The organism is Synergistaceae bacterium, assembly GCA_031272035.1.
Taxonomy (GTDB): Bacteria; Synergistota; Synergistia; order Synergistales; family Aminobacteriaceae; genus JAISSA01.
Window position 1 is genome coordinate 1 of record JAISUO010000097.1, and the last position, 57671, is coordinate 57671.

The following is a 57671-nucleotide window of genomic DNA, read 5'->3' on the forward strand; positions in this document are numbered from 1 at the left end:
AATATTGTCCTGTGATATTTTAATTAATTTCAGAGCCGGTGTTTCCCGCGCTGCGCCAGCGCCGCCCCTCCGTTTCCATATTTCCGCGAATGATCTCGAAGGCGTCCACCACGTCGGAGTCGAAAAGAACGCCCTTTCCCTTCAGGATAATGCGGCAGGCCTCGGCGTGGGACATTCCACGGCGGTAAACGCGGTCTTCCACCAGAGCGTCATAGGTGTCCACCAGCGCCATGATTCGCCCGGCCAGGGGAATCCCGCCGCCTCGCAGCCCCAGCGGGTAGCCGCTGCCGTCCACGCGTTCATGGTGGGACCTCGCTATGATTTCGGCGTACTGCAGATAGCTCTGAGTCGGCATTCGGGCGTACATATTGGCCAGAATATCCGCGCCGATGACCGCGTGGGTTTTCATGACCTCGAACTCCTCGCGGGTCAGCCGCGCCGGTTTCAGGAGGATGCGGTCGCTGATGGCGATTTTGCCGATATCGTGAAGCGGCGCGGCCCGGGCCATTATCTCCAGTCCGGCCTCCGAAAGTTCGTCGGAAAACAGCCCCATTTTCAACAGCTCCCGACCCAGCATCCAGACGTATTTACCCGTGCGGATGACGTGCCCTCCCGTGTTTTCGTCCCGATATTCGATCATTTCCGCGAAGGAAAGGGCGTAGCTGTCCGATATTTCCCGGACGGTATTTTCCAGGTTCGTCTGATACTCCGCGAAACGCAGGTGCAGGTCCACGCGGTGGAACAGAATTTCCCTGTCCACCGACTTCACGATGAAATCTCTCGCGCCCAGGCGGAGGCCCCGGTCTTCCGTTTCGCTGTCCTCGCTGGAGGTCAGGAAAATAACCGGAATGCTGCTGAGCCAGGGGTTGCTCCTGAGCCGGGAGAGAACCTCGAATCCATCCATGTCGGGCATCGCGATGTCCAGAAGGATCAGGTCCGGCCGGTAGCGGGTGCAGATCTGGAGGGCGATGGCTCCGGATCTCGCCGCCATCACGTCGTACACCGGCGAGAGCTGCGCGTTCATCTGCTCCAGGCAGGCGATGCTGTCGTCGACCACCAGCACCCGTTTCATGAGAACGCCCCCTGAGGATTCAGGAGCGACGGCACGCTGATTTTCAATGTGGCGAACGTTTCAAAATGTTGGTCAAACACGTCCGCCACCCGCGGGTCGAACTCCGTCCCCCGGCCTCTCCGGATGATTTCACGCACCGCCTCCGGCTCCATGGCCGGGCGGTACACCCGATCCGTCACGCAGGCGTCGTACACGTTCACCACGGAGAGAATTCTGCAGCACAGGGGAATTTCGTCCCCAACAAGCCCGCGGGGATAGCCCCGTCCGTCGTAACGCTCGTGGTGTCCCCCCGCCATAACTTCCGCGTATTTCAGGTCCACCCGCTCGGAAAGAGTGCGTTCGTACAGGTTTTGCAGAAATTTTTCGCCTATGATCGTGTGACGCTTCGCCCTTTCGTATTCTTCCTTCGTCAGGGCCCCGGGTTTCAGAAGAATCGTATCGCTTATTCCTATTTTCCCAATATCGTGAAAAGACGCGGCCCGGGTCATGGAGCGGATCGCTTCTTCTCCCAGCTCGCCGGCGTACACCCCGGATTCCCGCATTACACGAGCCAGAATTTCCAGATATTTGCAGGTACGCAGAATATGGCCTCCCGCGTCTCCGTCCCGACACGCCACCAGCTCCGCGAAGGCCACGGTGACGTTGTCCTTCAGGTTTTGGATCGAGTCCGTCAGGTGCGACTGGTATTCGGCAAACCGCAGATGGAGCTCGATTCTGTGGTAAAGGATGTTTTTCCTCACGGGTTTTGTGATGAAATCCACCACCCCCGACTGAAGAGCCCGAATTTCGGTCTCCGAATCGCCGCTGCCCGTCAGAAAGATGACGGGAATCCGGGAGGTTTCCGGGTTCGCCTTCAGCCTGGCCAGAACCTCGAATCCGTCCATTCCGGGCATATCCACGTCCAGAAGAACGAGGTCCGGCTTTTCCTTTTCGCAGATCGCGATCCCCACCTCGCCCGATTTCGCCAGCAGCACGTCGAAACGGTCGCCCAGATGAACGCCGATCTGCTGAAGACTCGCCAGACTGTCGTCCACAGCCAATATTCTCTCCATTATACGTGCCATTTTATCCGTGCAGGCTCCTTTATATTTTTGGCATCAGCCGTCCTGCTTCACCTGTCCTGCTCCAGTTCACGCCTCAGCCTTTCGACAATCGCGTCGTACTCCAGGTTGTCCAGCCGTTCCCGCAGCCAGGGGATGAGGTCCGAACCGGACTCGTACTCATAGCGCCGGAGCTCCTCCATCAGGTCCTCCAGCGCTCCCCCCCGGTAGTGTTCGGCGGCGCTTCGAATTTTCTCCAGAAGGGCTCTGTCGGGCTTTTGCGCCCGCTCCTTCGGCCCGTTCTCCCGAAAGGCCCGGGAAAGCAGGGCGTTCAGCCCCGCAAGCAGCGACTCCGCGGCCTCAATGGTTTTCCCGTTTTCCGCGAGAACCGCTGCAAGATCCCCTTTTTTCGCCGCCCGCTCCAGTCTCGCCGCCATCTGCCCCACCGCCTTCGCCTCAGCGCCGAAACTGCTTCCCTTCAGGCCATGAGCCGCCACGCCGTATTCCGCCAGCTTTCCGCCCTCCACCCGACGCATCTGCTCGATAAAAGCAGGAGTATGTATCGCGTAAGAGCGCAGAACCCGCAAATAAGCGGCCTCGCTCCCGTAGCGCGAGAGCCCCGCGGCAAAGTCCATCCCCTCCAGCTCCGCCGCGGCCAGCAATCCCGGTCCCCGAGGCGTCTCTTTTTCCGCGATCTCCCACTCAGCTCTTTTCATCGCTGAATCCGAGGCGGGCAACGATCTCGCTCAGCTGCCGATAGTTCTCCGCGTGGCCCCTGTAGAGGGTCGAGCGTTCTCCCGGGCGCACCAGCGGGAAAGTCCGGGCCTCCGGTCGGGCGGCATAAGGCGCATCCGCCGTCATGGCCAGCAGGGCGTCGCCGTAAGAGGCGTCCACGCCGATGTGGAGCCGGAGCGCGCGCCCCGTGACGTCCGCCAGAAGCTGCATGAGCTCCGGGACGTTGGACAGGCCCCCCGACACCTCCAGAACGGAGGGAAAGGGCTCCACCTCCTCGATTTTCGCGATGAGGGCCGCCAGTTCGTACCCCAGAGACTCCCACACCGCGGCGGCCATGTCCTTCCCCGTGTGGGAGGCCCGCAGACCCAGAAAGGCCCCCCGGGCGTCCGGCGCGTTGAAGGGCGTGCGGGCCCCGTTCAGATAAGGGATGAAATAAATGCCGGTGGGGCCGGGAGGGACGGATCCTTCCGCGCTCAGACTCCGGCTCCAGTCCACCGTGAGCCCTCCGGAGGCCGTGGCGGCCCCGATTCGCCAGACTCCGGGAAACAGCGACCGGCCCGCCATAAAACCGTCGAGGCGGCGGGGTTCCTTCGTGTTGAAGAGCAGGGAGACGGTGGAGCCGAACACCGCCAGGGCGGACCCCGGCAGGACGGCCCCGGCGGCCATGGCCTCGGCGTTGACGTCGCAGGCGCCGCGCATCACGACGGTCCCCGGGGCAATGCCCGTCTCGGCCGCCGCCCGCTCCGTGACGATGCCCAGAGGCTCCGTGGCCGGCCCCAGAGAGGGGATTTTTTCCGCGTCCAGCCCCTGATCCTCGAAAAACCACAGGGGCGCCGACTCCGTCGTTTCGTCCAGCATCAGCGCGCCGTAAGCCGTCGGCACATCCCAGGAGGCCGCACCGGTGAGCCGGGCGGAGACGAAGTTGCCGCTGGACACGAAATAAGCCGTCCGGGCGTAGACGTCCGGACGGTTCCTTTTGAACCAGAGAATTTTGGGGAGCACGGAATGCGTCGAAAAAGCGCCTCCCAGGCGCTCCCTCAGAAAAGCCTCCCCGTAGCGGGCGTTCAGCTCCGCGACGATGGCCTCGCTGCGCCGGTCGATTCCGTACAGAACGGCGTTGTGAAGGGGTCGGAAATCCCTGTCCACCGGCACGAAGGAGCCGCAGACCGAGCTGACGCACACCGCCCGGGGAGACGGCGCGGCCCGTCCGGAAAAAAGTTCTTCGCATATCGACAGAAAATTCCCCCACCAGACTTTTTCGGCGTCCACCTCGAAGAAGCCCTCCCGGGGGCTCAGCAGGGAAGCGCCGCGTTTGAGGGAAAATCGAACCTGCCCCTCTCCGTCCGCCAGAGTGGCCTTGGCGGAGGAGGTTCCCAGGTCGACGCCGAGATAGAGGCTCATTTTTTCCGAACGATGTTCCGTATCACTTCGGGTTACTTCGGAAGGTTGGTGGCGTCCCGAAGGACCGTCGGCACGTAGTAAGTTCTCCTGCCGCTGGCGGCTTCCTTCGGGTCCTTGCCCTCCACCACGATTTTCTGGACGAGGTCCGCGGCCACCGCGGAGATTTCCTCGAAGGGCTGGGCCACCGTGGCGGTCATCAGGCCCTCGCCGATGCGGCGGAACGTCTCCTGATTGCCGTCGGCTCCGACGATGACGATCTTCTTCCCCTTCACGCGCTCCGTCAGCACGTCGCCGGCGGCGTAGGCCAGCTGGTCGAAGGCGCACCACACGCCGTCGATCTGGTCGCCGAAGCGCGTGGCATAGGTCTCCATGGCGGAACGGGTGTCGTCCATAAAGCGCCCCGTGGCCACGACGCTGTACTCCGCCAGAACCTTTATTCCGGGAAATTCGCTCAGCACCGCGTCCATGACCTTGCCCCGCATACGGCTCCCCTGATGCTTCTCGAACTTGATGACGATGATGTTGCCGTTGCCGCCCAGCGAATCCACCAGATACGTGGACATTTTCGAGCCGATCTCGAAGTTGTCGGACCTGATGTCGGTGACGACGCCTTCCACATAGCCCGTATCGATGGTGATGACGGGGATCTTCGCCGCGAAGAGCTTTTCCAGAGCGGGGCGGATTTCCTGGGGGTGCCCCATGGCCAGAACCACCGCGTCCACCTTCATCTGAAGCAGGTTTTCCAGCTGAGTGGCCTGTGTGTCGATGGATCCCGCCGAGTTCAGCATCACGGACGTCCATCCCTTTTCTTTGGCCAGCTTTTCAAAGGCGTTGGCCACCCGGGCATGAGACTCCGAGGAGAAGTTGGTGGCCACAAACCCCACCTTGACCTCCTTCGCTCCGGCCAGAGACGCCATTCCCAACACCAGAAACAAAACGCACGCCATCACAGAAAATTTTTTCACCTTACATCCCTTCTTCCGATAAAATTTCACTTAGTCAATTAAATAAATTAAATAAATAAATTAAAAAATGCAATTATCCTCCCGCCAGACGCCTGCTCTGCATGGACGTGAGCGCCACGGAAAAGAGGATGATCACGCCTTTCGTGATGTCCTGCTGATAATAGGGGGCTCCGGCCAGGGTCATGCCGTTGTTGATAACCCCGATGATGAGCGCCCCCACGAAGGTTCCGAAGGGGTTTGCCCGGCCCATGGAAAGAACGGTCATCCCCAACAGCGCCGACGCGAAGGCGTCCATCATGAACCCCGCCGCGCCCTCGGGGTTCGCGGACCCCAGCTTGGAGGTGAGCAGAACGCCGGTGAAGGCCGCCCCCACCCCCGTCATGGTCATGGCCAGAACCTTGTAAAAATCGGTGTTCACCCCCGCCATTCTGGCCGCCGTGGGGTTGGCTCCGGTGGCCTGCATGTACTTTCCGGCCTTCGTGCAGGAGACGAAAATCTGGGCCAGAACCACAACCGTCAGCATAATGGCGATGAGAGAGGGCACGGGTCCCACATATCCCCGTCCCAGTCGCAGAAAGCTTTCCGGCATCTGCCCGTAGAACGAAACGCCCTTCGTGTACATATAGACCATGCCCCCGGCGATGATCCCCGAGGCCAGGGTCGTAATCAGCGAGGAAATGCCCACCCGGGTCACAAGCAGCCCCGCCGCGATCCCAAAGGCGGCTCCGACGGCCAGGCAGATCAGCACCGCCGGCAGGGGGGACATGCCACCGAAGATCAGCCCGGCCGCCAGCGCCCCCGACAGGCTCGCCACGTTGGGAAAGGAAAGGTCCAGCTCCCCGACGATCAGGCACATGGTGAACCCCTCGCTGATCACGGTGAGAAGGGCAATCTGATAAAAAATGTTGAGGATATTCTGTAAGTTGGCAAACCCCGGAATAAAGACCAAAAAGACGACTCCGAGGATCATCAGCGCCAGAATGGTCCCGTAGCGCGAAAGTCCTCCCCGGATTTTTTCTCTGTCGGCACTCATGCGACATCCCTCCAAAATTGCGTCCGCGCTTTTCAGCGGATCATGCTGTCCAGGATGCGTTCCCTGTCGTAAGGGGGCGGGTATTCCCCGGAGATCCGCCCCTCTTTCATGACGTAAATACGGTCCGCGATGGCGGTCAGCTCGCGAAGTTCCGAGCTGATGAACCACACTCCGGCCCCGGACGCCGCCATACGGCCCATGATGGAGTAGATTTCGGTCTTGGCGTCCACGTCGATTCCCCGCGTCGGCTCGTCGAAGATCCAGAGCCGGGCCTGAGCCCGGTCCCATTTGCCCACGGATACCTTCTGCTGATTGCCGCCGGAAAGCGTTCGCACCGGCTGAGAAAGGCCAAAGGCTCTGATACCATATTTTTCCAGAATTTCCGAGGCCGTCCTCCCCGCCTGTTTCGCCCTCACGAACCCCCAGGCCGCGTACTGGTCCAGAGTGGGAAAGGTGAGGTTGCAGCCCACGTCCATGTCGGTAATCAGGCCCTCTTCCCGGCGATTTTCGGGGATCATGACGACGCCCCGACGGATGGAGTCTCCGGCGCTTTTCGCGCGAAAGGGTTTTCCGTCCAGGCGGAGAGTTCCCTCGGCGTCCCGGGATCCCAGAAAAACGCTTTTGGCCAGCTCCGTCCGTCCGGCCCCCACCAGTCCGGCGAAGCCCACGATCTCCCCGGCCCGAATGGAGAAGGTCACGTCCCGCACGCCGGCCCGGGGGGCGCTGTATCCCTCCGCGGCAAAGACCTCTTTCCCCGGCGTGGCCGCGAATCGGGGGTACTGATTGCCCAGGTCCCGGGCGATCATGAAGCGGATCAGCCCTTCCTCGTCCGTTTCTCCGGCCCCCAGCGTCGTCACCCTGCGGCCGTTGCGCATGACCGTGACGGTGTCGGCGATGCGCAGCACCTCCGACAGGTGGTGAGAAATGTAGAGAATGGCCCGCCCGTCGTTCCGGAGGTCCTGAATGAGCGAGAAGAGAATTTCGCACTCCGCCACGCTCAGGGGCGCGGTGGGCTCGTCGAAGATGACCACCCGGGGATCCCGAAAAAGAACCTTGAGGATGACCAGCATCTCCTGCTGTCCGCTGCTCAGCTCCGCGGCCGGGCGGGTGAGGTCCACGTTCATCCGGTATTTTTCCAGAAATTTCTGAGATTCTTGGATCATGCGCTTTTTTTGTAAAAATCCGAAAGAAGTGTATTCGAGGCCGAGAAACAAATTTTCATAGCCGGAAAAGTGCGGAATCAGCTCTCTTTCCTGATGGACGACTCCGATGAACTTTCCCGCGGCCCGGGGAGAGGCGAAACGGATGGGGCGGCCCTCCCAGAGCATCGTCCCCGACGAGGGAGGATAAATGCCGGAAAGAACCTTCACCAGCGTGGATTTGCCCGCGCCGTTTTCCCCCACCAGCGCGTGGACCTGTCCCGCTTCGAAGGCAATGTCGAAGCGATCCAGCGCCAGCACGCCGGGAAAGCGTTTCGAAAGTTCCAGAGTTTCGAGGACCGCCATGATTCACGCGGGAATTGACCCGCAAAGGGTTCGGTTCATTTCCAATCCCCTTCCGATCAGACTCCGGATTTTATCGATGCACGAACGCTGCGGGCCTTTTCCATGAAAGCCGCAGCCCTTTCGGGATCCACGGGGTTGAAGGTATCGCCCCCGACCTTGATGCTGGTTCCCATTATAACAGCGTCGCTTTTGTTCAGCATGAGTTCCGCGTTATCGATGCCGACCCCCGTCCCCGCAATGACCGGCACGCCAAAGGAGCCCGCCCGGGCCTGATCCAGATCCTCCGCCGATACAGGGCTTCCCGCCGTCGTGCCGGCCAGACAGACGGCGTCGGCCAGTCCGAACTTCACCGCCCCGGCGGCGATGGCCCTGAGGCTCCGGCCTCCCAGGGGCTCCGTGTGACCGGAGATGTTGGCGAAGACCTTCATTTTCGCGCCTCCCACGCTGCGGCGCAGTCTTTGCAGGCGGCCGGCGTCCGGGTCCACGATCCCCCAGTCCCCCACAAAAACCCAGGAGAGAAAGATTCTTACGTAGTCGGCTCCGGTGGCCAGGCCCACGGCGATGGCGGCCTCGGGATCCGCCAGCACGGAGAGGCCGAAGGGCTTTTTGATTTTGGAGGAAATATCGGAGATCAGCGACGCCATTACCGCCACCGTGGTTTTATCCACGCTGGAGAGATAGGGCCGGTCTCCCTCGTTGCTGAAAGAAATTCCGTCGAATCCCGCCCGGGCCAGAGTTTCCGCGTCTCGCATGGCCGCGGACCGTATTTTTTCGATTCCCCCCTTTTCGTCGTAAAGAGGCGATCCCGGCAGGGGAAGAAAATGAACCATCCCCAGCACCGGTTTTTCCACTCCAAATACCTGCTTCAACACATCCATAAATCGATACCTCCTCAAATTGTGCGGCGCTTATTCGGCGGCCTCGATGGCTTCCAACAGTTTATTGCAGATTTCGGTGTTTTCGTATTCCCCGGGGAAGAGGTCCGAGTGAACGCCCGCCGCGGAAACCGGAATGTCCCGGGCCGTGTGCTGGTTGGTGGTCCAAGTGATTCCCGCCGCGGCATCCGGGGGATTTCCGCCGCCGCCGGCCTCGAAGGACGCCCTCCGCCCCGCCAGTCTGTACAGGGTTCGGGCGTCAGCGGCGGGGTCGAGGGTCATTCCGCCCGTTTCATGATCGCTGGTGACGACGATCAGGGTCTCCGCCGGTCTCGTGTTCATGAAGTCGACGGCCGCCTTTATCGCCTCGTCGAAGGCCAGAGTCTCCAGAATCGCCGCCGCTCCGTCGTTGGAGTGACAGGCGTGGTCGATACGTCCCCCTTCGGTCATGAGGAAAAAGCCCGCCGGGCTGTCCAGCAGACGGATGCCGTACCGCACGAAGTCGGCCAGAGAGGGGCCCTCCGCTCCGTCGATGACGTAAGGCATACAGCCGGGGTTGAAAGTCGAAAGGTTCGGATGAACGAAGAATATTTTGCCGGCGCCGGACCCGCTCTCCGTTGCGCTGCCGGTCAGGGCGTATCCCTTCGACCGGGCGATGTCCCGAAGGTCTCCGTCCGGACCGGAGAGGTCCCGGAAGCTCCCTCCGCCAAAGTATTCGAAATCGCTGTCCGAAAGCTGTTTCCCCAAAAGGTAATACTCGCTCCGGTGGCTGGCGTGACCGTAGAAAACGGCGGGAGTGGCGTCGACGATATACGAGGACGTGACGATGCCGACCTTCATCCCTCTGCGCCGGGCTTTGACGGCAATCGAGTCGAACAGCTCCCCCGTTTCCGTGTTTTTCGAGATGGCGCCGTTCTGCGTTTTATGCCCTGTGGCCAGCGCCGTTCCCGCGGCGGCCGAGTCGGTGAGTTTACCCTCGATGTTGTTTGTGTGGATGAGCCCCTGCGCGGGCAGGGTGTTCATCACCAGAGTCGCCTGGGACGCGTCCGGGTTTCCCTCGGCCTCCAGCCGTCCCCGCAGGTACAACTGAGCGCTTTCCCGCTGAACAGGTCCCATTCCGTCGCCGATGAACAGAAAAACATATCTCGCTCCGGCTTCCGCGCGGGGAGCCGCCAGCAACACCAGCAGGATCGCCGCCGCGAGGAATTTACGCAACACTCGGTTCTTCACCATTGCTTCCGCCTCCTGAGCCTCTGTACGCTACACCTGTTTAAAATATAAAAATGCGCCGAAAGTATAACATTTTTTCGTAAAATAAGGAGTAATACCAATCTGTTTTCAATTTGTTATAAAACCAGGCGGTTGAGCTTACATAAATTATGTCTAAAAAGAATTGCATGGCGTGGGCAGGCATGAGAAAATGAACGGGGGTTCCGGCAGAAAATCGTTGGATGCCGCCCAAATGCGATACAGGGAGTTGTGGATATGAGCAAGGCACTTCCACTCGACAAAAACTACACAGCGTGGCTTCTGGATTTGAAATCCCGCATCCGGCAAAGTCAAATCAAGGCTTCTGTTCGAGTAAACAGCGCTCTGCTCGAACTTTACTGGAGTATCGGGGCAGACATTGTAGCAAAGAAAGCAGAAAGTGTTTGGGGCAGCGGAGTTTTGCGCCGGATCAGTCAGGACCTGAGGGAGGAATTTTCAGATTCTCAAGGTTTTTCTGTGACGAATCTCAAGTATATGAAGATGTTTTTCGTATTTTACTCTAAACGAATGGATCTTCTACACCAGAGTGGCGTAAAATTGGCAGATAGATCGAAGCTGCGGACGCTGCAAATTGGTCACCAAACTGATGACCAAACTGCCAACCCATCAGAAATGAATGACCAATCGTCAGACTTTAGTCACCAGGTTGGTGACCACATCGCGTTTCCTGTATTATTGGGCCTTGTACCCTGGCGTCATCATGTTGAAATTTTCTCTCGCTGCAAATCCATTGAAGAAGCCCTGTTCTACGTCCATGCAACCATTCAAAACGGCTGGAGTCGCGCAATGCTTCAGAACTTTATGGACACCGGTCTGTACGCAAGACAGGGTAAAGCAATAGACAATTTTTCCAAACTGCTGCCTCACCCACAAGGCGACCTGGCCCACGAAATTTTGAAAGACCCTTACAATTTCGATTTCATCACGTTAACGCAGGATTACCGAGAGAAAGAACTGGAGGACGCTCTTACTTCAAACATCACAAAATTTCTTCTGGAATTGGGACAGGGCTTCGCGTACGTGGGAAGGCAAATACCGCTAATCGTGGGAGAGAAAGAATTTTTCATCGATTTGCTTTTTTACCATTTAGAATTGCGCTGCTACATCGTCATTGAGTTGAAAGCCGGGGAATTTCAACCTGAAGATGCTGGACAACTGGCTTTCTACGTGACGGCAGTGAATCATCTGAAAAAGAAAGACAGCGATAACCAAACTGTTGGCATGATAATTTGTCGCACAAAGGACAACATCGTCGCGCAGTACTCTCTGGAAAGCAGCACTCAGCCGATCGGCATCTCCGAATATGAGTTGTCGAGGCTTCTGCCGGAAAACTACAAATCTGCTCTGCCGTCCATAGAGGAAATTGAAAGCAGCCTGAAAACCAGGATTTTGGAAGAGTTAACGTCGTGAAAACCACTGAAATTGCACACAAGGAGAATATAAGAAATGCATCGATGTCGAGGAGCGCAACCTTGACAATTATCTATCCGCAAGGCCGGACACATAGAAACGGATATTCGGGTATAAATTTGAAAAAAGCAGATCAGGAAGGAACGGTATGATGGACCGGAAAAAAACACACGCCGACGCGGCCGCCCGGACGTCCCGGCCGGCGGAGGAGAAAGCGCCGGACTACGCGGCGTATTTCAGGGAATGTCAGGCGCGGATCTCGGAGACGGACTATCCCCAGCGACGGGGACTTTCGGCGGAGGTCGTGAAACGTTTCGGACTTGGGTACGATCCCCGATGGAAAAACCCCAAAGCCCCCTCCGCCCCCACGACGCCGAGGCTCATCATCCCCACCGGCGAGGAAAGCTACACCGCCCGGGACACAAGGGACGACCTGACCGAGCGGCAGAAGGAATTCAGCAAAATGAGGGCCGGAAAAATCCGGGTATTCAACGTCCGGGCGCTGAAAGAGGCGCGAAAGCCCGTTTTTGTGGTGGAAAGCGAAATAGACGCCCTTTCGATCCTTGAGGTCGGAGGGGAAGCCGTCAGCCTGGGCAGCATAGAGTTCGTAACGCGGTTTCTGGGCCTTCTGGAGCGGGAGAAGCCCAAACAGCGGCTCATCATCGCGCTGGACAACGATCCCCGTGGGAACGAAACGGCGCGGGACCTGGCCCGGGGACTTGCGGCTCTGGAGATTCCCTTTTACAGGCACGTCTGGGAGGGTTATAAAGACGCGAACGAGGCGCTTCTGGGGGACAGAGACGCTTTTCGTGAAAAAATTCAGGCCGCGGAGGAGGCCGGACGCAGAGACGAGGAAGCGGAGCGGGAAAACTACCTCCAGACCAGCGCGGCCAGGCACCTTCAGAACTTCATGAGCGATGCGGTCGACGGCCTCGACGCCCTGTTCGCCTCCTTCATTCCCACGGGATTCAAAAAGCTCGACCGCATTCTGGACGGAGGGCTGTTCGAGGGGCTTTACATCCTCGGGGCCACCGGCAGCAACGGCAAGACCTCCTTTGCCCTGCAGATCGCCGACCAGATCGCCCGGGCCGGAAACGACGTTTTGTTTTTCTCTCTGGAGATGAGCCGGTTCGAGCTCATGGCAAAGTCCATCAGTCGGGAGACGTTTCTGGCGGCGTTAAGGACGGACGGCGACATGAAAAAAGCCCGAACCGCCAGAGGCGTGACCACGGGGACGGGGGACGGCGGCAGCCGCGGGCCGGAGGAAAAAAAGATCGTCGAGGCCGCCATGAAAACCTACGGGGAGTACGCGGGACATATTTACATCAGCGAAGGCATGGGCGACACGGGAACAGAGCAGATACGGGAGGAGACGGAGAAGCATTTTTCCTTCACCGGCAACAGGCCGGTGGTGCTGATCGACTGTCTTCAAATTCTCGCGCCCGGCGACTCCGGCACGACGGATAAGCAAAATATGGACAAGGCCGCGATAGATCTGAAACGCATCAGCCGGGATTTCAGAATCCCCGTTCTGGGGATAGCCAGCTTCAATCGCGTCAAATACGGGGAGGCCGCGACCATGGAGGCTTTTGGAGAGTCCGAGGCCCTGGAGTACAGCTCGGACGTGGTGACGGGCCTGCAGCTCAGGGGCGCGGGAGAGAAAAATTTCGACCCGGACAGGGCAAAGGACAGGGATCTCCGCGAGATGGAACTCGTCATCCTGAAGAACCGCAACGGACCGGCGGGAAAGCGAATCGATTTCGAGTACTACCCGCTCTTCAATTATTTCAGGGAGACGGGAGACCAGACCGCGGCGCCTCTTCTGGATCAAAAAATATGAACTACCTGAAAGGGAGCCTGAACAGTGTGTTTGCGTTCATTCATCAGTAAAGATTTACATAAACTAACGCTTTTAGGGGCGTAAATTTTGTCAGACGAAGCAGGATCGGGAGGAAGATCGATAATGGGAAATATCTGCGTCAGACCCGCCGTTGAGGCCGATGTTCCGGTCATTCTGAAGTTTATTCGGGAGCTGGCCGAGTACGAAAAACTGCTTGATCAGATGGTTGCCACAGAGGACAGCCTGCGGAACTGGCTGTTCCAACAGAAAAAAGCCGAGGCCCTCATGGCCGAATGGGATGGACAGGCCGTGGGTTACGCCCTGTTTTTTCACAATTTTTCCACCTTTTTGGGACGAGGTGGAATCTACCTCGAAGACCTGTACGTGCGCCCCTCCGCGCGGAGAAAAGGCATCGGGCGCCGTCTGCTGAGGGCCGTCGCCGCCATCGCCAGAGAGCGTCGCTGCGGGCGGCTGGAATGGAGCTGTCTGAACTGGAACAAACCGAGTATAGAGTTCTACCTGTCCCTCGGCGCGAAGCCCCTGGACGAATGGACCATCTACCGGCTCACCGGCGAAGGGATAGACCGGCTGGCCGGCAGCACGTCCGAATAAAAATTTACGCCGTCCAGAGGGCGTTGCAGTATCCTACTCCAAAGGGGCCTTCATAGGAAAAAACCGTGATGGTTCCTGATTTTTCGAGTTTTCCGCAGAGGCCCAGCATGGCCAGCACGGAGCGCATACCGCATTCCCCGGCGTCCTCCAGTTCATCCGGGCTCAGATCGAACAGCGGGCGCGGGCTGAAGGAGGACAGCGAATCCACCACCGCCCGGTCGAACTTTTTTCCGGCGGGGCTGTAGCCGGAGGGAGCGTCAGGGGTCAGACGGTGCGACAGGTCCCCGCTGGCCAGAAGCGCCCATTTCGCTCCGTCCTCGAAGGACGCCAGAGCCTCTCCCAGCTTCAGGGCCCCCTCTATGTCCAGCCCGATGGGAGAGGCCAGAACGACGGGGGGCAGCTCCTCACCCCAGGCGCGGCTCAGAAAGTACAGCGGCACCAAAGCCCCCTGATCCCGGGTCAGGTCGGGTCTGTCCGCCCCTTCGCGGACTTTCGTTCCCATCCCGGTCAGGTGTTTCACGAACCCCGGCAGTCTCTCCAGAGGCGTCGAAAGCTCCAACAGCGGTCTCGGGACGCCGAAAAGCGCCAGAGAACCCTTCGGATGGGGCGCGGCGTTGAGAAAAAGCGCCCCCGGCGCATAGGGCTGGTGAGGGGACAAAAGCAGCAGAACATCCGGTTTTTGGTCCACAACACGTTTCATCAGGCGATCCACCCCTTCGAGGGTGCCCGCCGCTTCTCTTTCCCGCCCCCCGCCTACGCCCGGCACGATAATGGGCGGATGGGGCATCAGAGCTGACCAGATCCACGACATACGGCTTCACCTCCGGCATTTTTGCGATGTTCCTATTTTAACGCCTCGGGTAACCTGTATGCTATCCTTGAACGAACAGGGACAGGGAAAGGAGCGCGGGAACGTCTATGAACGAGTATTCGCTGGCGGAAATTCGGCTTTCGGACAAACGGGGCCTGGCGGAAGCGGACCAGCTTCTGCGGGAGGAAGGGATACGACGCGACGCCACTTTGGACTACCTGGCGGGTCTTTACGACGAACACTGCAATCTGATCGCGGTGGGAGGCTGTTTTCTCAACACGCTGCGATGCCTGGCTGTAAACGGCGCGCATCGGGGAGAGGGTCTGATGAGCAAAATCGTCTCTCACCTCGTCGAGTTTCAGGTTCAGCGCGGCAACAGTTCCCTGTTCCTCTACACGAAACCCGATAACGAGCGTCTTTTCTCGGACCTCGGATTTTATGAAATTGCCCGGGTTCCGGGTCAGGTGCTCTTTATGGAAAATCGTCAGAGAGGCTTCGCCTGCTTCCTTGAGCATCTGGCTCTGGACAAAAAACCCGGCCGCAGCTGCGCTTTGGTGATGAACTGCAACCCCTTCACGCTGGGACACAGGTACCTGGTGGAACAGGCGGCGGAAAACAACGACACGACCCATCTGTTCGCGGTATCGGAAAACGCCTCCCTTTTTCCCTTCCCGGACCGATATGCCATGATTAAGGCGGGCTGTGCCGATCTCAGGAACGTCATTCTGCACAGAACCGGCAGTTACATGATCTCGAATGCGGTTTTCCCTTCCTACTTTCTGAAAAACGAGGACGCGGTGGTGGAGGTCCAGGCGCGTCTGGATCTGGCGATCTTCGCAAAAATCGCCGCGGCCCTGGGCGTCACCCGCCGGTACGTGGGGGAAGAGCCCTTCAGCCAGGTCACCCGGCTCTACAACGAAATAATGCTGAAGGCGCTTCCCGAGGTGGGGATCGAGTGCATCGTCGTGCCCCGCAAACGTCTGGAGGGCGAGCCCATCAGCGCCTCCCGGGTGCGTCAGCTCATCCACGACGACCGCATGGAGGAGGTGCGAGCTCTTGTGCCTCCAGGCACCTTCGACTACTTCAGCACGCCGGCGGGGCGGGAAACCGCAGCGCGCATCCGGGCCTCGTCCCAGGTGGTTCATCACTGATTTTTAGATAAACAATTACACTTGAAATCGGCGGAGGTCCCTGATAAAAACCTCCGTCGAATTACATGAATCAACCCCGCAGGGAGGAAAAGACGAAGCTGGCGATGATGAGGACGATGCCGCCCCCCAGACGGGAGGAAAGCTGAGCGTAGGCCATCAGTTCCATGCGGTCCGCCGCTCCCAGCACCGCGAGGTCGCCGTTTCCGCCCCGGTTGGCCATGCAGAGCCCCGCCGTAATCGCCGAGTCGATGGGATAGAAGCCCACCATCCAGCCCACAACAGCCGACCCCAGAATCGCGCCAATGACCACGGACAGGGCGATGATCAGGTTCTGAAGGGAACCGGCTCTGACGAGATCCATCAGGTCGAAATCGACGCCCATCCCCACCATGATAATGACGGCGCAGGTCCCCGTCATGAAGCTCTGCAGACGTTTCGCCGCGGCGCAGATGTTCTTCGGAACGACTCCCAGCATCGCAAGGACGACCACGAACAGAATCATGCAGGCCAGCTGGTGAATAGACGTTCCAAAGATCGACGGCAGAATGATTTTCGCGCACATTCTCCCGAAAACGTAGCTTCCCAGCGTGACCAGCATCGCTCCGCCCAGATCTTTAATGCTGTAGGACACCTTCGTTTCCTCTTTGACTTCGCCGCTGCTTCCCCGAAGAAGGTTTTTCTTGTCTCCCGTCAAAGCGGGAAAAACCTCGCCGAGCTTGTTGAGCAGCGCGGCGGCAAAAATGCACATGACGTTGGCGAGGGTCAGGACGATGACGGCAAACCCGTAATAGGAGGCCGCCGGCTCCCCCGTCGCCTGCTCGTAAATCTGTGATAAAGGAACGGCCCCCGCGCCGTTGCCGCCGCCCATAATCGGCAGAACGTATTTGATCGCGATGTCCTTCATGCCGATGCCGAAGAAGGATCCCGCTGCGATGGCCAGCAGGAAGGCCGCCACCAGTCCGCCAAGAATGGCCGGAAGATAGCCCAGAAAGGACCGGAGCAAAATATGACGATCGAGAGACAAAATCGACCCCGTCACCAGGAAAATGATGAAGAACGTCAGAAATCCCGTGTTTCCACTGATAAAATTGCTGACAGACTCCAGGTATTTGGGAGGTATGACGCCGAAATACCGGAGAACGGCCGTCCCAAAAAAAACCATCAGAAGTCCGCCTCCGATATAACTGTTCCAAATCGGCAGACGCTCGCCAATCTCGTCGAAAACCCCGGCAATGGCGATACAAAGAGCAAGCGTGCCCGCCATGTCCGTGCTCAGCGTCCCGTGCCAGGCCGCCGTGAAGACGATCACCACAAAAAACAGAAAGAAGAGGTGCCAGGGTAATCCATAGAGGTTCAGCGTACTCAGAAAACTTTTTCTTTCTCCCAAAACAACCATAATTTTTATTCACTCCATTTGTGTGTACAAAACCTGTCCCGTTCCTTAAGAACAGCACATTTCTCAATACGGGGTCTTTGGCAGCGCAGACCGCGATGGTCCCCGAAATCGAAATTACAGCTCGTAAGGCTTTACCTGACGCACCACATCCAGCAGCGTCCCGTCCCTGGCCTCCACCACCGCCACGACTCGGTCGTAAAACTCGATGTCATCCGGCGCTCCCACGATGGAATACGCCCTGTCTTTCAGCTCTTCGACCGTGGACAGCCGGATCTTCGCCTCCTTCATGGCATCGATCAGGTCCGGACGACGGGGGTTGACGGCGATTCCGTAGTCGGTCACGAGCACGTCCACGGACTCCCCCGGCGTCGTAACGGTGACCACCCGGTCGCAGACCGTGGGGATGCGCCCCCGCACCAGAGGCGTCACGATGATGGAGCACTTCGCTCCGGCCGCGGCGTCCGGGTGCCCGCCGGGGGCTCCCCGCAGAATCCCGTCGGATCCCGTCACCACATTGACGTTAAATCCCGTGTCGATCTCCAGCGCCCCCAGGACCACGAAGTCCAGCTTGTTGACAAAAGCTCCCTTGTTCATGGGATTCGCGTACTGAGACGTGGAAATTTCGTAGTGAGCGGGATGGGTGTGCACCGACTGCACCGCCCCGATGTCGAAGTCCTGAGCGTCCACGATACAGCGAAGGAGTCCCCGGTTCAGCAGGTCCACCGTGGGCTGGGTGATGCCGCCGATGGCCCACTGCATGGTGATTCCCCGCTCCCGCATGAGAGGCTCCAGAAAACGGTAAACGGCCAGCGACGGCCCTCCGGCTCCGGCCTGGAAGGAATATCCGTCCCTGAACCAGGGCGTGGCGGCCATGATCCGGGCGCAGGATTCGGCCATCATCAGGTCACGGGGGTCCTGAGAGAAACGGGCGGCCTGAGAGGCTATTTTTTTGGGATTTCCGATTTCGTCGATGACCACCACATAATCCACGTCCACCGCCTCGATCGACGGAGGGAAGTTCGGAAAGGGAGCCAGAGTGTCGGTGATGACCACCACTTTGTCGGCGTATTTCGCGTCGACCATGGCGTAGGAGAGAACGCCGCAGTCCGACTTGCCGCCTCTGCCCCGGGCGTTGCCGTACTCGTCGCTGGTGGGGGCTCCGATGAAGGCCACGTCGATATGAACCTCTCCGCTCTCAATGGCGCGCACCCGTCCGCCGTGAGACCGCAGAATCGCCGGGGTACTCAGTTTGCCCCAGGAGACGGCCTCCCCCATGCCGCCGCGAATTCCGCTGGTTTGCAGGCCAGTAACGACGCCGTCCTCGATCATCTTCGCCACGGGATCGTGGGCCGTGCCCACGGAGGACGCCGCGATGGTGATGTTCCGCATCCCCAGAGCGGCCACCTCCGCCATGACTTTGTTGATGATGTAGTCCCCATCCCGGAAATGATGGTGAAAGGAGACGGTCATCCCATCTCTGAGCCCGCAGCGGACGATGGCCTCCCGGATATTCTCCAGAACTTTGCTCTCCTGGGGTTTGACGAAGGACCGGACTTTGGGCCCGGCTTTTACGTATTCCTTCCCGTCGAGGGCGTTGTTGCCGCGATAGACCTCCCGGCCATCGACCAGAAGCTCATCGGGAATTTCTCTGCCGACAGCGTTTTTCATCCTACAATTCCCCCTCATACAGCCCGGAGGCTCTGGCAAGCGCCAAAGTGCGCACCGCGCCCGGCAAAAAGGCGATGTCCAGCATCTTTCCGTCCACCGTGAAAACTCCTATACCCTTGTCCGCGTTTTCACGGATGGCCCGCACGATTTTCTCGGCCTGACGGATTTCCTCCGGGGCGGGCGTGAAAATTTCGTGTACAGGCTGAATTTGACGGGGATTGATGATGGATTTTCCGTCGAAGCCCATTTTTTTGTTCATGAGCACCTCCGCTCTGAATCCCTCCATATCGCCGAGGTCCGTGAACACCGTGTCAAAACACTGCACTCCCGCGGCTCTGGCCGCCAGCAGAAGGTTCCCCCGCGCGGCCGCCATCTCCACGCCGTCGGGATAGTAGCGGGTCTGCATACATTTGCGGAAGTCTCCCCCCGAAATCGCCGCTCCGAAAAGGCGCTCCGACGCCTCGCATATGGCGGAAGCGTTCAGGACGCCCCGGGGGCTTTCGATGGCGGCCATCAGCAGGGTGCGCCCCGGCTCCGTGGAAAATTCCTTCTCGGCGGCCTCCACGGCGGCTTCCACCTCCTGAACATCCGAGGCCTTCTCGCATTTGGCTATACGTATGCCGTCGGCCCCGCCCGCAACGCTGACCCGCACGTCCTCCCGCCAGTGGGGCGTATCCAGACCGTTGATGCGGACGATTCGCTCCACTCCGCCGCAGTCCACGGCCTGAAGGATGTGGTAGAGAGAAAAACGGGCCGAGTCCTTCTGATTCTCCGCCACGGCGTCCTCCAGGTCGAATATGATGGAATCGGGACGATAGATCCAGGCGTCCTTCATCAGCCCGGGCTGCTGGGCGCTGACAAACATCATCGTACGGCGCAGACGATTTTTCGCCTCCGCTCTTCTGTCGTTTTTCATTCTTTGACCGCGCCTCCCCAGGGAACGGCTCCGGTGTGCCCCGCGGAACGAAAGACGGCGCTCTCCACCCGGGCCCGAATCGTGCAGTCCAGGGCGCCTCTGTCGACGACGGTGACCTTTGCGGCCCGCACGTCCAGCCGCTCCAGGGTCTCAAGCACCACCTTTTTTATCTGCCGCCCGTATTGTCTTAAAACGCCGCTGCTGATTTCCACGTGAACGTCTTTATCCGCCGGTTCGATCGTGACCTGCAGGTCTCCCGATTCCAGAGAACCCGCCGCGGCCACAGACGCTATGTTCATGCTCTCACTCCTCCGATCATGCATGTGACATACCTGCTGAAATATAGAATAAGGCGCTTTATGCCATCGTCAAAGCGCAATTCTCGCAAAGCAGAGGTTTTTGGAGGCGGACCCGAACGGTTTCCCTGAGTTCTCATGCGTCCAGGCTCTCCAGAGTGCAGTCGAAGGGCTTCATGAGATAGGCCTCGTCCCAGAAATAGTACTCGTAGTGGGCGGCGACCATGAAACAGTCCTTCATGCTCAGGCGTTCCTCCTCCGTCGTCTCGCCGGCCACGTCGTCCACAAGGGAGACGAATCGGTCCACCGCCAGAGAAAATTCCCTGTCGGAGTACATGTCGATCCATCGAGCGTAGGGGTTGGGGGACGCTGCGATACGGGTCACGTGACAGCCCACTTCCCGATAGATCCAGAAGCAGGGCAGAAGGGCGGCCAGAGCCTCTCCCAGAGTCCCCAGCGAGGCCGTGCTCAGAAGAAAGGACGTATAGCCCACGCAGGCTCTGTTTTCTTTTCCCGTTTCCGTCACCCCATACTCCCGAAAATAGTGCTCGTGGAGGGACCGTTCGGCCAGAAGCGCATTTTGCGCCGCGCTCAGGAGGGATTCTATTCGCTTTTCCATGATGGACCGGCTGCCCGTGAGGGCCAGAGCCCGCGCGAAATGGAGGAGGTAAACGCTGTCCTGCTGCATGTAGAAACAGAATCGCTCCCTGGAAAGAGTTCCGGCGGCCAGTTCTTTATTGAACGGATGATTGAAGATCCGCTGCAACACCGGCTGTACCGCGCTGAACAGCGCGCTGGTAAAAGAAAGATTGTTCATCATCATCATTCTCCTTCTGTATTAAAGACCAATGTAATATATACACAGACACAGGAATGTGCAATCTTTTTCTGACTTTGAGCAAAGGGCATCAACCTGAAAAAGCCCCTGAAAGCTTTTGTCCAGCTGTTCAGGAGCTTTTTGAGTATCTTTTCCGGATTGACAGAAAAATAAAATCGGAATAATAAAACCCGAACAAAACAATCGATTAAATGTTATCCTGTTGTTTTTGACCTTTTCCTGAATTTTACGGCATTCCTGCCGCGCGGGCGGCGTTCTTCAGGGCCTCCTTCACGTCCGAATCGGAGCTGAGGCTGGGCCGATAGGGCTCTCCCACGTCCAGTCCCCGGAGGTTGGCCAGGTCCTTCGTGGCCACGGGGAAGCTGGCTTTGTCCATGGCAAGCCGCAGGGGATTGAGCCTGTACTGGGCCTCCAGAGAGCCCTCCCTGTCCCCGGATACGTACTTCTCGTAAATCGAGCAGACCAGTTCGGGCCAGAAGTTGGCCGTCGTAGCGATGGCTCCGTGCCCGCCGTGGGCCATGGTTCCATAGATCAGCGTATCCTTTCCCCCCAGCACCTTGAAGTTCGTCCCTCTGAAATTGCGGATCAGCTCCGCCGTCACCGTCATATCTCCGCTGGAATCCTTGATCCCCACGATATTTTCGCAGTCCCGAACCAGCTTTGTGACGAGGTCCACGGGAATGCCGTAGCCCACTCGGCCGGGGTTGCTGTAAAGCAGCATGGGGGATTTGCCGACAGAATTCGCAATCGTGCGGAAATGTTCATACAGCTCCCTGGGGGTGGGGCGAAGAAACATCGGCGTCAGCACGGAAACGGCGGTCGCTCCGTTCGCCAGCGCCATTTGGGCGAGCTTCACGCATTTGCGGGTTCGAATGGCCCCGACTCCGAAATAGATGGGAACCCGTCCGCCGGCTGCCTTCAGCGCGATTTTCAGCCCCCGCTCCAGCTCGTCGTCCTCCGGCATGTAGAACTCGCTGTTGCTCCCGAACACGAGGATGCCGTGGCATCCGCCTTCGATAATGAAATTCACCTGGCGCGTCAGTTTCGCCTCATCGATCTTCTCGTTTTCGTCCACGGGCGTGACGATGGGCGGAATAATCCCCCTGATAAAATCCGTATTCATTGTTTTCCGTTCCCTTCTGTTTTTTTATCCGGCATCTTTGAAATATCAGAAAATCAATATCAGAAAAATAACTGCAAAACCTGCGGAAAAAGGACGAAGATCAGCGGAACGAGAGTGAATCCCAGGAAAAACGGAAGTTCTCCTTTTGCGATTTCTCCCATCTTCAGCTTCGAAACGCTGGCCGCCGCAAAAATATTCACCGCCACGGGAGGCGTCATCGCGCCGATTACTCCGGCCACGCAGACGATCACGCCGAAGTGCAGGCTGGTGACTCCCAGGCTGGCCGCCACGGGATACAGTACCGGCACCAGCAGTACGCACATCGATATGCCCTCCAGGAATGTCCCGAAAAATAAAAATATGAGGTAAATAACCAGATTAAACAGCGTTGCCGGCAGGTGCAGGGCGGAAATCGCGTTTACGATGCCCTTCGACATTCCACTGTAGGCGAAGAACCATGAGAACGAAGACGCCGTCGCGATGACGAACAAAATCATCGCGCTGCTTTTTGCGGAGTTAAAGATGGTTTGCATCAGGTCTTTGAGCCTCAGTTCCCGATAGACGAACAACCCCGTGAACAGCGCGTAGACCGTGGCCACCGCCGCCGCTTCGGTGGGAGTCAGCAGTCCTGAATAGATTCCGCCCAGGACGATGACCGGCAGAAGAATCGCGGGAATCGCACGCAGAAAAGAGATTATAAAATCTCCAGGGCTTGTTTTCACTTCGTTTTTGGGCCAATTTTCCTTTTTTCCCAAAAAAGCGCAAAATCCGAAGAGCGCCGCGACGATAACGATACCGACGATCAGCCCCGCCTTGAACATATCGACGATAGAGGTGTTGGTGATCGTACAATAAACCACCATAATGATACTGGGCGGAATGACGGGCCCCAGCCCGCCGGCCACGGCCAGCAGTCCCGCGCAGCGTTCTTTCGGGTACCCCAGTCGAACCATGTCGGGATACATCATGGATCCTACGGCAAGCACCGTAGCGGGTCCCGATCCGGACAGCGCCGCGAAAAAGGCGCAGGCGAGAACAGCGGCATAACAGAGCCCTCCGCGGATATTTCCGACGATTTGGTTGGCAAAATCCACCAGCCGCCTGGAAATACCCCCCAGAGTCATTAAATTCCCGGCCAGAACGAAAAAGGGAATAGCCATGATGGAAACGGAATCCAGCGCCGTGAAAATTCTTTGAGCCACAACCGCTACAGGAATTGGATAGAACATCAGCAGAGTGAACATGGTGGCGCCGCCCACCGAAATAGAGACAGGGACCCCTACGATCAATAAAAACGCCAGTGAGCCAAACAAAGCCAGACCCGTCATGTTTTTCTCTCCTCTGTGCTGTTCTCTGGCCTGTTTTCATTCACCGACAGGTTTTTTACATTCCCCACAAGCATAACCGTCTGAACGACCGTCATGACTCCAAAGCCAATCGGCAAAGCAAAATAGGGAAGATACATGGGAATACCCAGTCCCGGCGACGTCTGCCCGAAGGACAACTGAGCCTGCAGCAGGGTAAACGACGTCCAAAAAGCGATGACGGCAAAAACAATGATAACAGCCCGGGCAAAAATATCCATCGCTTTTTTCAACGCGCCCTTCAGCCTGTCCGTTACAACGGTGATCGAAATCTGCGTTCCGTCCCGCAATCCCAGCTCCGTGGCCAGCAGCGCCATGTAAATCATGCAGTAACGAGCCAGCTCTTCGAACCATCCGACACTTGCCTGAACCAGGTTTCTATTGACGACCTGCGTAAAAGACGCCGCCACCATGACAAAAAACGTCAATATCACAGTGAAGTTTTCTATTTTTTGTAATGTTTTTAATAGGTTTTTCATGATTTTCTCCCGGGAGAACACAGCTTTAATTCGTAAATTTAACAGGGCCGGTCGATGTAACCGGCCCTGTCGCTGGATTTATCTGATGGCGGCAAGTTCCGAGTTGAGAACGTCCAGCCACTCCTGATTCAGTTTGAACTGGCTCATGGCCGGCATGGCCAGAGCTTTCAGCGCGTCGCGGTCCACATCGGAAAAGACCATTCCGAACTTTTCCACCAGTTCCTTCTCATATTTTTCGTTGGCTTCGTGGAGCAGCTGACGCTCCAGATCGCAGCCTTCCTGAATTCCCTTGAGCAGGGCTGGCTTCAAATCGTTGGGAATCCGGTCCCACACCTTGTTGGAAATGCAGACGCCCTGGAAGGCGAAATGTACTCTGGAACGAATAGCGTATTTGCAGACCTCATAGAAATGGTTGGCGTAAAGGTTGGCAACCGAGTTTTCATATCCGTCCACGGTTTTCTGCTGAAGCGCCGTAAACACGTCGCCGAAGGGCATGGGAGTCGCTATGGCGCCGATGGCGTTATAAGCAGCCATGTGCATCGCGTTCTCCATGGTGCGAATTTTCTTGCCTTTAATGTCCGCGTTGGTTTTGATGGGAACGGCGCTGAAGACGTCGCGGAAGCCGGAATCGCACCAGCCGACGATCTGTACGCCTTTTTTCGCGGAGGCCGCCTTAAGCATGTCGCCCAGCTTCCCGTCGATCACCTTATGGGCCTCCTCTTCCGTGGCAAAAAGGAAGGGCTGGTCCAGAACGGCCGCTTCGGGGACGAAGTTGGTGAGAACCGCGTTGGTGATGATCAGGGCGTCGATGATGCCGATCTGAGCGCCTTCATAAAGGTCGCGCTCGCTGCCGAGGGTGTTGCTGGGGAACAACGTCACCTTCAGAAGCCCGTTGGACAGGGTCTCCATCTTTTCCGCAATTTTCTTGTAACCCTGATAATGAGGGCTGATGTCCGATTCCGCAAAACCCATTTTAATCTCAATTACGTCCGCCGCAAAAGCATCCGCCGCACCAAACGCAGTCAGCAAAAGCACCGATACCGCAATGAGCCTCAAAATTTTCTTCATGACATATTCTCCTTTTCTCTTTCTGTCTCTTTTTGTGAGAATTTACGGAAAACAAAACCTTTGCGTTTTCTGTGGCCCTCTTCCTAATCCTTTTTTTCCTGCAACAGTTTGTCAATGGCTCGATTCATGGCCGCCACGTCGTCCGGATCCAGCTTCAGATCAGCTCCTGCCGCGTTTTCTTCGATGACGGCCACCCGTCGGGCCCCACTGTCCACGTTGACGTTCGGAGCCTGAGCGAGGGTCCAGGCCACGGTAAGGGCGGCCTGAGTGCAGCCATACTTCGCGCGCAGCGGTTTCCAGGAGTCGAGAAGTTCGATCACCCTGCGGCGGCTTTCGGGCTGATACCAGGCGCACCACTCGTTGCGGGCGTCTCCGGGTTTGACCAGAGACGTCATGGTGTAGGCTCCGCTCAGCAGCCCTCTTTCCAGAGGGGAATAAGCGTGAAATGTAACGCCGTTTTCGAGACAAAATGAGTTCAGCGCACGAAAACTCTCCTGACTGAGCATGCTGAAACGCTCCTGCACAAGGTCCAGCGGCCCAAATTTGAGATATTCCCTTACCTGATCCAGCGTCACGTTGGAAGCTCCGATCGCTCGCAGTTTTCCCTCCTTCTTCATGGCCAGCAGCTCACCCACAGTTTCCTCTATGGGGGTGAACGCCGGTTCCACCGCCTGCCAGTGGGTGATGCACAGATCGACATGATCCATTTTCAGGCGGCGCAGGGAATTTTCGAGGCTTCTGCGTACGCCCTCAGGGGAGAGATTTCGCGTCACCTGATGGCCATCCCGCACAAAAAAAGGCGCTCCCTCGCCGGTGTCCCAGTCCAGCCCGCATTTCGTGGAAACGATGTATTTGTCCCGGTCTCCGGCCAGCGCCTTCCCCAGCACCGTTTCGCTTCTTCCGTAGCCGTAAAAAGCGGCGGTGTCGAAAAAATTGATGCCAAGATCACAGGCCCGGCGAATGGTGCGGATGGATTCCGCTTCGTCGCTCTCCCCCCAGACGCCATCGCCTCCTATGGACAATGTCCCCATGGAGACAACCGAAACCTCAAAACCCGTTTTTCCGATTTTCATTCTGCGCATAATAAAACCTATCTCCTCCCTCTTCATCCGCTCACATTACAATCCGGCACCTCTCCCGATAAAACACAAAACAGGCAAAATCCTCGTATCGCGGCTCCGTCTCTCACCTCCCGGCCCGGTCCGCGAGGCCCTGCGCCACGATCCAGCAGAGGACGGCGCCTCCGTCCGGAACGCCCTTCGCGTTTTCCGGGGCCCATTTCGACCTTCCTATTTTCGGGACCATATCCCGGGTTTTCTCCATGCCGTTTTTGGCCGCCTCCGCCCCTGCCGCGAACGCTTCACTCAGAGCCCGCCCTGAGCCGAATGCGGTTTTGACGGCTTCGGCCATGGGCAGCAGCGCGTCCAGAACGGTGCGGTCTCCTTCCTTCGCCTTGCCTCTGGCCATGATCGCCTGCGCGAACAGGGAGGGAATCTCCGCGGCCTCCGCCTCCGTAACGGTTTCCTTTTTGGAGAAGGTTTTGCCCATCTGCATCAGGCCCGCGCAAATCAGAGTTCCCATCGTCGAGGGAGCCGCCTTGTTCAGGGCCATGGCGCATTTCATGAACAGCGCCCCCGGATCGTTCCCCTCGAAGCTGTCCGCCTCTCCGGCGATGGCTGCGGCCCCTTTTTGCATCGAGATGCCCAGGTCCCCGTCGCCGACCTGGCTGTCGATTTTTTCGAGCTGTTCCTTCTGTTCTGAAACAAGCTCCGCACAATATTTCAGAATTTCCTTAACCTGATCAATTTTGTATTCCACTGTCTTCTTCTGCCTCGTTTACAGTTTGACGAAGGGGGTGTACATGGGATCCTTCAAAAGATCCTCCAGCTCGTCGTCCAGATGGAACAGAGTGATGGATACGCCCGCCATTTCCATGGAAGTGACGTATTCGCCGACGAAGGCTTTAGCGACGTCAATTCCCTTGGTCTTCAGGATATCGGCGACCTCGCCGTAAAGGATGTACTGTTCTTCCTGAGAGGTGCTGCCCAAACCGTTCACCAGTACGGCCACTTTGTTCCCTTTCGTCAGAGAGAGGTCCTGAATCACCGTGCCCACCATATAATCGGCGAGTTCATGGGCGTTCATCATTTTGCAGCGCTTAACGCCCTTTTCGCCGTGAATACCCATGCCCAGCTCCATTTCGTCGCCGCTGATCTCGAAAATCGGCGCGGCGGCCTCCGGAAGCTGGCAGGACGTGAAGGCGACGCCAAAGGTGGCGATTCTCTCGCAGGCCTTCCTCGTGGTCTTTTCCACCTCCTGGAGGGAATGACCCCGCTCCGCCATGGCTCCCGCGATTTTATAGGCGAACAGAATCCCCGCTATGCCGCGGCGATCTTCCCATTTCTCCCTGGGAGCGGAGGCCACGTCGTCTGCCGCGCGAATGAGGACGGTCTCGATGTTTTCCATCCCCACCACGTCCGCCGCCATTTCGAAGTTCATCTGGTCTCCCATGTAGTTGCCGATAAGATAGAGGACCCCTTTCCCGCCGGACACGACTTTCGTCGCGTTGACGACGGTTTCGCAGCTTGGGGAGGTAAAAACGTTCCCCACGGCGCACCCGGAGCACAGTCCCTTCCCCACGTATCCCAAAAACAGCGGAAGGTGCCCGTAACCCCCGCCCGTCACGATCGCCACTTTTCCTCTGACCGGCGCGTCCGCCCGCACAATGGCCCTGCCATCCTCAGGAGCGGCCTTCAGCAGGCCGGGATGTGCCTTCAAAATACCCGCAAGACTCTGATCCACAAATTGATCGGGAACATTCATAATCTTCTTCATAAGAGAACCTCCTGAAAATCAAAATATGATTCTCAATTTTATATCTTCTCGTGGCTTAAAGATGCAAAAAAATTACTTACAATCGGCGCAGACGGTAGAGGTTTCCGATGGGGCGGCTGCCGATAATGGAGGTGATGACCAGGTTGCCCTTCGAGTCTCCACAGATGCTGTGGCAGTTGAAAATGTTGCAGCAGAAGTATCCGAACTGCGCCACCATCTCCAGAGAGTCGATGTCGAGAATGGACAGCCCGCCTCTCAGCTCCCCCAGATAGATGTATTTATCGTCGGACCAGACGCAGGCCGTCCGCCAGAATCCGCCCTCCACCACGCAGAGAATTTCGAAATCCGTCGAAAAGGCGTAGGCTCGCGAATTTTCCCGGTCCGCCACCCAGATGCGGTCGTATTTATCCACCCGGAGCCAGTGGGGCAGACGAAATTCGCCTATTCCCTTCCCCGGCTTTCCGAAGGTCGATACGTAATTTCCGCTGGCGTCGAATTTGTGTACCGCCGCGTTTCCGTAGCCGTCCGCAACGAACATCTCGCCCTTTGAAGTGAGTCCGATTCCGCAGGGGATATTGAAGGGCGGAGCGGTTCGCACGATGGTGTCCGTCCTCATAAAGAACTCCAGCTCGCTGTTGTAGGGAGTTTCGGCGGGGAGGGTCCCCCGGATTTTCGCGTTGATGAAGGCGTCGGGGTCGTAGCCCGTGTCGCTGGGCTTGAATGGATTTCCAAAATTTCTGACAACCCTGCCCTCCAGGTCGATTTCGCGCACCAGATGCATGTCGGGGCTTGAGTCGGGCAGCAAAAGGGTATTGCCGGGAGTGAAGGCGATGCTGTGAGGGCGGATGAGAACTCCCTTTCCAATGGAGCGAACGAAGTCCCCCTTCGCGTTGAAAATACAGACGGGATGATCCAGGCAGGAAGTGGTCGCGTACAGGTTGTCTTCCGCGTCGAAGGCCGCCCCCAGCACGTCGCTGCCCTTCACCTCCGCAGGCCATTTGGCCCAGCAGTGCTCCAGCTCGTAGTGAAAATCACCGGATCTGAAGTAAATATTGTTGCGAAAAGCTCTCTCATCAAGAGACCTGACGATTTTCATGTCACAAACGTCCTCTCTGAATTCAATTTAAAATAAACGCCGTGCTCTACATAAACATAGCGAGGCGGTTTTTCATGGCGTCTCGCAGCATTGCCTCGTCGTTGGCCACGGTGAACACCTTAACGCCCTTTTTCAGCATGCTCTGCAGCTCTTCTTTGGAGGACACCATAATGACGGGCGTCTTTCCATGCTGCAGAGCCTTGCGGATAATTAAATCTTCCATTTCCAGAACCTTCGGATGGGTCGTTTCCCCGGGAACTCCCAAAGACAGAGACGTGTCGTTCCTGCCGGAGGAAACCATGTCGATCCCGTCGAGAGAGAGGATTTCGTCGATATGGCCGGTGGCATTCACGTCCTCAATCTGAATCGTCAGTGAAACGTAATCATTCCCTCTTTGCAGGTATTTTTTTCCGGGAATTCCCGCCAGGTAAGCGCCACGGCAGCCGGGATTCGCGCCTCTGTCTCCCAGGGGCGCGAATTTTATGCGCGCAATGGCTTCCCGGGCCCGTTCCACCGTGTTGCAGTCTGGAACGATGATGCCGTTGGCCCCGAAACTGACGAGGGAGGTAATATCCTCCATTCGGGAAATTCTGACAAAAACTGTGAGATCCAGAAGATTGGCCGTGCGAATGAGTTCGGCCAGCCTGCCGGGGTCGAAGGGAACATATTCATTGTCGATGCGAATGTAGTCAAACCCCGCAGCTTTCGCCATTTCAACGACGCCGGGGTCCGCAATGGAGATCCAGGAACCCAGAAGAAGCGTTTTGGAGTTCAAAAATTCTTTTGTGGTCTTCAATTTATAATCATCCCTTAAATTAAGTTCTCAGTCAGGTTTATTTATTATTAAATTATTACTTCTCCGCGCTGATTTTCAATCCTTCAACTCTTTAATCCTGCAGTTTCCTTTTCGTGTTGGGATTCATAAAGACGAACAGCACGATTAACCCCACCAGTACCGCGATAAGAAACAGGCTCAGAGGGCGCTGAACAATGTAAAACAGGAAATTTGTGTTTCGGGTTCCCGCCAGCTGAATTGTGCGCCGCAGATTTTGCTCAATCAGGTTGCTGAGCACGAATCCAATAATAAGGGGTGAGGGCGGAAACTCCAGCTTCATCAGAATAACGGCGACGGTTCCTGAAATCGCGGCCACCAGAACGTCGGTCGCCCGGTTGTTGATGCTGTAAGAACCAAAAATCGCAAACGCGATCACGATGGGGATCAGGTAGTACATATCGACTTTCAGAATGTAAGAAAACCACCGGATGCCGAAAATGCCCATCAGCGCCATGCCCAGGATGGTCAGGAACATGGCGTACATGAAAATATAAGCCACGTCCGGTCGTTTCGTGAACAGATCGGGACCGCAGATGATGCCGTGAGTGGTGAGCGCGGCACCGATAATGGCCACTCCGGGAGAGCCCGGAATACCTATGGCCAGCATGGGAATGAGCGCCCCGCCGACGACGGCGTTGTTGGCCGACTCCGCGGCGATGATGCCCTCCGTGTTGCCCGTTCCGAAGGTTTCCGGGCGCTTCGAGCTCCGCTTGGCCTCTCCGTAGGAGGTAAACACCGCCGTCCCTCCGCCGATTCCGGGAAGAATCCCTATAAACAGGCCGATCAGCGAGGATTTAAGGAAGAGGAAGGTTTTTTTGACGATAATGTCATAAATAACCGACGACATTTTGATGGGCGTATCCCGGTATTCAAACGTCGCCGCCTTCTTCATTCCAATGTCCCGAAACATTTCCGCGAAGCAAAAAATACCCAGCGCCACCACCAGCGGGCTGAGCCCCGCCGTAAGCGCTCTGTTGCCGAAGGTGAACCGTCTGACGCCGGAGCTCATGTCCGTCCCCACCGTGGCCAGGAACAACCCCAGAGACGCCATGAAGAGGGCCTTCCAGACGTTGTCTCCCGAAAGACAGCCGATGATGGTGAGCCCGCACAGCCCCAGCAGCATCATCTCTGGCGGGCCGAACTTCAGCGCCACGGAAGCGAGAGGAGGCGTAAACAGAACGAGAGCAAGAATACCGAAGATTCCCCCAAAAGTGGAAGAGAAAATAGAATAGTACAGCGCCTCCCGGGAACGTCCCTGCAAAGTCAGGGGATATCCGTCATAAGCGGTGCAGGTGGCCTCCACGCAGCCCGGCACGTTGATCAGTATGGCGGTGATGGATCCTCCATACATTCCTCCCATGTACATACCGCCCAGAAAGGCCAGAGCCAGTTCCGGCGTCATGCCGTAGGTGACCGGCAGAAAAAGAGTGATGGCAATGGCAGCGTTAAGGCCGGGAATCGCCGCAAAAATTATCCCTATCACGGTTCCAAGGACGGCCAGCAAAATGACCGAAGGGGCGAGTACCCTGAGAAGCAGTTCCAGAGTCATACAGACGTCCTCCTGAAAAATATCATAAAACCGGTGGGGGAAAGGTTCATCCCCCTCCGGGTCGCCGAACGGTTAATCAGTGCTTCTTTGAATTATTCGCGTTCAATATTTTTCAGGTTAATTATTGAGGACGATAATATTCCTGTATTTGTTGCAGATGGCCTCGGTTTGGGCGTAGTAGTCCTTCATTTTCTTATCCATGTCGTCGCCCGAAGTGAAGAAGTAGACGCAGTTAATGGCCTCGAGCTGCTGACGGACTTCCGGAATCTGAGAGATTTTATTGGCAATTTCGACCAGCCTCTCGTTGACGTAGGGAGGAACATTTTTGGGCGTGAGCAGAACGGTCATGACGTTCAGGAAATCGGTGAACAGCCCCATATCAGCAAAAAGAGGCGTATCGGGGAACTGCTTGCACTTTTCCAGGCCGCCCCAGGCGATGGGTCTCCAGCCTCCGGAGGTGAACTGGGAAATAACCTGATTTCCCGCGCCGGCGGCGTCGATATGCCCGCCCAGAGCGGCCGCCACTACGTCGGCGACGCTGTTGAAGTTGACGGACGAAATTTTGATGTCGAAATAATCCATAACGGCGGCCATCAGGACGCGGTGTCCGACCCCGCCCTCGCCGAAGGCCAGCCCGCCGGGATGCTCCTTATGATATTTGACGAACTTGTCCAGCGTGTTCCATTCGCTCTTCTCCGGCGCGTAGAAGGAAATGGGCGTGGCGGTGAAGGTGGCCAGATAGTTGAGATCCTTGAAGAAATCCAGTTCATAGCTTTTGTTGAGAATGCAGGAAATCTGAATGTCGGGAGCGTTGATGACGCCGATGGTGTACCCGTCCGGCTCGGCTTCCGCTATTTCCATGGTTCCGATTTCTCCCGCGGAACCCGGCTTATTGACGATGTTGATGGGAACGCCCAGCTCCTTCGAGAAATAGGGCGCGATAATCCTCGTGATGTTGTCCGAGTTTCCGCCGGCGGAAAAAGGCACGATCCACGTGATGGTTTTGGTCGGCCATTTCGGCTGCTCGGCCGCGTCGGTCGGCAGGACGGAGAACAACGCCAGAACTATTGCAATAAACAGAACACACATACCTGCTTTACACTTCATTTTACAGCCTCCTTCAAAATAGAGAACTTAAATCATTGTCGTTTTCAGAATCCCAAAAAACCCGCCGGTGTGGCAAGATGGAGCAGCACGTTGAAACAGAGATACAGCCCCGCGGAACAACCGGCGGAAAAGAGCAGAATTTTCGTGACAGTTTTCAGAGCCAGGTCGATTTTGCCCTGAATGACGAAATCCTGTAATACACAAATTCCCGCCATTGCGATAAAAGAACCCGCATAAAATCCCAGTGTGGTTATAAGTACGGACAAAATAATCACAAAAGCCCCCGGTATTGCCGCCTGCAAAAGAAAATCCACAAAGGGAAGCCTGTGATAGACTTTTCCTGTACGCCTGAAGGTTTTAAAGGCGCGAAAAATGATGCCGACGCCCGATACCATCATGAGGACGAGCAAAACTCTCGGGTAGATCGACTGCATGAAGGACAGCGATCCCATGCTGTTCAGAAGAAACAGCGCAAAAAGGATAATCGCGCTTCCCGCCCACAAATCCTGATCCTTTATCATGCCGACATCGTCACTCCTTTGTTCCTCCGCTATAATATTCCCTGTCTTTCTGAATTTACTCACAAGAAAGGAAGATCGCCGTGCTGGATCCGGGAATCGAAGCTTTTCTGGCCATTGTCAGAACGGGAAGTTTCAGCAAAGCCGCCGACATTTTGGCTCTGACTCAGTCCTCTGCCAGCCAGCGGCTGAAAAAACTGGAAAAAGAACTGGGATATCCGCTGATTGACCGCCAAAAAGGCAAAAAACTCATCGTCCTTACCCCGGCGGGCCGGTCGTTTCTCGTCGTGGCGGAAAGAATGTTTTCCGCCCTGCAGGACATCAAAAAAACGTCCCTGCCCGATCTGCAGCTCCGAATCTGCGGCGTCGACAGCGCCAATACCTTTGTTCTTCCCGAACTCTACAAGGCCCTGCTGGACAACGACCCCATGGTCCGGCTGACGATCGAGAGCAGTCAAACCCCCGTCATCTATCGGCTTCTTGAGGAGCAAAAAATAGACGCCGGCTTCGTTCATCACGAATACCGCCTGCCCAACGTCCGGGTCGAGCTTTTTTTTCGCGAAGAAATGCTGATCATCCGATCCTTCGCCCCCAATCTCCCCAAAGAGGTTTCCGTGGAAGAACTCGATCCCCACAACGAAATTCGCTTCGACTGGGGACCCCGGTTCCAGTTCTGGCACGATATGTACTGGAACCCAGCCGACTCCTACAACGTGGGCGTCGATACCGTCGCCCTCATCGAACACATGCTCCGCTTCCCGGAACAGTGGGCCTTTGTCCCTTTTTCCGTGCTGAAACGCTGGACCAACGCCCGATTTTCATTTCAGAGGCTGCGCGAAACACCTCCCGAACGCGTCTGTTACCTCATTACTCACCGTTATCCCCGGCACGGGATCGAGGATTCTCTGGACATCCTCAGAAAAACGGCCCGTTCCATGGGGTTTTTGCCTTGACCCTTTATAATTTTTTACAATTTTAGGCTGCCTTCCTCGTCAAAGCGCATCTCCCGGCCCTCTCCCGTCACGGAAAGCCGCGGATGCTTCTCCACGTGGGGCAGCAGTCCCTCCGAAACGTAAATTTCCTCGATCTCCAGCGTATTTTTGATGTACACCAGCCTGGGAGGCGCCTCCTTGTTGCCCGTGCAGGTCTGAAGGGCAACGGCGACGGCGTCCCGCTCCGTCCGGGCGATCAGCGGAATTTTCACGCGATCCAGCCGCGTCGCCGTCATGGCGTTGGTGCAGGTGGCGTCAAAGTCAATGCTTTTCACCAGGCGATGCGTGCAGATATCGGCGCATCCGATCCCCAGCGCATTGCCGTGGGTCTCCTTCGTCAGCTCCAGCACGACAATTCTCTGAATTTTCAAAGGCCCGTCCGGCATGTGAGCGGCCTGGTAGCGGCAGGTGATGTTGGGATCCATTCCCACGCCGCTGATGTTTTTCCCCATCTCGCGGACCACCAGAACGTCGATGTCGTCGAAGCAGAGGCGCGCCATCATCTCCCGGGAGAGCCGGAGCAGTTCCGGCTCCCGTGCGGCAAAGTTGGACCCCGGAACGGCCTCGATCAGGGCGGGAAGCTCTTTGGCGTTCTCCACGACGGCAAGGCCGAAGGGGACCGAGACTTTGCCGAGGACGTACTGCCCCGCCTTCGGAATGACTTCGCTGAAACGTTCGATGCCGTAGCTGTGCATGGTCTGAGCGCCCTCGTGGTTGCCGAGCCCCACGCAGAGCATTTTGTGCAGACCGCTTTCGATGTCGCCGCGAAACGTGGTGTGATTTTTCACTCGATTGACCGGAATGACGCAGTCGGCGCTCTCGTAAGCAACGCGGTCGAACCAGACCGGCAGACCGGGCAGGACATCCCCCAGAGAAACGACCTCCATGGAGGAGTGGATTTTCGCCCCCATGCTCTCCTCCGTGATCCCGAACTCCTTCAGAAGCGCCGCCTGTCCCTCTTTTGTCGCGCCGCCGTGGCTGCCCATGGCGGGGACGATGAAGGGGTCGATTCCGTGCCGGCGCAGGGATTCGATCAGGGCCCGGACGATCCGGTCCAGCCCCGCGATGCCCCGGCTGCCCACGGCCAACGCCGCCCTGGTCCCTTTTTTCAGGGCAGACCCGGCCAGGACGGAATCGACCTGAGACGCAACCCGGGCCTCCACGTCCGTCACACTTTCCGCTTCAAAGTTCTGACGCGCCGGAAAAATCCGAGGAAACACAAAATCATCCTTCCCGCGAACGCCGGGATAAAATGAACTGCCAGCCTCATTAACCTGAGATTCACTCATGAGAAAACGCCTCTCCCTCTTTCAAACCCAGCTCGAAGGCCTGAAGGTTGACGTCCGGCCCTTTTTCCTTTCTGGGCGGAAGCAGGTCGGCAAGGGCCTTTCGAACGGCGTCGGCGGTCAGAAGACGGACCACGCCGGTAAAAAAGCCCAGGAAAACCATATTCGCCACGTCCGTCCGGTGAAACGTCCCGTCCGCCAGCGCGGTGAAGGGCACTCCCAGCGCTTTGCAGCCTTTGGGCAGATCCCCCTTTTCAAAATGCACCAGACCCGCGTCGTACACCAGGCGAACTCCGTCCCGAAGCCATTTTTTGTTGTTTTCAAAGGCCCGGGGGGCCAGAGTCACCATCACGTCAGGGGCGAGAACCGTGGGGTAGACGATCTTTTCTCCGGAAAGGACGAGGTCCGTGCTCACGTCGCCTCCCCGCATGTCAGAGCCGTATTCCTTGGTCAGCACGGCGTTCAGCTCATCGTAAATCGCCGCGGCCCGGCCCAGGATGGTCCCAGCCAGAACGACGCCCTGCCCTCCGACGCCGGTGAGGCGAATTTCCGTCCGGCCCGGCCCTGCCTTTTGCGCGTCCCGCTTCAGCTTTCTGCCCGCGTCCGTCATTTCCGCGCACCCTCTTTCCCTGAACGGGCTTCCCGCTTCACACGGGCCAGCTCCCGGGTGAACTCCGGAACCTCGGGTCTGCAAAGCAGCTCTCCGACGACAATTTTTCCCGCTTTTTCCGACTCCGGCAGCTTCACAGCGGCGGCGATGGGAATGGAATTTTCCCGGTAGCCGGCGAGCATGGCCACGGGGTCGTTTCTCATGCCCACCACCTTGCCGTACTGGACGGGGCACTGAGAGATCACCTCGATGAAGGCAAAACCCGGATGACTGACCGCTTTCCGGAACGACGCCGTGATCTGCGCGGCGTGCCATGTGGTCCATCGCGCCACGAAAGTGGCCCCTGCCGTTATCGCCAGGGCGCTGACGTCAAAAGGACGTTCCACGTTGCCCAGCGGAGTCGTGGCGGTTTTCAGCCCGCCGGGAGTGGTGGGGGCCGCCTGTCCCCCTGTCATGCCGTAAATTCCGTTGTTGACGCAGATTACGGTCAGATCGATATTGCGCCTGCAGGCGTGGATGAAGTGATTTCCTCCGATGGCGCCCAGGTCGCCGTCGCCCTGAAACACCACCACCTTCTGACGGGGAAGCGCGATTTTCAGCCCCGTCGCCGCAGGCAGCGAGCGTCCGTGGGTGACGTGGAGCAGGTCCCCCGCAAAAGCCGGACTGGGGATCCATCCCGAACAGCCGATTCCCGAGACGAAGGCGTACTCGTCGATGTTGCCGCCCATGGCCTCGATTCCCTGAAGGACGCTCTGGGCCACGATGCCATTGCCGCACCCGGGGCAGGTGGTGTATTTGATGCCGTCCCGGAAGTATTTTTCCAGCGGATGCCTGAATGCGTTGGATTTTGACTCTTTCTTCATTTCAGAGCCTCCTTTACCCACCGGACCACGTCCTCGGGACGGGGCAGGCCGCCCAGAATTTCGGGCGTTCCCTTTAAAACCCGGATGTTCTCCGCCACGGCGGCCGCCACGGGGTAATACATCTGTCCCAGGTTGTTTTCGCAGACGATGACGGCTTTGCAGTGGGCCGTCAGGTCCCGAACGCGTTTTTCGGGGAAGGGCCAAACCGTCGTCGCCCGGTAACAGCCCACCCGGAGCCCCTCCGAACGGGCGAGTTCCATGCCCGCCAGGGCCGCCCGGAACATGGAGCCGTAAGAATAGAGTACCACGTCCGCGTCCTCAATCCGGCAGGTCTCGTCCAGAGTGATCTCGTCGATGGCCCTGTGGAGCTTGCCTCGCAGTTTGCGTATTTCGTCGTCCATGGCCGCGATGCTGGCCACGCTGCGGGTTCCGTCCGCGAAGTGCGTGGAGCCCGTCACGTTGGATTTGAGCCCCCGTCCGAACACGGACATGGGAGCCACGTCTTCATCCAGGAACATGGGAACCTTTTTATCGTAACGCTCAGGAATTTTTCTGTTGATGACGGGCAGCTCGCCGGGCTCCGGGAAATGGACCTGCTCGTACATATGCCCCACCAGCGCGTCAGACAGCACAAAAACGGGAGTGCGGTATTTTTCGGCGGCGTTGAAGGCCCAAACGGTCAGGTCGAACATCTCCTGAGGAGAAGAAGGCGCGCAGGCGATGAGCTCGTAGTCGCCCTGAGAGCCGTACCGGGCCTGGAGCATGTCCGCCTGAAGGGGCAGACTGGGACTGCCGGTGGAGGGGCCGCCCCGCTGGACGTTGACGATGACGCAGGGGGTCTCCGTGGCCGTCGCGAGGCCGATGTTTTCCAACATGAGGCTGATTCCGGGCCCCGATGTGGCCGTCATGGCCTTCAGTCCCCCCCAGGAGGCGCCGATGACGGCTCCGATGGCCGCGATTTCGTCCTCCGTTTGAATGAAAAATCCCTCCCGGTCCATCACGCGCTTCACGAAATGCTCGCCGATGTCGGAGGCCGGCGTGATGGGATAGGCGGCGAAAAAGCCGCACCCCGCGTAAAGCGCCCCCTCGGCGCAGGCGACGTTCCCCAGGAGAAAGTCCGTTTTGCCGCTCTTTTTGCTTTTTTTATCGTTCACGTCTTTTTTATTCATTTTTATATTCCTGAATTTTCATTTCTGAATTTTTCATTTCTAAATTTACATTCCTAAATTTTTATTCCTGAGTCACGACGATGGCAAAATCGGGACAGTGGATCATGCAGGTTTTGCATTTCGTACACCTGTCCGCCCGACTTTCCACCGTCACGGGAAAATGGACGCCTCTGGCGTTCAGCTCGCCGGACATCTCCAGCACCTTAACGGGACAAAAAGCCACGCATATGCCGCAGCCCTTGCACCCTTCCGCATTGATCCGAATCAAACGCACCACACCCCCGCACTGAAGTCACAGCAAAAAATCGCAGATCGTGTCGATGGAGGAAGCCACTCCGGCCCCCGCTTCTTCGAGACACCGGGTTTTGTATTCGATGGTTCCCGTCTGGCCCCGGATGATGGCGCCGGCGTGGCCCAGAGTCCGCCCTGCCGGCGCGCTTCGTCCGGCCATGAAGAAAACCACCCGTTTTTTCATTCGGGCGACCTGTTTCGCCGCGCCAACCTCCGCTGTTCCTCCGATTTCACCGACCACCACCACGGCGTCGGTCTCGGGATCTTCCTCAAACATCTCCAGCAGCTCGCTCAGGGAGGTTCCCGTCACGGGATCGCCCCCCAGGCCCACAACGGTGCTCTGTCCGCAGCCCTTCTCCCCGAGGTACCCCGCCACTTCGTAGGCCAGAGTGCCGCTCCGGGAGATCAGGCCGACCCTGCCGGCCGTGAACATGTTCCCCGGCAGAATGCCCAGCTTGCCGATCCCCGGTGAGATAAGCCCCGCGCTGTTGGGGCCGATCAGGGTTGTTCCCCTTTCCCGGGCGAAGCATCTCATCTGAAGCGTATCGTGAACGGGAACGTGCTCAGGGACCGCCACGATCAGGTTCATACCGGCCGCCGCGCTCTCCAGAACGGCGTTTCGCAGCAGCGGCGCCGGAACGAAGAGCACCGTGGCGTTGGCCTGTCGCTCCGTCACCGCGTCGGCGACGCAGTCGTACACCGGCAGATCCCCAAATTCCTTCAGAACCTCTCCCCCGTGGCCGGGAGTCACCCCCGCCACGATTTTCGTCCCATATTCCAGCATCCACTCCGTCTGTTTTCGTCCGATGCGCCCCGTCGCGCCCTGAACGACAGCCCGGGTTTCCTTCGTCAGCAGTATGCTCATTTTCTGAAAGTCCCTTTCGGCTTAAACGTCCCTTCCGACGCCATTTTTTCCAGCAGCAGGTCCACGGCCTTTTCCGTATGGACGTTTTTGACCACGGGCAGCCCCGCGTCTTCCACGATTTTCCAGGCCGCCTCCTGCTGATTTCCCAAAATTTTGACGACCACGGGAATTTTTCCGGAGCATTCCTTCCATCCGGCCACGATGCCCTCCGCAGCGGCGACCATGGGATTGACCCCCCCGTAAAGGTTGATGATGAGGCCCTGCACGCGAGAATCGTTCATCAGAAGTTTCACGGAGTCCCGCATCAGGACGGCGTTGATGCCTCCGCCCGTTTCGAGGAAATTCGCGGCCGCGGCCCCTCTCGAAGCGAGGATGTCCATGGTGTTCATGGCCAGTCCCGCGCCGCTGGCGATGACCCCCACCGTTCCCTCCGTCAGGACGCAGGTCACGCCGATCTCGAAGGCCTGCCGCTCCATGGGGTTCGTCAGGGCGTCCTTCGCGCTTCCCATTTCGGGATGCCGGAACAGCGCGTTGTCATCGGCCTCCATTTTCGCGTCCGCGGCGACCACCGCGCCGTTTTTCAGAACCGCCAGGGGGTTGATTTCCGCCAGCATCAGGTCCTGAGAGAAGAAAAGCCGCCCCAGCCTCCAGGAGACGTCGGCCAGTTTCAGCAGAAGGGGCCCCTGAAAGCCCAGCTTCCGCCACACGCTTCGCACCTCGTATTCCTCGGGGGGCTTCAGCGGAGAAAAGGTCGTCCGGGAAATGGCCGCCGCGTCCTTTTCCGCAGCCGACTCAATGTCGACGCCTCCGGACCGGCTGACCAGCATATCCACCGCGCCCTCGTCGGCGTTCAGGCCAAAGCTGAGATACAATTCACTTTCAATGTCGAGTTTTTCTTCGACCAGAACTTTTTCCACAAGGCATCCCCGATGGGTTTTGCCGAAAATTTCCTTCGAAACTCGTTCCGCTTCTTCCGGAGATGAGGCGCTTCGAACCAGCCCCGCCCTGCCCCGGCCTCCGGCCGGGATCTGCGCCTTCAGGACGCAGTCCCCCGTCGCTTCTTCCGCGAGAAGGCGAACCTCCCCGGGGGAAGAAGCCACCTTTCCCTTCGGAAGAGGAATTCCCGTTTTCTCTAAAAGTCCCTTACCCTGAAATTCGTTCAGTTTCATCCTGCCGTCTCTCCGATCCGGGTTCACTTCACAAAACGTCAGATATTTAATTATGCAAAATTATGGTGTGATGATGATAAATTTACTCCTTCATCAGGGAGATGTCCAATAAATAAATTCCATAACAATTTTACCTGGAGCCTGGCAGGGCCTTGCAGGCTATACCCGTTACGGGTTTGCCGTCTTCCACGATGAGTTTTCCATCTACCCTGAAAGTGGGGCTCCAGTAGACCATATCCAGGTGCAGAGGCGCTTTGTTCACGCCGCCCTGACGGGTATTGTCTCCCACGGCAAAATGCCCCGTACCGTAACGCCCTTCGTCATAAATGATCTTGCCGCAAACCGGTGAGAAGGGATTCAGGCCTACGGCGATTTCCGCTATGGCGTAAACGTTGGGATCCTGCGCGTCCTCCAAAATGGTTCGAAGCTGGGTTGCTGACGTACCTCCCTCGATTTTGACGACCTTTCCCTTTTCAACGAAGAGCTTCACAGGGCTGTCGACCAGCCCGATTCCCATGGAGGCGCTGGCGTCGATGACGATGACGCCTTCACCCTCAGTCTCAATGGAGGGGACGTTGGCCTCAATATCCGGAAAGCCGCTTCTCATGCCAGGCTCGTGGCATATGCAGGTGTTGACGATGCCCCCCCGGCCTACAATGGAGGCTTTGAAATCCGTTCCTCCGGGGGAGGTGACGTGAATCTCCCGGCCCTCGTCGAAAAATTTGCCCAGTGCCTTCACCACAGGGCTGATAGCGACGAAGTCCGCCTCCACTCCATTTCGGATGAGAATCCACTCATCGCATTCGGTCAGACTGAAAAGGCGCGCGCCCTTGTTGCAGGCGTCCAAAGTGGCCTTCGTATGGAAAAGGGTACGAGTGGTGGGAGAAAGGATAACGTCAGCGGCCTGCATGGCGGCGGCTACAACCGCTGAGGGTTCTCCCCCTGTTTGAGGGACGGGCATCGTGATGATGTGAGCCGCAATATCCATTTCTCTGGCCGCCATGTACAGCGCCCTTGAAACGACCTCCGGAGACATCGTGTCCGTCACGATCAGCAGTTTCTCACCCTTCTTCATCCCCGCGCAAACCTCAAGCAGAACGCGCGCGCCTTTCATCATTTCCAGCATCAACATTCTCTGCACCTCCAAAGATTATTTCCCGTTATTTCATTGCAGCGATCAATCGACAGGGGTCCGCTTTATGCGGACAAACTGCGGAACATCGCCCGCATTCGACGCATTTCACGATTCCACTCCCTTCCAGAGCGGCTTCATGGCTGCCTCCGTTCCGGGGGTCGAACAGGATCTTCGCTATACGCGCAAAAAGAGCGGGGCCCCAAAAATTGTGAGGATGCCGTCTTTTCACAGGGCAAACAGCCTGGCAGCATCGGCAGTTTACACAACGGCCCGCCAGATACCGCAGTTCCAGCCGCCCGTCCAAAATCCGTGCTTCAGGGAGAGTGGTGCTCCCGGGGTGGAAATGGGGTAAAAAAGAAAATTCCCTCTCCGCAGAGTCTCTGCGCACGATTAAATCCTTTTCCGGCAGGAGATGAGCCAGCGGCGTCAGAGTCATGTTACGGGAGGCCTCCTGCTTACAGACGAGAGCGGGCTGACCGTCGACCATAACGCCACATAACCCGCAGCTGCCGTCCCGACAGCCCCAACGATAACTCAGGTCCCGGTCATATTTTTCACGCACCTGATGCAGCACATCCAGGACCTTTATGCCGGGAATATAATCAAAACTGTAGTCCTCGTAATGCGGCGCTCTGTCGATGGAGGGGACAAACCGCAGTATCGTCACGATACCCTTCATTTTCAGCACCCCGGCTCCATATACTTCAGTTCCACATCCCGGCAGTCCGTCATGATTTCCTGGTTCCGCAGTGAAACATAAAAATTCTTCAGGTAATTTTTGTTGTCCATTTCAGGCCAGTCGGTTCGGTTGTGGGCCCCCCGGGATTCTCGCCGACACAGAGCAGAAGCGGTCATGGCGAGCCCCACCAGAACCATATTGCGGTTTTCGAAGCTCTGAATCACGTGAAGAGGAGAGTCCTTCACCTCCAGCCGCATGGGCAGATCCTGAAGCTTTTTCAGCGCAGTCAGTGCTTCGGTCAAACTTTCCTCCCTGCGCAAAATTCCGGTCTTTTCCCACATGATTTTCCGCACCTGGCGTCGGTATTCTTCAACATCCACCCCCTCTTTTCTTTTTTGGAGAACTGAAATGTGGTTTTCAATACCCTGGCAACAGGAAGGAGGCAGAGAAAACGCCATTTTTTGTTGTTTCAGCGCGTGTTGCGCCGCGTTGCGTCCGGCTGTAAAACCGGAGACAAGAGCCTCGGTAAGAGCGTTTTGGCTCAGGCGGTTTGCGCCGTGAACTCCGCCGCAAACCTCACCCGCTCCATATAATCCCGGAAGCGGTGTTCCCCAGTTTTCGTCCACGGCGACGCCACCCATCGTAAAATGCACGGTAGGAGCCACTTCAAGCATCTCCCTGTGAGGGTCGAAGCCGATGGATTTGTAGGTTTCGAGAAGATCCGGCATTTCCCGTTCCATGACCTCAGGGGTCAGATGCTGAAAACCCGCAAATACGCCTCCCGATGGGGAGCCCCGTCCTTCCTGAATCTCCTGCATGATGGCGGCAATCAGAGTATCGCGGGTAGCCATCTCGATTTTTTCGGGATTCCAGCGCTCCATAAAGCGTTCACCCTTCGCGTTGAACAGGCGGACACAATTGATATAAGCGGCTTCCGCGCCCTTAATGGAGGGCGGGGACAAAAAGCCCAGAGGATACACCTGAACAAATTCCATATCCATCAGGCTCAGCCCCAGCCGTAAGGCCAAAGCCAGACCGTCGCCGGTGAGATCCGGCGGATTGTCCGAGTTTTCGTAAAGATACCCAGCGCCCCCGGTGGCCAGAACCAGAGACGCGCATTCAAACAGCAGAGGCTCCAGAGTATCCATGTCGAGCCCCAGGACGCCCCGTACACCGTTTTGATCCTTAAGAATTTCGAGAATGAAGACATTTTCGTAAATGGGAACCTGCCGTTTTATCAGCTCCCCTGTCAGCGTCCCGCAAAGTTCCCGTCCGATGTGATTCCCCAGATAGAGGGAACGGGGATAACTGTGACCTCCATCCGTCCGGAGCGCATAGGAGGTTCCGTTTTCCGTGCGCTGAAACAGAGCTCCCATTCGTTCCATTTTCTCTGCAGCTTCTGCTGCCCCTTCCACCATCGCTTTGACCAAATCCTGTTTGTTCAGATACTGTCCGCCTGCAAGAGTATCTCGAAAATGGCACTCTTTACTGTCGTTCGGAGATTTCCAGGCCTCCCCCACCGCCGCGAAGGACCCTGGAGCCATGATGGTCGCACCGGTATGAGGGGTGTAACCCTTGTTGACGACCGCCACCCTTGCGCCCTCTTCCGCTGCGGCCGAGGCGGAGGCCAATCCTGCTCCGCCACTGCCGATCACCGCCACGTCATACAAAAATCGTTTCATGAGGGTTCAGATTCCCAGATAAGCCTGCACAATGTCCTCATGCCGAAGGTCCTCGACTTTACCGGATGTGGTAATGTCTCCCACGTCCAGAAAATAGGCCCGTTCGGCGACTTCAAAGGCCATCAGCGCGTTTTGTTCCACCAGAAAAATGGTGGTTCCCAGTTTCGCGATTTCTGAAATTTTTAAGTACAGATCATGAATAATAATAGGCGCCAGCCCCATGGATGGCTCGTCCATGATCAACAGCCGGGGTTCAGCCATTAAGGCTCTTCCCACCGCCAGCATCTGCTGTTCTCCTCCGCTGAGGGTCCCCGCAATCTGCCTGCGGCGTTCATAAAGCTTGGGGAAAAGGCTGTAAACTTTGTCGTACAAATCTTTTTGCTTATGCTTTCCAATGTTGCTGTAAGCCCCCAGCTCCAGATTTTCCGCCACGCTCATTTCTCCAAATACGTGTCTTCCCTGGGGAACGTGGATTATTTTTTTCCGGAGGACGATGTTTTCCGGAGCCCAGTGGGTGATCTCTTCGCCGTCGAAGAAAATTTTTCCCTGAGCCGCTCTCACAAGGCCACTGATGGTACGCATGAAAGTCGTTTTCCCAGCGCCGTTGGGCCCCAGAAGCGCTACGATTTCATTTTCGTTGACGCAGACAGAAACTCCGTTCAACGCTCGACTTTTCCCATAAAAAACGCTTAATCCGAATACATCAAGCAACACGCTCATGCGATCCCCTCCTGCAATCCCCCTGCACCGGCGGGCGAACGGGAAGCAGCCCCGATATAAGCGGCAATAACTTTGGGATCCTTCATGACTTCGGCCGGCGCTCCATTCGCGATCAGTTTTCCATAGTCAAGAACAATAATGCGGTCTGAAATATTAGAAACGAGCTTGATGTCATGTTCTATGAGCATCACAGAAACGCCGCTGTCCACGACCTTGCGGATCATTTTGCTCATTTCCTCTTTTTCGATCTGGTTGAGGCCGGCTGCCGGTTCGTCGAGCAAAAGAATTTCCGGATCCAAAGCGAGGCTTCGCGCGATTTCAAGGTGTTTTTGGAAACCGTAGGGAAGGTTGATGCAAAGTTCGTCTTCCAGCCCGTCGAAGCCCCCTACAAAAGCGAGAAGGCGTCTCGCGTCCTCACAATTTTTTGTCCAGGGGCGCAGCAGTTCCCTCACTCTGCCAGAAAATTCGAACTGCAGATGTCTGCGATGGGTGGCCACACAAACGCTTTCCATCACGGTCAGGCTGTCGTAAATGCCCAGATTCTGGAAGGTACGAACCATCCCCAGGCGTGCGATGCTGTGAGGATACAAACCGGTGATATCTTTTTCCTTCAGCCAGACCTTCCCGCTGTCAGGCCTGTAGATGCCGGAAATGACGTTGAAGAGCGTCGTTTTGCCGGCGCCGTTGGGCCCTACCACAGACAGAAGTTCTCCCTTTTTCAGCTCGATGCCCACTTCGCTGAGCGCGGAAATTCCGCCGAAATCTATCCCCAGATTCTCGGTTCGAAGAACGGACTGCTCTTTGTCCGCGGTTCGTCGGGGATCGCCGGAGGATACCACGAAGGTACCCTGAACTCCGGAAACGCCTTTTTCCCGGTCCTTTTTCCCGGAAAGCCCTCGAATGCAGTTTTCCAGAAAACCGCCCACTCCCTTGGGGCAGAAAATCACAAACAGGAGGACCATAAGCGCGTAGACAATGACCTGGTATTCACCAAAGGCCCGCAGATATTCAAAAGCCACCGACAAAACCGGAGTCATCAGCAAAATACCCGTGAAACTGTGAATTCCTCCGACCACCAGCATCTGCACAAAGGAAAAGGAAACCCCCGAAGTGAAGGCGTCAGGATGGATCATGCCGTAATAGCCGGCATAAAAAATTCCCCCAATACCAGCCAGAAGAGAATTGAGGAATACCGCAAGAACCTTGATGCGAAAGGTATTAATGCCTATGGCTTCGGAAACGATTCCGTTCGACCCCGAAGCTTTCAGCGCCAGCCCCAGGTTGGATCGAAGCAAAAGATAGACAAGTACGATGCAGGTCAGACCGACGCCCAGGATAAAAAGATAAATCTGGGGCAGAGTTGTCAGAGGAAAGGCAAAGGGCCGCATTTTCGGAATTTCTCTTATGCCCATCCCGCCTCCGGTAATACTTTGCCAGTTTTGGATGATAATTCTCGTGATTTCGCCGAACCCGAGAGTCACCATCGAAAAATAAATCCCTGAAACCTTCATGGTGGGGAAGCCCAGAATCACGGTGGTCAGAAACGCGATAAGCACAACCGCCGCCACAGACAGCCAGAAGGGCATTCCCGCCCGAGCCGTGATGCTGTAACCATAGGCTCCAAGGGCCCAAAAACTGGCCTGAGCCAAATTCATCTGTCCTGAAAGCCCCGTCATCAGAAAGAGCCCCAGAACCAGCAACAAATTCATCACGGAAATAATTCCAACATGATAAATATAGTGTTGGTCGAAGATAAAGGGCAGGGCCATCAGGCAGAGCAGAACGACGATGAAAACAGAGGATGAGATTTTTTTATCTTTTATGTTTGTCATGATGTTCGTCCTGTTAAAGTTTTTCGCTCGCTTTTTTGGCGAACAGCCCCGTGGGGCGAATCAGAAGCACGGCGATCAGAACGATGAAAGCGACCGTATTTCTATACCCTGCTCCCACGAAAGCGGCTCCAAAACTTTCCAGAACGCCCAGAAGCAACCCCCCGCAAATCGCTCCCGGCACGCTGTAAATTCCCCCCAGAATGGCGGAAGAGAACCCTTTCAGTCCCAGGATCTGCCCATGAGCAAAATACGCAAAAATAATGGGAGATACCAGAATCCCCGCAACTGCCCCAAGGACATAGGCAAGAGTGAAGGTGGCCTGAATGCTGCGGCGAACGTTGATCCCCATCAGAGCCGCGGCTTCCTTGTCCAGAGCCACCGCACGCATCGCCTTGCCGGCCCTGGTTTTGTAGAGAAACAGCTGAAGCAAAAAAACGATAAGCGCTGCGATACAGAGAATCCACAGGTTAATGGAGGGAAAGATAATACTTCCTGCCTGTATAACGGACCTGCCGATAGGCAGAGAAAAGAAACGCGGTTCTCCGGTCCATATGATTTTCGCGGTATTTTCAAGAAGAACGCCCACAGCCAGAGTGGCCACAAGAACGTTCATTTTTTCATAGTTTACGTTTCGAAGTTTCAGGGAGCTTTTGAAGGTCGGTTCGTGCACCATTTTATGGATAACAACGGAAATAAGAGCTGAAACGCAGCAGGCAAAGGTCAGTACAGCCATAAGTGTAAGAAGAGGCGGAAAATTTTTAGGAAGCAGGGTTAAAGCGGTTATTCCCAGAAAACCGCTGAACATTACGGCAGGTCCCTGAGCGAAATTGAGAAGTCCCATGGTTTTCCATATCATGGAATATCCCACGGCAATCAGAGAATAGACAGCCCCTATTGCAAGGCCTCCTATCAGATATTGCATAAAAATCGGCAATGGCATTTATTCCACCTCGCTTTAAGGTCTTTTATTCAATCTGCCACAAACAGAAATAAGGGGCAAAAGCAAACCTGTTATTTAATACCAATTTGAAGTCAAAGGCCTAAAGTTAGAATAGCTAAAAGCAATGACATTCAAACATTAGCTTCTTTATTGATACTTAATTGAAAGCAAATTGGTATAAATCACCGGCTCGTTTTGCCCCTTTGCCGCAGATTATTTACACTGTTACTGAACCTGTACAGCACTGGTGCGCCAGACGCCGTCCTGAACCTGGAAAATGTAAATGGTAAGAACGCCCTGTCCGTTGGACAGGAAGTGGTTCCCCTTCTGACCAAAGGCATCCCACTGTACGGTCTTCAGGGCATCTGCTACGGCCGCGTTGTCTTTGGTTCCCACTTTTTCCCAGGCTTTTGCCAGCGCGACAATGGCCTGATAGGTGTTTGTGGAGTGGTGAGAGGGGTCCATATTGTATTCCTTGCGATAGCGTTCCACGTATTCCACGGCTTCCGGTTCCTTCATGGTGGCGACAAAGGGTCCCACACCGTAAACGTTGTCCGTATCGCCGGGGGCCAGCTCAATATAACGAGGAACGGCGATGCCGGTCATGATAATCTGGAACTTATCGGAACTCAAACCCAGCTGTCGGCTCTGGCGGGTGATGAAAGAGGCCTCAGGAAGATTCGCGAAAAGTCCCAACCCCTCGGCGCCGGCCTGCTTTATCTCCAGAAGCTGGGGGGTGAAATCCAGATCGCCCACGTTAAAACTCTGGATGGTAACGGGTTTAACGCCCAAATCTTCGAGAGCCTTTACAAAATAGTCCCTGCAGCCCATGCCGAAATCGGAGGTGTCGCTCAGAACTCCAATTTTCTTCAATCCCAGTTTTTCCACAAAGAAGCGGGCGGCCCGAGTGGCTGCAATTTCGTCGCTCTGATGGAGGCGGAAGAAATATTTATTGTCCGGGCCCGTCAGCTTGGGATTGGAGCCGGAAGTCGTTATGGTGGGGACGTGCTGAGCCTCGGCAATTTCCTTGCATACAAAAGCCAGGGTGCTATTCGCTCCGCCGATAATGGCGTTGACCTTGTGCTGAGAGATCATACGGATCAGAACGGAAGAAGCCTGAGCCGGATTTCCGGCATCGTCTTCCACCACCAGTTCCAGCTTGCGACCCTGAATGCCTCCCGCCTTGTTGATATCATCCGCTGCATCCTGAGCTCCGTTGCGCATGTGAATCCCGTACGCCGCAGCTCCTCCCGAAAGCGAAACACACAGGCCCACTCGAATCGGTTCCTGCTCTGCCGCATAAGCTCCGCTCGCACATGACAACGCCAAAATACACAATCCCAAAATAATTTTTTTCATCATTGCTCTTACCTCATTTCTCATTAAGAATGTGGTTTTAATTCAGAATTCGCTTCAACATTTTTTGCGCTTTTTTTACTCCTTGCGGCACCTCCTTCAAAATCGTCCTGTTGAGTTATTTTTCCAGAGACAGGAGACAGGTTTTCATGCGTTCCAGCCCCGGCTGCATCAAGTCGCAGGAAATTGTGTAGGCGAGGCGTACGTGATATTCTCCCCCTTCACCGAAAGCAGAACCGGGGACGGTGGCCACATGTGCTTTTTCAATCAGAAAATGTGCGAAGTCGAGAGAAGTCATACCATATTTTTCAATGGAAGGGAAAACAAAAAACGAACCTTCCGGTCTGGGGCAGCTCAGCCCCATTTCGTCCATATACTTCATGACCATCTTTCTGCGGCGATCGAACTCCTGTCGGATGTCCTCTACGCAATCCTGAGAGGCTTCAAGGGCATGAGCCGCCGCAATCTGTACAAAGGTATTGGCGCAGGACACGAGATGCTGATGCATTTTTGTAATACCTTCAATCAGGCTCCGGGGCGCCGCGATATAGCCGATCCTCCAGCCGTCCATGGCATACGTCTTGGAAAAACTGGCGACGATAACCGTCCTTTCCTTCATTCCGTCCAGACTGGCAATATTGAAGGCCTTGTTTCCCTCATACACAAAGCTGCTGTAAATGTTGTCGTATAAAACCGTGATGTCGTGTTTGGCACAAATTTGCGCAATATTCTCCAAAACAGGGCGTTTCCATATTTTCCCCGTAGGGTTATGAGGGCTGGTCAGAATCAGCACCCTGCTTTTGGGCGTGATAATTTTTTTCAGTCGTTCAATGTCCACCTCAAATTCCTTTCCCGTGAGGGGGAGAGAAACGAGAGTTCCTCCGCACAGGGAAGTCCACCCTTTGTAGTACGGGTACATCGGGGATGCAACAATGACTTCGTCCCCCGGATTCACGAGGCTGGCCAGTACGGCGTAACCCCCCTCACCGCCGCCCATTGTGGCTATAATTTCGTCCGGAGAATAGTACACACCATCGTCTGCTTTGAGGCGGTGAGACACAGCCTCGCGAAAAACCTTCTCTCCGCTGGTAGGGGAATAATGGACTTTCCCCTGTTCCATCGCGTCAATCGCCGCTTTTTTGATGTGAGCAGGAGTGTCGAAATCGGGCCTTCCTATTGTCAGGTTGCAGATGTCGATCCCCTGCGAGATCAAATCCTGTGCAATCGTCGCTATTCTCCGTATAGGAGAACTTTCCAGAAGACATACTCTGGAAGCAATTCTATTTTCTGACATATTATTCACTTCTTTCTGACTTTAAAAATTATAAACATATATAAACGGTTTTTCAAGTGCTTAACTATATTTTTATCATGTATAAATAACTTTTTAATATAGATTAAGCGAGACTGATGAAATTTTTATAACATCAATTTATTTAATTATGCAAAATTATGGTGTGATGATGATAAATTTACTCCTTCATCAGGGAGATGTCCAATAAATAAATTCCATAACAATTATTAGAAAAACTAATATATCGTTTAGATTGGTGGTGCAACCTTCCGATGGGAAAATTTCGAGGGGAAAAAGATAAGACTTCATACCAATTTGAAATAAAAGGCCTAAAGTTAGAATAGCTAAAAGCAGTGATATTCAAACATTAGCTTCTTCATTAACGCTCGGTTGAAAGCAAATTGGTATCAGGTCTTCACTTCGACTTCAAACTGGCATGAAAACAGGCCCGCGGACGCTGCTGCTGCCGTCCGCGGGCCCTCGCGTTTTCGGTTTTATGTCCGTTACGGCGCTACGCCTCAGGGTTCAGCTTTCGCAGCAGGTTTTTGCAGAAATGTATCTCCATGCGCTCTTTGGCCTGACGTTCACCGTAGCGCTCCCACAGCGGTTCGGTCAGTTCCATCTCGATGGGAACGTTGTCGGAAACGAAGGCGGCGTCCACAGAGCGCGAGTCCTTGGAGGCCGAGGTTTTCAGGATTTCCGCGGCGACACCGGAGAAATTCTGCAGTCCCCGCTCCACCGAGCAGGCCCCTTCCTCCCCCAGATGGTCCAGAGCGGCCTGCAGCAGGTGGAAGTAAAGCTTGATGCTCAAAATTCCGAATCCGCGCTTGCCGTTGGCGTTTTCGGGCTCGATTTCAGGGGGAATCCAGGCGGGGTCGTATTCCTCGAAGCACTGAGGCCGCAGCTCCTCCGGCAGGTTTTCCGGACGAAGCACCACGTTGAACGCGCAGTACTCGTCGCCCTCCTGCGTCAGCGTTTTCGCCAGGTTGACGTAAGTGTAGTCGTAGGCGTAGGCGCTGTAACAGGCGGGATGGAACTCCTCGCAGTAAATTCGTCCAACTTCCCTCTGACCCTGAGCTTTCCAGGCGTCGGCCATGGGACAGACCAGGGTGTGGGACACCCGCTCCTGAGGGTTGAGCTCCTGAAGCTCCCGACGGAAGCGAGGGTCGCCGGGAAGGTCGTGGGACAGGGTAAAGAGGTTCTGCATGTTGATCTTTGCTCCCCATGCCAGATGTTTTTCCCTTGTGGCCAGGGCCCGATCGATGCCGAAGCGGCGGGTGGCGTCCCGAAGGGCCTTTTCGCCCGTCTCTCCGTGGTCGTCCAGAAGCTGCCGCCCAATGCAGCCGTAAAGCAGAGTGTAACAGTCCCCCAGGTTCATCACGCATCGTTCTTCGTAAGTGTACATCTTTCGTCCTCCCCTGCGTCAGCGCCGCAGCAGTTCCGTCTTCAGCGCGTTCAGCAGGTTGATCTGCATGAGCCGCGGAGCGTCCGGGTCGACGCAGTCCAGCCAGCGCGGATCCTGCGAGACGTCCGGAGCGATGGGAAAATTCAGCCTCAGGAAGGCCTCGTCGCAGACCTCCCGGGTATGGGCGGCGTGAAGCTTCATGAGCGGCGTCACTTCTCCCGCCAGACGGCGAAGCCCCAGCGCCACGGCACAGACCCCCTCGTCGCCGTGCCGCTCTCTGGCCGCCTCCAAAAGACAGCCGTACATTTTGATGAACTGCAGCCCGATCCCCTCCGCAAAGGTCGCGTCCTTCAGCGGGGGAGCCGAAGGGCCGGTCTCCTCGCCGGGGAAGGGGAAACTCTCGCGGCGCTGTTCTCCGTCGAGGTTGGCCGCCCGCAGGTACGCGGAAAAACGGCAGTGGTTGTCCCGACGGCAGGTCAGGAAAGTGGATTGGTTCATCTGGCCCCTGCCGCCGGTGTAGCCGGTTACCAGTCCGCGCTGGAACTCTTCACAGTACCAAAGGCCGATTTCGCCGGCCCCCGCCCTGTTCCAGAGGTCGGCCATGGGGCAGGTGCGCACCTCCCAGAGACAGACCTCTTCGGAGTCCGCCAGAACCTCCTCGTACATACGGGGATCGGTCCGATACTCCAACCCCACGCCGTAAAGGCTGCGGAGGTTGGTCTTCACGCCGGCGGCGACGTGTTTCTTCCGGAGGGAGCTTCCCATATCCCGCCCCATGCGGCGTATCGCCTCCCGCACGGTTCCGGCCGCGGAACGTCCGCAGCATTCGGCGAGGCTCCCCGCCAGGTGCAGATAAAGCAAAGACAGGCAGTCCTGCTGGTTTTGATCCTTGATTTCCGTGATATTGTACATTGTGGCGGCCTCCGATTTCAGGCGTCCCGCAAAAAGCAGGACACAAGGTGTCCGGGCGTGATTTCCTTAAGCTCCGGCTCGGCGCTGCGGCATTTTTCGACGACTGAGGGACATCGGCCGGCGAAGCGGCAGGCGGCGGGCGGGTCGATGGGAGAAGTGATCTCGCCCTTCATGATGATGCGTTTCCTGCGGTCGCGCAGGCTTGGAACCGGAATCGCCGAGAGGAGCGCCTCGGTGTAGGGATGGAGAGGATTCGTGAAAAGCTCCTCGGAGGACGCCTTTTCGATGATCCGGCCCAGGTACATGACCGCGATTTCGTCGGAAAAATGGTACACCACCGACAGATCGTGGGTGATGAACAAATAAGTCAGGTTCATTTGTTTTCGTATGGTTTTCATCAGGTTCAGAATTTGAGCCTGAATCGAAACGTCAAGGGCGGAGACGGGTTCGTCGCAGACGATAAACTTCGGCGTGAGGGCGAGGGCTCGGGCGATTCCCACCCTCTGCCGCCGCCCGCCGTCCAGTTCGTGAGGATAGGCGCTGGTCAGCCGCCGGGAGAGCCCCACCACGTTCATGAGCTCCTGCACCTTCTCCGAGAGGGCCCGGCCCCGCAGCACTCCGTTGACCGTGAGAGGCTCGGCGATGATCTGCGCGACGCTCATCCGCGGGTCGAGGGAAGAAAAGGGATCCTGAAAAATGATCTGGAGGTCCCGGCGTTTTTTCCGCATTTCGTCCAGGGAAAGGGTGAGGATATTCTGTCCCTCGAAGAGCACTTCGCCGTCGGTGGGCTCCGTCAGGCGCAGCAGAGCCCGTCCAGTGGTGGACTTTCCGCAGCCCGACTCCCCAACGAGCCCCAGAGTTCCGCCGCGCCGAATCTCGAAGGAGACGTCGTCCACGGCGTGAAGTTTCCCTCTGGGGGTGTCGAAATATTTTTTTAAATGGCGGACCTGCAGCAGGCTTTCCGCATCGTTCTCCGGTTTCACGCCGGACATCGTCGCGTCATCGGCCATGGGATAACAGCAGCCTTTCTGAAATAGTGTTTTCGTCGTACAGGTGACAGGCCGCGAAGTGCTCCTCCGTCCTGTATACCGGCCCGGGCTTTTCCGTTTTGCAGATTTCGAGAGCATAGTCGCACCTCGGGCGGAAGACGCAGCCTTTGGGCAGCCGGCTGGGGTCGGGCATGTCGCCCCGAATGGGCTTCAGCATCTCCGACCGGTTTTTCAGGTTGGGCAGGGAGTTGAAAAGCCCCTCGGTGTAGGGATGCCGGCAGTTTTCAAAAATGTCCTCCAGCGTTCCGTACTCCACGACGCGGCCTCCGTAGATCACCGCCACGGCGTCGCAGATGTCGGCCACGATCCCCAGGTCGTGGGTGATCATCAGCATGGAGGTGTCGTTGCGCGCCCGCAGATCCTTCATGAGCTCCAGCACCTGAGCCTGGATCGTCACGTCCAGCGCCGTTGTGGGCTCGTCCGCGATCAAAAGCTGCGGAGTGCAGGCCAGAGCGATGGCGATCACGACACGCTGCTTCATCCCGCCGGAGAACTGGTGGGGAAACTCCGAGCCGCGTTCCGGCGCGATTCCCACCCGTTCCAGCATGAAGCGGGCCTTTTCGACGGCCGCGTGCGTGTCAGTTTTTTCGTGGAACGAGATCACCTCGGCGATTTGACGCTCCACCGACATGACCGGATTCAGCGACGTCATGGGATCCTGAAAGATCATGGAAATTCTGGAGCCCCGAATGGACTGCATCTCTTTGTCCGAGAGCTTCGTAAGGTCCAGACCGTCGAAAACGATCCGGCCTGAGACGAGGACCCCCGGCGGGCTGGGCACGAGCTGCAGAATCGAGAGCCCCGTGGTGGTTTTGCCCGCGCCGGTCTCCCCCACCAGCCCCAAGGTCTGCCCCTTCCGAATCGAAAAATTCACCCCGTTCAGGGCGCGCACCGTTTCTCCGGGAGTCCGGTACTCCACGGTCAGACCTTCCACGTCCAAAATGACCGGGGCCGCGGTTTTGCGTTCAGGCACCGTTCTCGTCTCCCTTCATTTCAGCCGGGGATCCAGCGTGTCCCGCAGTCCGTCGCCCAGCAGGTTCAGGGCGAGGATCGTGATCATGATGGCCAGCCCGGGGAAAAACGTGAGATAGCTGGAATCGCGGATGTAGGTTCTGCCCGACGAGAGCAGGCTCCCCCACTCCGGGTAAGGCTGCTGAACGCCCAGCCCCAGAAAGCTCAGGGCCGCGATGGAGGTGATGGTTGCGGCTATGCGCAGCGTGGTCTGCACGATGATCGGCGCAAGACAGTTGGGCAGAACGTGCCTCATGATGATGTGGAAGTCCTTCGCTCCCGTCGCCCGGGCCGCCTCGATGAACTCGATGTCCCTCACCGTCAGCACGGCGCCCCGAACCACACGGGCGAAGGACGGGATGAGCGAAATCGAGAGCGCGATCGTCAGGTTGATCGTTTTGGGCCCCAGCGCGGCGACGATGACCATCGCGAAGAGGATCATGGGCATCGCCAGAAGGATGTCCATGATGCGCATGATGATGTGGTCCATGCGCCCGCCGTAGTAGCCGGATGCCGCTCCGGTGGCGCCTCCGCAGATGAGCCCCAGCAGCACCGCCAGAAAACTGATGGACAGGGAAATCCGCGTTCCATAAACGACACGCGCCAACAGGTCCCGGCCAAACTCGTCGGTTCCCAGGGGATGCGCGGCCGACGGCCACTGAAGCCGGTTTTTGATGTTCTGCTGAACGACGTCCGTCTGGTAATCGTAAAAACAGGGGCCGAACAGGGCGACCAGAACCAGAAGCGTCAAAATGACGAGCCCCAGAACCGACGCCCTGTTCCTGAAAAAACGTCCCCAAAATTCCGCCAGCGGACCGGGCCGCCGGATCGGTTCGTCCTCAGACTCCTCCAGTTCCGGAGAGAGGTTTTCGTTCAATTCCATCGTCTTCATCCTTTTCCTCAATGGTACATCGAACGGATGCGGGGATCCACAAAACCGTACAGCAGATCCACAGCCAGGTTGACGACCGAGATTGAGACGGTGAAGACGACGATGCAACCCAGCACCATCGGCGTGTCACGTCCCGCGATCGCCTGAACCATGAGCCGCCCCACGCCGGGCCAGGCGAAAACGGTCTCCGCCAGCACCGCGCCCCCCAGCAGGTTGCCCACCTGAAGTCCGATCACCGTTATCGTTGGGATCAGAGCGTTTTTGAAGGCGTGATCCCGAATGACCCTCGACCAGGGCAATCCCTTGCTCCGGGCGGTGCGGATGTAGTCCTGCCGAATCGTCTCCAGCATGGAAGATCGGGTCGTGCGGGCCGTCAGAGCCATATTCATCACCCCGAGGGCGACGGCCGGCAGGACGATGCTGTTCCACTTCGACGCGCCGGCCACGGGGAACCAGCCCAGTTTAAGGGAAAAAACGAGGATCAGCAGCAGCGCCAGCCAGAACATCGGGATAGAAACCCCCACCAGCGCAGCGATCATACTGATGTTGTCCACGAGGGTGTTCTGACGGACCGCCGCCACGATCCCCAGAGGAATCGCCAGTATAATTGAAAAAATCATGGAAACCAGGGCCAGCCGGATCGTGTGGGGAAATCGGGAGAGAATTTCCTGAGCCACCGGTTCCTTTGTTCGGTAGGAGAGCCCGAAGTTTCCCCGCGCCAGGTTCCCCATATACTTTACGTACTGCACCAGCAGGGGTTTGTCGAGCCCCAGCTCCGCCCGCAGCGCGGCCACCTGCTCCGGCGTCGCCATGTCTCCCAGCAGCATGCGCGTCGGATCCCCCGGGGCGACGTTCAGAATCATAAACACGATGAACGTCACCCCAAGGAGCACCGGCAGCAGAGAGACGACGCGTTTTGTGACGTACCTGAACACGTTGGTCCCCTGAAGCGTAAGACGAAGCTGACTTACTTCGCCCAGCGGACTTCGTTGAAGTTGATGTACCCCGTCGCGCTGGGAACCACGCCCTCCAGATCCTTGTTATAAGCGCGGAAGATAATGTCCTGATAGAGCGAGGGCTGCGGGCTCAGACCGTTCAGCAGCTCCACCGTGGATTCCACCAGAGCGAGGCGCTCCGCCTCGTCCAGGGTGCTCTCGATTTTCTCCACCCGGGCGTCGATTTCCTTATCGTTCAGCGAGCCGGGATTGGAGGCTCTCCGGCGGGAGTGATACCGCTGGATGTAGGTGACGATGTTGGACGGCGACCAGGACACGATGGCGCTCTCGTAGTCGCCCTTGCCGGTTTTATCCAGGTAGCTCGCCAGGTCCATGGTGACGATGTCGACCTTTATCCCGAGTTTGGACAGGTTCTCCTGAATAACCGTCGCCACGCGCACTTTCGTCTCGTTGGAGCAGATAATGGGCACCGTCACTTTGGACGGGTCGCCGCCCCAGTCTTTGAGGTGAGCCTTCGCCTTTTCCGGGTCGTAGCCGACGGAATTTTTGTCGGTGAAGCCCTTGAACCCCTTCGGCACCGCCGCGCTGTTGGGCGTTCCAAAACCGTTGAGCGCCGCGGCCACGATGGCCTCCCGGTCGATGCCGGCGCTGAGGGCCTGCCGGAAGTTCACGTCGTCATAGGGCTTGACGTCCTTGTTGAGGCTCAGGAACCAGTTGACGACGCTGGTGACCTCGGTGACCTTCACATCCGGGTTGTCCTTCAGGCGAGGGATGTCCGTCGTCTCCACCTCGTAGATGAAGTCCACTTCTCCGGCCTCCAGCGCGATCGTCCGCGACGTCCCCTCGGGGATGAAGCGCCAGATCACCTTATCGATGGAGGGCATCAGTTTTTTATCGAAATATTTGTCGTTCTTCACAAATTCCAGAGAGTCTCCCCGGGACCACTTCACGAACTTGTAGGGACCGGTTCCGATCGGGTTCGTGTTGAAGTTGTTTTTGGAGTCGATCAGTTTTTTGGGGACGATGAAGTTGAAGTGATAGCCCAGGTCGTAGAGCAGCCCCGCGTAGAGGCCGTTCGTGGTGATTTTGACGGTGAGGGGATCCAGCTCCTCCACCTTCGCGATTTTTCCGGTGTAGTTCACCGACGAGGGAAACGTCTTCGCCCACAGCAGCGAGGCCACCACGTCGGATGCCGTCAGCGCCTGGCCGTCGTGGAACAGAACGCCCTCCTTGAGTTTGAACGTCCACTCGGTTCCGCTGACGGTGTAGCTCGCGGCAAGGTCCGGCACGGGCTCCAGCGTATCCTGCGTGATGCGGATCAGTCCGTTGTAGGTCAGAAGGTTCATGAAAACGCTGGCCAGCGAGTCGTGCTCAACGGTGGTCAGAGACGGCGGCTCGTTTTCCGTGGCGATGACCAGAGAATCCCTCGCGGCCTCAGCCCCCTGCGGGGCGGACAAAAAGAACGCGGGAACGAGAATCGCTACCAGTACCCATCGAAACCATTTTTGCATTGCACTCCATTCTCCTTTTCGTTTTTATATTTTTTTTAAAACTAAAACTTCAAAACTATTCAAAACTAAATTTTCAGTGCTGAGAGCTCTCCGATTTCCTCTCACAATCTCTTTTCACAATCTGTTGCCGAGCCTCAACCCCCTTCCGGCCCGCGCGCCGACAAACTCTCCGCGGTCCACGGAAACGCGCCCGTTGACCAGAACCCATTCCACGCCCCGCGGCTTTTGGGCCGGGCTTTCCCAGG

55 protein-coding genes (1 of these 55 running past the window's edge) are annotated in these 57671 nt (G+C 56.9%); 5 read left to right on the top strand and 50 right to left on the bottom strand.

What is annotated here, in order from left to right; all coding sequences use genetic code 11:
* Window positions 1-19: 19 nt before the first annotated feature.
* The 9 genes from LBR61_11320 to LBR61_11360 form a co-directional block, all read right to left on the bottom strand.
* Window positions 20-1072 (bottom strand): response regulator, encoded by a 1053-nt coding sequence (locus tag LBR61_11320; protein ID MDR1732671.1) that lies wholly within the window; start codon window positions 1070-1072, stop codon window positions 20-22.
* Complete coding sequence (locus LBR61_11325; protein ID MDR1732672.1) at window positions 1069-2136, bottom strand: response regulator; 1068 nt, start codon at window positions 2134-2136, stop codon at window positions 1069-1071. The genes LBR61_11320 and LBR61_11325 overlap by 4 nt, the downstream gene beginning before the upstream one ends.
* A 47-nt stretch (window positions 2137-2183) precedes the next feature.
* On the bottom strand, window positions 2184-2828 hold the full coding sequence (locus LBR61_11330) for a hypothetical protein (protein ID MDR1732673.1): 645 nt from the start codon (window positions 2826-2828) through the stop codon (window positions 2184-2186).
* Window positions 2815-4248 (bottom strand): hypothetical protein, encoded by a 1434-nt coding sequence (locus LBR61_11335; protein ID MDR1732674.1) that lies wholly within the window; start codon window positions 4246-4248, stop codon window positions 2815-2817. Before LBR61_11335 ends, LBR61_11330 begins: the two co-directional genes overlap by 14 nt.
* 32 nt (window positions 4249-4280) lie before the next feature.
* Entirely contained in the window at window positions 4281-5213 is a 933-nt protein-coding gene (locus LBR61_11340) for a sugar ABC transporter substrate-binding protein (protein MDR1732675.1), read from the bottom strand.
* A 73-nt stretch (window positions 5214-5286) separates the two neighbouring features.
* A complete protein-coding gene (locus LBR61_11345; GenBank protein MDR1732676.1) occupies window positions 5287-6246 on the bottom strand; it encodes an ABC transporter permease in 960 nt (319 codons plus the stop codon).
* Between the two features lie 32 nt (window positions 6247-6278).
* Window positions 6279-7751 carry a sugar ABC transporter ATP-binding protein gene (locus tag LBR61_11350; protein ID MDR1732677.1) on the bottom strand — a complete coding sequence of 491 codons (1473 nt, stop codon included), beginning with the start codon at window positions 7749-7751 and terminating at the stop codon, window positions 6279-6281.
* A gap of 56 nt (window positions 7752-7807) precedes the next feature.
* Complete coding sequence (locus LBR61_11355; protein ID MDR1732678.1) at window positions 7808-8629, bottom strand: BtpA/SgcQ family protein; 822 nt, start codon at window positions 8627-8629, stop codon at window positions 7808-7810.
* 30 nt (window positions 8630-8659) lie between these two features.
* Window positions 8660-9859 carry an alkaline phosphatase gene (locus LBR61_11360; GenBank protein ID MDR1732679.1) on the bottom strand — a complete coding sequence of 400 codons (1200 nt, stop codon included), beginning with the start codon at window positions 9857-9859 and terminating at the stop codon, window positions 8660-8662.
* A 252-nt stretch (window positions 9860-10111) separates the two neighbouring features.
* Here LBR61_11360 and LBR61_11365 point away from each other — a divergent pair, with 252 nt between their 5' ends.
* The 3 genes from LBR61_11365 (at window position 10112) to LBR61_11375 (ending at window position 13757) form a co-directional block, all read left to right on the top strand.
* A complete protein-coding gene (locus tag LBR61_11365; protein ID MDR1732680.1) occupies window positions 10112-11305 on the top strand; it encodes a PDDEXK nuclease domain-containing protein in 1194 nt (397 codons plus the stop codon).
* A 148-nt stretch (window positions 11306-11453) separates the two neighbouring features.
* Window positions 11454-13145, top strand: coding sequence for a toprim domain-containing protein (locus LBR61_11370; GenBank protein MDR1732681.1), 1692 nt, complete (start codon window positions 11454-11456; stop codon window positions 13143-13145).
* Between the two features lie 123 nt (window positions 13146-13268).
* Window positions 13269-13757: a GNAT family N-acetyltransferase gene (locus LBR61_11375; protein ID MDR1732682.1), complete on the top strand. Its 489-nt coding sequence runs from the start codon at window positions 13269-13271 to the stop codon at window positions 13755-13757.
* A gap of 4 nt (window positions 13758-13761) precedes the next feature.
* On the opposite strand, the gene LBR61_11380 is transcribed toward LBR61_11375, so the two are convergent.
* Window positions 13762-14568 (bottom strand): hypothetical protein, encoded by an 807-nt coding sequence (locus LBR61_11380; protein MDR1732683.1) that lies wholly within the window; start codon window positions 14566-14568, stop codon window positions 13762-13764.
* A 107-nt stretch (window positions 14569-14675) separates the two neighbouring features.
* Here LBR61_11380 and citC point away from each other — a divergent pair, with 107 nt between their 5' ends.
* Window positions 14676-15719 (top strand): [citrate (pro-3S)-lyase] ligase, encoded by a 1044-nt coding sequence (citC, locus tag LBR61_11385; GenBank protein ID MDR1732684.1) that lies wholly within the window; start codon window positions 14676-14678, stop codon window positions 15717-15719.
* 70 nt (window positions 15720-15789) lie between these two features.
* On the opposite strand, the gene LBR61_11390 is transcribed toward citC, so the two are convergent.
* From LBR61_11390 to LBR61_11470, 17 genes are all read right to left on the bottom strand, one after another.
* Complete coding sequence (locus LBR61_11390) at window positions 15790-17115, bottom strand: 2-hydroxycarboxylate transporter family protein (protein MDR1732685.1); 1326 nt, start codon at window positions 17113-17115, stop codon at window positions 15790-15792.
* Between the two features lie 114 nt (window positions 17116-17229).
* Window positions 17230-18783, bottom strand: a complete 1554-nt coding sequence (gene citF, locus LBR61_11395; protein MDR1732686.1) for a citrate lyase subunit alpha — start codon at window positions 18781-18783, stop codon at window positions 17230-17232.
* 1 nt (window position 18784) lies between these two features.
* Window positions 18785-19699 carry an HpcH/HpaI aldolase/citrate lyase family protein gene (locus tag LBR61_11400; protein MDR1732687.1) on the bottom strand — a complete coding sequence of 305 codons (915 nt, stop codon included), beginning with the start codon at window positions 19697-19699 and terminating at the stop codon, window positions 18785-18787.
* Window positions 19696-19998 (bottom strand): citrate lyase acyl carrier protein, encoded by a 303-nt coding sequence (gene citD, locus LBR61_11405; GenBank protein ID MDR1732688.1) that lies wholly within the window; start codon window positions 19996-19998, stop codon window positions 19696-19698. The genes LBR61_11400 and citD overlap by 4 nt, the downstream gene beginning before the upstream one ends.
* A gap of 133 nt (window positions 19999-20131) precedes the next feature.
* Window positions 20132-20812: a thiaminase II gene (gene tenA / locus LBR61_11410; protein MDR1732689.1), complete on the bottom strand. Its 681-nt coding sequence runs from the start codon at window positions 20810-20812 to the stop codon at window positions 20132-20134.
* Between the two features lie 247 nt (window positions 20813-21059).
* The gene (locus LBR61_11415; GenBank protein MDR1732690.1) at window positions 21060-21956 is read right to left on the bottom strand and encodes a dihydrodipicolinate synthase family protein; all 897 of its coding nucleotides are present in this window, start codon (window positions 21954-21956) and stop codon (window positions 21060-21062) included.
* Between the two features lie 59 nt (window positions 21957-22015).
* Window positions 22016-23284 (bottom strand): TRAP transporter large permease, encoded by a 1269-nt coding sequence (locus LBR61_11420; GenBank protein ID MDR1732691.1) that lies wholly within the window; start codon window positions 23282-23284, stop codon window positions 22016-22018.
* Entirely contained in the window at window positions 23281-23799 is a 519-nt protein-coding gene (locus tag LBR61_11425; GenBank protein MDR1732692.1) for a TRAP transporter small permease, read from the bottom strand. The genes LBR61_11420 and LBR61_11425 overlap by 4 nt, the downstream gene beginning before the upstream one ends.
* A gap of 78 nt (window positions 23800-23877) precedes the next feature.
* Window positions 23878-24867, bottom strand: coding sequence for a TRAP transporter substrate-binding protein (locus LBR61_11430; protein MDR1732693.1), 990 nt, complete (start codon window positions 24865-24867; stop codon window positions 23878-23880).
* A gap of 83 nt (window positions 24868-24950) precedes the next feature.
* Entirely contained in the window at window positions 24951-25949 is a 999-nt protein-coding gene (locus LBR61_11435) for an aldo/keto reductase (protein ID MDR1732694.1), read from the bottom strand.
* Window positions 25950-26052: 103 nt separating this feature from the next.
* Complete coding sequence (locus LBR61_11440) at window positions 26053-26685, bottom strand: DAK2 domain-containing protein (protein ID MDR1732695.1); 633 nt, start codon at window positions 26683-26685, stop codon at window positions 26053-26055.
* Between the two features lie 18 nt (window positions 26686-26703).
* Window positions 26704-27702, bottom strand: a complete 999-nt coding sequence (locus LBR61_11445) for a dihydroxyacetone kinase subunit DhaK (protein MDR1732696.1) — start codon at window positions 27700-27702, stop codon at window positions 26704-26706.
* 76 nt (window positions 27703-27778) lie between these two features.
* Window positions 27779-28798 (bottom strand): hypothetical protein, encoded by a 1020-nt coding sequence (locus LBR61_11450; protein ID MDR1732697.1) that lies wholly within the window; start codon window positions 28796-28798, stop codon window positions 27779-27781.
* Between the two features lie 46 nt (window positions 28799-28844).
* Window positions 28845-29594, bottom strand: a complete 750-nt coding sequence (locus tag LBR61_11455) for a hypothetical protein (GenBank protein MDR1732698.1) — start codon at window positions 29592-29594, stop codon at window positions 28845-28847.
* A 91-nt stretch (window positions 29595-29685) separates the two neighbouring features.
* Window positions 29686-31182: a tripartite tricarboxylate transporter permease gene (locus LBR61_11460; protein ID MDR1732699.1), complete on the bottom strand. Its 1497-nt coding sequence runs from the start codon at window positions 31180-31182 to the stop codon at window positions 29686-29688.
* Between the two features lie 117 nt (window positions 31183-31299).
* A complete protein-coding gene (locus LBR61_11465; GenBank protein MDR1732700.1) occupies window positions 31300-32289 on the bottom strand; it encodes a tripartite tricarboxylate transporter substrate binding protein in 990 nt (329 codons plus the stop codon).
* Between the two features lie 44 nt (window positions 32290-32333).
* A complete protein-coding gene (locus tag LBR61_11470) occupies window positions 32334-32810 on the bottom strand; it encodes a tripartite tricarboxylate transporter TctB family protein (protein ID MDR1732701.1) in 477 nt (158 codons plus the stop codon).
* A gap of 80 nt (window positions 32811-32890) precedes the next feature.
* On the opposite strand from LBR61_11470, the gene LBR61_11475 reads away from it, so the two are divergent.
* Entirely contained in the window at window positions 32891-33760 is an 870-nt protein-coding gene (locus tag LBR61_11475; GenBank protein MDR1732702.1) for a LysR family transcriptional regulator, read from the top strand.
* A gap of 14 nt (window positions 33761-33774) precedes the next feature.
* Here LBR61_11475 and LBR61_11480 read toward each other — a convergent pair whose 3' ends face one another.
* The 23 genes from LBR61_11480 to LBR61_11590 form a co-directional block, all read right to left on the bottom strand.
* Window positions 33775-35019 carry a DUF362 domain-containing protein gene (locus LBR61_11480; GenBank protein MDR1732703.1) on the bottom strand — a complete coding sequence of 415 codons (1245 nt, stop codon included), beginning with the start codon at window positions 35017-35019 and terminating at the stop codon, window positions 33775-33777.
* A 61-nt stretch (window positions 35020-35080) separates the two neighbouring features.
* Window positions 35081-35695 (bottom strand): 2-oxoacid:acceptor oxidoreductase family protein, encoded by a 615-nt coding sequence (locus tag LBR61_11485; GenBank protein ID MDR1732704.1) that lies wholly within the window; start codon window positions 35693-35695, stop codon window positions 35081-35083.
* Window positions 35692-36558, bottom strand: a complete 867-nt coding sequence (locus tag LBR61_11490) for a 2-oxoacid:ferredoxin oxidoreductase subunit beta (protein MDR1732705.1) — start codon at window positions 36556-36558, stop codon at window positions 35692-35694. Before LBR61_11490 ends, LBR61_11485 begins: the two co-directional genes overlap by 4 nt.
* Window positions 36555-37727, bottom strand: a complete 1173-nt coding sequence (locus LBR61_11495) for a 2-oxoacid:acceptor oxidoreductase subunit alpha (protein ID MDR1732706.1) — start codon at window positions 37725-37727, stop codon at window positions 36555-36557. The genes LBR61_11490 and LBR61_11495 overlap by 4 nt, the downstream gene beginning before the upstream one ends.
* Before the next feature lie 61 nt (window positions 37728-37788).
* Window positions 37789-38001: a 4Fe-4S binding protein gene (locus tag LBR61_11500; GenBank protein MDR1732707.1), complete on the bottom strand. Its 213-nt coding sequence runs from the start codon at window positions 37999-38001 to the stop codon at window positions 37789-37791.
* Window positions 38002-38019: 18 nt separating this feature from the next.
* The gene (gene sucD / locus LBR61_11505; protein MDR1732708.1) at window positions 38020-38883 is read right to left on the bottom strand and encodes a succinate--CoA ligase subunit alpha; all 864 of its coding nucleotides are present in this window, start codon (window positions 38881-38883) and stop codon (window positions 38020-38022) included.
* Window positions 38880-40052, bottom strand: coding sequence for a succinate--CoA ligase subunit beta (locus LBR61_11510; protein ID MDR1732709.1), 1173 nt, complete (start codon window positions 40050-40052; stop codon window positions 38880-38882). The genes sucD and LBR61_11510 overlap by 4 nt, the downstream gene beginning before the upstream one ends.
* A 130-nt stretch (window positions 40053-40182) precedes the next feature.
* On the bottom strand, window positions 40183-41184 hold the full coding sequence (locus LBR61_11515) for an aminopeptidase (protein ID MDR1732710.1): 1002 nt from the start codon (window positions 41182-41184) through the stop codon (window positions 40183-40185).
* A gap of 28 nt (window positions 41185-41212) precedes the next feature.
* The gene (locus LBR61_11520; GenBank protein ID MDR1732711.1) at window positions 41213-41866 is read right to left on the bottom strand and encodes a 4Fe-4S dicluster domain-containing protein; all 654 of its coding nucleotides are present in this window, start codon (window positions 41864-41866) and stop codon (window positions 41213-41215) included.
* A 2-nt stretch (window positions 41867-41868) separates the two neighbouring features.
* Complete coding sequence (locus LBR61_11525; GenBank protein MDR1732712.1) at window positions 41869-43548, bottom strand: FAD-binding protein; 1680 nt, start codon at window positions 43546-43548, stop codon at window positions 41869-41871.
* Window positions 43549-43554: 6 nt separating this feature from the next.
* The gene (locus LBR61_11530) at window positions 43555-44211 is read right to left on the bottom strand and encodes an ABC transporter ATP-binding protein (GenBank protein ID MDR1732713.1); all 657 of its coding nucleotides are present in this window, start codon (window positions 44209-44211) and stop codon (window positions 43555-43557) included.
* 53 nt (window positions 44212-44264) lie between these two features.
* Window positions 44265-46100 (bottom strand): branched-chain amino acid ABC transporter ATP-binding protein/permease, encoded by a 1836-nt coding sequence (locus LBR61_11535; GenBank protein ID MDR1732714.1) that lies wholly within the window; start codon window positions 46098-46100, stop codon window positions 44265-44267.
* 13 nt (window positions 46101-46113) lie between these two features.
* The gene (locus LBR61_11540) at window positions 46114-47040 is read right to left on the bottom strand and encodes a branched-chain amino acid ABC transporter permease (GenBank protein ID MDR1732715.1); all 927 of its coding nucleotides are present in this window, start codon (window positions 47038-47040) and stop codon (window positions 46114-46116) included.
* Between the two features lie 225 nt (window positions 47041-47265).
* Entirely contained in the window at window positions 47266-48402 is a 1137-nt protein-coding gene (locus LBR61_11545) for an ABC transporter substrate-binding protein (GenBank protein MDR1732716.1), read from the bottom strand.
* 112 nt (window positions 48403-48514) lie between these two features.
* A complete protein-coding gene (locus LBR61_11550) occupies window positions 48515-49690 on the bottom strand; it encodes a pyridoxal phosphate-dependent aminotransferase (protein MDR1732717.1) in 1176 nt (391 codons plus the stop codon).
* Between the two features lie 511 nt (window positions 49691-50201).
* Window positions 50202-51095, bottom strand: a complete 894-nt coding sequence (locus LBR61_11555; GenBank protein ID MDR1732718.1) for an L-2-amino-thiazoline-4-carboxylic acid hydrolase — start codon at window positions 51093-51095, stop codon at window positions 50202-50204.
* 18 nt (window positions 51096-51113) lie between these two features.
* Entirely contained in the window at window positions 51114-52007 is an 894-nt protein-coding gene (locus LBR61_11560) for an L-2-amino-thiazoline-4-carboxylic acid hydrolase (protein ID MDR1732719.1), read from the bottom strand.
* A gap of 17 nt (window positions 52008-52024) precedes the next feature.
* The gene (locus LBR61_11565; GenBank protein MDR1732720.1) at window positions 52025-53017 is read right to left on the bottom strand and encodes an ABC transporter ATP-binding protein; all 993 of its coding nucleotides are present in this window, start codon (window positions 53015-53017) and stop codon (window positions 52025-52027) included.
* The gene (locus LBR61_11570) at window positions 53007-54029 is read right to left on the bottom strand and encodes an ABC transporter ATP-binding protein (GenBank protein MDR1732721.1); all 1023 of its coding nucleotides are present in this window, start codon (window positions 54027-54029) and stop codon (window positions 53007-53009) included. The genes LBR61_11565 and LBR61_11570 overlap by 11 nt, the downstream gene beginning before the upstream one ends.
* Before the next feature lie 15 nt (window positions 54030-54044).
* Window positions 54045-54950: an ABC transporter permease gene (locus tag LBR61_11575; GenBank protein MDR1732722.1), complete on the bottom strand. Its 906-nt coding sequence runs from the start codon at window positions 54948-54950 to the stop codon at window positions 54045-54047.
* Between the two features lie 17 nt (window positions 54951-54967).
* On the bottom strand, window positions 54968-55894 hold the full coding sequence (locus LBR61_11580) for an ABC transporter permease (GenBank protein MDR1732723.1): 927 nt from the start codon (window positions 55892-55894) through the stop codon (window positions 54968-54970).
* A 32-nt stretch (window positions 55895-55926) separates the two neighbouring features.
* A complete protein-coding gene (locus tag LBR61_11585) occupies window positions 55927-57426 on the bottom strand; it encodes an ABC transporter substrate-binding protein (GenBank protein ID MDR1732724.1) in 1500 nt (499 codons plus the stop codon).
* Window positions 57427-57540: 114 nt separating this feature from the next.
* Window positions 57541-57671: the final stretch of a D-aminoacylase gene (locus tag LBR61_11590; protein MDR1732725.1), read on the bottom strand. The gene runs 1483 nt beyond the window's last position; only the last 131 of its 1614 coding nucleotides appear in the window; its start codon lies beyond the right edge, outside the window — the gene reads right to left on this strand; the stop codon is at window positions 57541-57543.

Coding starts and splice junctions, on each gene's coding strand:
- LBR61_11435 (MDR1732694.1), bottom strand. CDS start 25,949: ATGCGCAGAATGAAAATCGGAAAAACGGGTTTTGAGGTTTCGGTTGTC.
- LBR61_11560 (MDR1732719.1), bottom strand. CDS start 52,007: ATGTACAATATCACGGAAATCAAGGATCAAAACCAGCAGGACTGCCTG.
- LBR61_11555 (MDR1732718.1), bottom strand. CDS start 51,095: ATGTACACTTACGAAGAACGATGCGTGATGAACCTGGGGGACTGTTAC.
- LBR61_11390 (MDR1732685.1), bottom strand. CDS start 17,115: ATGGTTGTTTTGGGAGAAAGAAAAAGTTTTCTGAGTACGCTGAACCTC.
- LBR61_11540 (MDR1732715.1), bottom strand. CDS start 47,040: ATGCCATTGCCGATTTTTATGCAATATCTGATAGGAGGCCTTGCAATA.
- LBR61_11365 (MDR1732680.1), top strand. CDS start 10,112: ATGAGCAAGGCACTTCCACTCGACAAAAACTACACAGCGTGGCTTCTG.
- LBR61_11470 (MDR1732701.1), bottom strand. CDS start 32,810: ATGATAAAGGATCAGGATTTGTGGGCGGGAAGCGCGATTATCCTTTTT.
- LBR61_11400 (MDR1732687.1), bottom strand. CDS start 19,699: ATGAAAAACGACAGAAGAGCGGAGGCGAAAAATCGTCTGCGCCGTACG.
- LBR61_11575 (MDR1732722.1), bottom strand. CDS start 54,950: ATGGAATTGAACGAAAACCTCTCTCCGGAACTGGAGGAGTCTGAGGAC.
- LBR61_11485 (MDR1732704.1), bottom strand. CDS start 35,695: ATGACGGACGCGGGCAGAAAGCTGAAGCGGGACGCGCAAAAGGCAGGG.
- citC (MDR1732684.1), top strand. CDS start 14,676: ATGAACGAGTATTCGCTGGCGGAAATTCGGCTTTCGGACAAACGGGGC.
- LBR61_11565 (MDR1732720.1), bottom strand. CDS start 53,017: ATGGCCGATGACGCGACGATGTCCGGCGTGAAACCGGAGAACGATGCG.
- LBR61_11535 (MDR1732714.1), bottom strand. CDS start 46,100: ATGACAAACATAAAAGATAAAAAAATCTCATCCTCTGTTTTCATCGTC.
- LBR61_11320 (MDR1732671.1), bottom strand. CDS start 1,072: ATGAAACGGGTGCTGGTGGTCGACGACAGCATCGCCTGCCTGGAGCAG.
- LBR61_11550 (MDR1732717.1), bottom strand. CDS start 49,690: ATGTCAGAAAATAGAATTGCTTCCAGAGTATGTCTTCTGGAAAGTTCT.
- LBR61_11355 (MDR1732678.1), bottom strand. CDS start 8,629: ATGGATGTGTTGAAGCAGGTATTTGGAGTGGAAAAACCGGTGCTGGGG.
- LBR61_11335 (MDR1732674.1), bottom strand. CDS start 4,248: ATGAGCCTCTATCTCGGCGTCGACCTGGGAACCTCCTCCGCCAAGGCC.
- LBR61_11430 (MDR1732693.1), bottom strand. CDS start 24,867: ATGAAGAAAATTTTGAGGCTCATTGCGGTATCGGTGCTTTTGCTGACT.
- LBR61_11425 (MDR1732692.1), bottom strand. CDS start 23,799: ATGAAAAACCTATTAAAAACATTACAAAAAATAGAAAACTTCACTGTG.
- LBR61_11465 (MDR1732700.1), bottom strand. CDS start 32,289: ATGAAGTGTAAAGCAGGTATGTGTGTTCTGTTTATTGCAATAGTTCTG.
- LBR61_11325 (MDR1732672.1), bottom strand. CDS start 2,136: ATGGCACGTATAATGGAGAGAATATTGGCTGTGGACGACAGTCTGGCG.
- LBR61_11450 (MDR1732697.1), bottom strand. CDS start 28,798: ATGAAAATCGTCAGGTCTCTTGATGAGAGAGCTTTTCGCAACAATATT.
- LBR61_11360 (MDR1732679.1), bottom strand. CDS start 9,859: ATGGTGAAGAACCGAGTGTTGCGTAAATTCCTCGCGGCGGCGATCCTG.
- LBR61_11460 (MDR1732699.1), bottom strand. CDS start 31,182: ATGACTCTGGAACTGCTTCTCAGGGTACTCGCCCCTTCGGTCATTTTG.
- LBR61_11415 (MDR1732690.1), bottom strand. CDS start 21,956: ATGAATACGGATTTTATCAGGGGGATTATTCCGCCCATCGTCACGCCC.
- tenA (MDR1732689.1), bottom strand. CDS start 20,812: ATGAACAATCTTTCTTTTACCAGCGCGCTGTTCAGCGCGGTACAGCCG.
- LBR61_11585 (MDR1732724.1), bottom strand. CDS start 57,426: ATGCAAAAATGGTTTCGATGGGTACTGGTAGCGATTCTCGTTCCCGCG.
- LBR61_11345 (MDR1732676.1), bottom strand. CDS start 6,246: ATGAGTGCCGACAGAGAAAAAATCCGGGGAGGACTTTCGCGCTACGGG.
- LBR61_11525 (MDR1732712.1), bottom strand. CDS start 43,548: ATGAAACGATTTTTGTATGACGTGGCGGTGATCGGCAGTGGCGGAGCA.
- LBR61_11380 (MDR1732683.1), bottom strand. CDS start 14,568: ATGTCGTGGATCTGGTCAGCTCTGATGCCCCATCCGCCCATTATCGTG.
- LBR61_11370 (MDR1732681.1), top strand. CDS start 11,454: ATGATGGACCGGAAAAAAACACACGCCGACGCGGCCGCCCGGACGTCC.
- citF (MDR1732686.1), bottom strand. CDS start 18,783: ATGAAAAACGCTGTCGGCAGAGAAATTCCCGATGAGCTTCTGGTCGAT.
- LBR61_11445 (MDR1732696.1), bottom strand. CDS start 27,702: ATGAAGAAGATTATGAATGTTCCCGATCAATTTGTGGATCAGAGTCTT.
- LBR61_11515 (MDR1732710.1), bottom strand. CDS start 41,184: ATGTTGATGCTGGAAATGATGAAAGGCGCGCGCGTTCTGCTTGAGGTT.
- LBR61_11420 (MDR1732691.1), bottom strand. CDS start 23,284: ATGACGGGTCTGGCTTTGTTTGGCTCACTGGCGTTTTTATTGATCGTA.
- citD (MDR1732688.1), bottom strand. CDS start 19,998: ATGAACATAGCGTCTGTGGCCGCGGCGGGTTCTCTGGAATCGGGAGAC.
- sucD (MDR1732708.1), bottom strand. CDS start 38,883: ATGAGCATACTGCTGACGAAGGAAACCCGGGCTGTCGTTCAGGGCGCG.
- LBR61_11350 (MDR1732677.1), bottom strand. CDS start 7,751: ATGGCGGTCCTCGAAACTCTGGAACTTTCGAAACGCTTTCCCGGCGTG.
- LBR61_11520 (MDR1732711.1), bottom strand. CDS start 41,866: ATGAAGGGTATCGTGACGATACTGCGGTTTGTCCCCTCCATCGACAGA.
- LBR61_11545 (MDR1732716.1), bottom strand. CDS start 48,402: ATGATGAAAAAAATTATTTTGGGATTGTGTATTTTGGCGTTGTCATGT.
- LBR61_11495 (MDR1732706.1), bottom strand. CDS start 37,727: ATGAATAAAAAAGACGTGAACGATAAAAAAAGCAAAAAGAGCGGCAAA.
- LBR61_11330 (MDR1732673.1), bottom strand. CDS start 2,828: ATGAAAAGAGCTGAGTGGGAGATCGCGGAAAAAGAGACGCCTCGGGGA.
- LBR61_11510 (MDR1732709.1), bottom strand. CDS start 40,052: ATGAAACTGAACGAATTTCAGGGTAAGGGACTTTTAGAGAAAACGGGA.
- LBR61_11490 (MDR1732705.1), bottom strand. CDS start 36,558: ATGAAGAAAGAGTCAAAATCCAACGCATTCAGGCATCCGCTGGAAAAA.
- LBR61_11375 (MDR1732682.1), top strand. CDS start 13,269: ATGGGAAATATCTGCGTCAGACCCGCCGTTGAGGCCGATGTTCCGGTC.